Raw genomic sequence first — 46,133 nt, forward strand, 5'->3', positions numbered from 1 at the left:
TTCCAAAGCATTCAGGCAAAAAATGTACGGAACGTTTGTAAATCCAATTGCTTGAAGTTGTGGAAGGAGCGGGTCATGGTGGTTAATGGTATAGTCCGCGCCCATTGATTTAACCCAGTTAACAGTTTCCGATCGGGAAGCAGTCCCGATTACAGTAAGCCCCGCTTGTTTTGCAAGCTGAGTGGCAATGGAACCTACACCCCCGGCTGCACCAATGATTAGCAGAGCCTTTCCTTTGTTAGCGCCCGGATCTTGGGAAATAGACATTCGGGTAAATAACGCTTCCCAAGCTGTAATGGAGGTTAGGGGAAGAGCTGCGGCTTCCACAAAACTTAAGGAAGCAGGCTTGCGCCCAACGATTCGTTCATCGACCAGATGGTATTCACTGTTTCCGCCTTGTCGTGCAATACTGCCAGCATAAAAAACTTCATCTCCCGGACGAAACAATGAACAGTCCGGTCCTGTCTCTTCGACGACTCCTGCTACATCCCAACCTAGAATTTTAGGAACTTCCTCAACTCTTTCCTTAGGAGCTCTAACCTTTGTATCAACAGGATTGACCGATATGGCCGCAACTTTGACCAAAATGTCTCGCCCCGTTGCTTTTGGTTTTTCTACAACTACGTCCACCAGGCTTTGGGGATTGTCAATTGGAAGGTAACGAGTTAATCCTACCGCCTTCATTGTATTCATGAATAAACACATCCTTTCCTTATTAGTATACCCGTTATGAGTAGTGGCTTAAAATAATTACGATTAGCCTATAGTTCCTAAGCATCAGTGAAATTTAGTATTTATATAGATGTGAATGAGGTGTTAATAGTATGGAAGTTTAACCTTACAAGTGCCGTTTTATCTTTTAATCCCAGGTTCACTTTAGATCCAACCCTTTCTATCCGGCGTCTATTGTGAATCTATATGAACAATAACTTTTAGTCATAAACAAATGAACTATGGCTGATTTTCTGCTCTAATACTCAGGTAAAGAAGGGAAACCACTAAGATGGTTTCCCTTATAATGTTCCGTCTTGTTTGGTATAAGGGATATTCTTATACTTGCTGAGCAAGGACCATTATCATCACGTTTCCCATTTTTTGTTAAACAATTCAAGGATTAAGAGATGGAATGAGATAAGCGAACTCCTTATACAATAGGAAGCCAGCCGGGGATGCCAGTATAGTACTCCCACATTTTATCAGAAATAGCCAGTTCTTTTTGATCTTTTTTAGATAATGTTGTACGGATTTTTTCTTCTTCACCGGCTTGTACTTTTTGTACCCACTGAGGTTCCATTATCAATTCTCTCCCTAAAGCGATTAAAGGAACACCTGTTTCAAAGGCACTCATCACTTCATCGGGTGTTCTCAACATCCCAACACCCATTACAGGAACACGGTCGCCGACACGTTCATGGATCATAACAACCCGGGATGTCTCATCGTTATCATCACGGATTGACCCGTTCCAAAAGCCGCCGACAGAAATATGGAGATAATCCAGCTCCTGGTCCGCTAACTTGTCCACTAATTGCAGCGTGTCCTCCATGGTGATGCCAGGGTTCTCCCTTTCTTCAGGCGATAACCGATAGCCGATGATAAAAGGTTTTGTTGCATGGTCTGAAACTGCTTTTCTAACAGCGTCAACTACAGCAAGCGGGAAGGACATACGTTTTTCCAGTGTTCCACCCCACTTGTCAGTTCTGCGATTAGAATGTGGAGAAAAGAATTGCTGGATCAAATACGTATTGGCACCATGGATTTCAACTCCATCATAACCAGCTTCGATTGCTCTTCTGGTTGCTTCACCAAATGCTTTAATGATTTCATCGATTTCGTCTGCTGTCATTTCGCGAGGTACCACGGCATCGTCCCGTTCCGCTGCTACCGCACTCGGAGCAATTGGTTGACGATCGAGCAATTCTTCAGGCGGACACATTCTGCCGCCGTGAAAAATTTGTAAAATCGCCTTTGAACCTTTTTCCTGTATAGCTGTTGCCACACGTCTTAAACTGGGAATCAGGGAATCGGAATCTGCACCAAATTCACCCGGGAATCCTTTGCCATTCCTGGTGACGTATGTGCATGCGGTGATGACCGCTCCTACACCCCCGGCACGTTCTTGATAATACGCAACTTCTTCGTCTGATACTTCACCATTTTCATGTGCCGCCGTATTGGTCATAGGTGCCATAGTAATACGGTTCTTTATTTCAACTCCAGAACGGAAGGTAAATGGTTTAAAAGCAGCTTCATATTTTGGGTTCATCTTTTTTTCTCCTTTTGTTTACATCAAATTTGTTAAAGGGTTTTGCCTTTTAGCAAATGGATACATTGACTACAAAAACTTCTTTGACCCATACTTTTTATATACTATACAAAAAATTCATAGAGATACATTAAAAGCTTGCCCATGAGGTCGGCCAATTTTGACCTATTTTAGCTGAGTAATTTCAGCCAATATTTCATAGGAATGGAGGCGGGCCTTGTGATCGTAAATCTGGGCGATTGCCATGATTTCATCGGCTTGACTTTCATGCATAAACGCTTCCAGCTTTTCTTTTACGGTTTGAGGACTGCCGACAATCGAAGTTCCTAATTGATTCTCAAGGGCAGCCATTTCATAATCGCTCGCTATATCATTAATATTATCCACTGGCGGCTGCAATGGGACTTCCTTCCCGCGCATCAAATTCAAGAACTGCTGCTGCAAAGTTGTAGCAAGCCGCTCAGCTTCCTGATCCGTATCAGACGCAATGATGTTTAGCCCTACCATTGCATGCGGTTTATCCAGAACTTTAGAAGGCTTAAACGAACGGCGGTACAGCTGGATAGCCGGCAGTGTGTTATGCGGCGAGAAATGGCTCGCAAATGCAAACGGCAGTCCAAGCTCTCCCGCCAGCTGGGCACTGTATCCGCTTGAACCTAACAGCCAAACAGGTATGTTTAGTCCCTGACCCGGAATGGCTTTAACATGGCTATATCCTTGTGCCAGGGAAGGGTCAAAGTAATTCCGGAGCTCAGCCAGCTGCTCAGGGAAATCTTCTCCTGAACTTCTCAAGTCTCGTCTTAATGCACGTGCGGTAAGCTGATCAGTGCCTGGTGCACGGCCCAAGCCAAGATCGATACGTCCTGGATATAAGGATTCCAGAGTACCAAATTGCTCAGCAATAACAAGAGGTGCATGATTCGGCAGCATAATGCCGCCTGAACCTACCCGGATTTTTGATGTACCTGCTGCAACATGGGAAATGACTACCGATGTTGCAGAGCTGGCGATAAATGGCATATTATGATGCTCAGCGAGCCAATATCGGTTATACCCTAGCTTTTCTGCGAGCCGGGCCAGCTCCAACGTATTGCGAAAAGAATCAGCCGGCGTACTTCCATCTGCAATTGGAGAGAGATCCAGGACCGAGAATGGAATATCCGTAATTTGTTTTGTATCATTTTCAGGCATATGCTCATCTTCTTTCTTTAAAAATTTCGTTTCAAACCTATATAAGAATTTACAGATTGTTTTCTTTGTCTTCTTTGTACTGCTTCCATCTAAATCACATTAATGAACTCATTTAATATCTGCAGAAAATACATCCTTTATTAGACCAGACACTGTTCAATTTACTGCAGCCTGAGCCAAAATTTCATAAGAGCGCAGCCGTGCCTTATGATCAAAAATCTCTGTATGGGCCATAATTTCATCAGGGTCAGTCTTTTCTATTAATTCATGGAGCTGCTGCTTTACACCTGCAGGGTCCCCGATAATGGAAGTGAAAAGCTGTTCTTCAACCGCCCTGCGTTCATTATCGTTCCAAAGCTCGTCCATAGTATCAACAGGAGGCAAAATGGGCGAAGGCTGTCCGCGGGTTAACAAAAGAAATTTTTGATACATCGAAGTGGCAAGCCTTTCTGCCTCCTGTTTTTCATCAGCAGCCACCACTTGAACGGCTAACATTACATAAGGCTCCTCCAAAAATTGAGACGGACGAAAATAATCCCGGTACAGTTTTATGGCCTCCATCATGTTACCCGGAGCAAAATGTCCCGCGAAAGAGAATGGTAACCCAAGTATTCCAGCCAATTGTGCACTATAAAACCCTGAACCTAACAGCCAAATAGGCACATTTGTTTTTTCGCCGGGAATGGCGTGAAAACTAAATGAACCATCCTCAGTGGCTGTTCCTGTACCATAAAGATAGGCGATAAGCTCCTGAAGCCGGGCTTCAAATTCAGGTTCACCAGCAACCCGCTGCCGCAATACATTTGCTGTATATTGGTCGGTACCGGGGGCCCGCCCCAATCCAAGGTCGATCCGGCCAGGGAAGAAGGTTTCCAATGTTCCAAATTGCTCAGCCACGGAAAGAGGAGAATAATGGGAAAGCAGCATTGCGCCTGATCCAATACGCATTTTTTCCGTGACAGAGGCTACTCGTCCAATAACGATTGGGGATGCTGAACTCGCCATTCCTGCCCAATTATGATGTTCAGCAAGCCAAAACCGTTTATATCCCCACTGCTCTGTTTTCTTTGCTAGATCAAGCGTGTTTCGAAGGGAAAGTTCGGCTGATCCTCCCTCGACAATTGGGGAGGGATCTAGTACTGAAAGTTGTATTTTCTTTGTCATCATTCATCCTCCTTTTATACAATTGAATTTTTTAAAGCTGGCCTGTACCTTTATGGGTTGGAAAGTAGGGTAAAACAAATTCTCCAAGTTCCTGGATTACTTCCTCTGGAGGGCGCTTGGAAAAATACAGAACAAACGCCAAATGGTTGACGCCAATCGCTTGAAATTGATGAAGCAGATCAACTAAACGGTTTCTTCCTACGGAATAGCCTAAGGGTATGGGGACAGGCATTGCATCGGGATTTTCCAATAAATCGATGAACAAGCTTTGAGAGAAGGGTTTAAAATCTCCTGGAGCATGAACTTCAGTTAAAGCACGATAATCCTGGATAAGCTGCGCCTGTTGATTAATGCTTCTTGGGTATTGAAGCCACCCATCCCCATTCCTGGCTATCCAATTGATAGACTGATTACTAAATCCAGTCACCATGGTCGGAATTGAAGATACAGGCTTTGGGATTAACCTCATATCTGTACCATCAATCAGCCCTCTGTTGCTGTGGATTGTCGGCTGATCCTCTTTTAACAGCCGGTCGAGAATTTCAAAATTTTCTTTAAACAACGGGCCGCTTTCTTGCTTAGATATCCCTAAAGCTGTAAAGTCTTTTTCCCTGTCCCCTGATGCCACCCCCATAATCAATCGGCCTGGAAACAATTCATCAATGGATGCAGCTTCCTTGGCTACCCTGACGGGGTGGCGCAAAGGGAGAACTACACTTCCTGTCACTAACGCAATGTGCTTCGTATAGGCAGCAAGATACGTCAAATAAATCCATAAATCGTACTTTTGGCCGTTATCATCAATATTCAAATTCTGCATCGTAATATCACGGAGCCATAATGAAGCAAAGCGATATTCCTCAATTTTACGGGCAAGCTCCAGCTGATTCTCCATAATCGGATTTTTAGACATCCTGGCAGTCGGGAGGGTAAATCCGAGTGTCATTTTGTCTTTCTGGTACATGCTGTTATAGGCACGATGATGTTGAAAACTCACTCTTGGCCCTCCTTAAACGGTTATATTTTTAAGCCTATATACTTTTCAAACTGTTCAATGGTTTTCTGATTGCGTCGATAATAAGTCCATTGTCCGATTCGCTTCATTTCCACCAGCCCGCTTTGCAATAGGATGGACAAATACTGGGAGGTGGTGGACTGTGATAGCCCTGCTTTGATGCGAATATCACTAACACAAACACCGCCATCAAAGCCTTTTTCTTTTATAACATGAGCCTGCGGGGAAAAATTATTATCAGGTTCTTTCAACATTTGAAGAATATTTACTCGTATTTGATTTGACAGAGCCTTGAAAATTTCAACTGCCTGTTCGTCATTTAGGATATTTGATTCCCGATTCAACGGTGCCCGCCCCTTTCTGATCTTATTAAAATTTATTTTGCTTGGAATGCGTATAAACTAATCGAACAAAAGGATATCGGTAATTTGCGATATCTCTATATTATGTTCCTTTATACCCAAAATCAAATTTTATGCTTTATACAGGACCGGGAAACGGCTATAAAGGAACTACACAACTTAGCTTAGAGAACAGGTGCCGGGAGATGAGGCTGATTTTTCCTATCTTTTAAATGGTTTGGAATGGTATACAAGAAGAAAAAGTTGGTCCAGCAATTGGTCGAATTTCATCTGAAGGCACTGGGCGCAACAAGCATATTATGTGAATTTCAATTATCGAGTAGGTAGGTTAGGAAATGATTTATGCAGGATTAGGGTTGAAGGGGAATGGAAGGGTAAATGAAATACTTGGTCAAGGACATGCTATTCATGATTTTGGTGCTACCTTTATATACAATTCACCAAATTCAAAAAAATATTCCTGAGAAATTCCTTTTGAATTTATATTTATATCAAGACCAAAAGGCTGTTCCATAATTGGAGGTCCATCATTATATAAAACGCAGGAAGAAGATTGGCAAGAGTATCCTGGCAAAGATTCTATAGAGAAACTTCTTCAAATGGTTCTCAGAAAGATCAACAATAGTACAACTATTAACTTACCTAATGTTATTAAAAATGTTTCAAAAGTTAGTGAATAGCTTAGTTATGATTGATAAATTTTTTGTTTACCGTTTGCATAGGTACGGTGAGCCTTATCATAGTTTTCATACATTGATATAAGACTGGCACATAGACATGGTCATATTAATTAGGTTTATGTTCCGTCGAAACTAAATCTTATATTGTTATATTGTGCTGAAGTTACTGAAGTAGATCCTTGGCTTTCCCAGTAATAAAAATAGGCAAGCATAAAAAGCATTTCATTAATAGCTCTCTAACATGTGAAAAATGGGAATTATAATTTTCCCTTTTAAAAAAATCTTAGATATAATAAAATGCAGAAAATGGCGCTTGAGATCTCATAATACAGTTGAATGCTGAAAAAGGTCGGGGTAATGTTGCAAGACAAGATGAAGACTATTAAACTTTCTAGTGTAGATTAGTCCATTTAAGCAGAAGACGAAAAAGGTCTCAGCTGGAAAAAACTGAATTTATACAGACATGTTCAAAAAGTATGTTATTTTAGATAATAATAATTTTAAAGTACTTTTGAATTATTTTTGAAGAAGACCAAGAAAATAATAGGTGTCGTTTGAATCGAACAAGATCCTTTAAGGTGAGTGAAACTTATGATGGAAGAGGTATTGAGGCAAGTCCAAGAGGGCAAATTAAGTGTTTCGGAAGCTAAGGAAAAGTTAGCCACATATGAGAATTTAGGTTTTGCAAAAGTTGACCATCACCGGAAGAATCGCCAAGGATTCCCAGAAGTGATTTATGGAGAAGGGAAGACTAAAGAACAAATCTTCTCTATTATTAAGGCTATTAGATCTAATAATAATGATGTGTTAGTTACACGAATTTCAAAAGAAAAAGCTGATTATATTCTTCGTGAGCATCCTGAATTTATTTATCATGAAATAGCACAGATTCTCTTCTGGAAAGAGAACACAACAAGTAGTAAGGAACCTTACGAAGGGTATATTGCGATTGTTTGTGCTGGAACATCAGACCTACGAGTAGCAGAAGAAGCTGCAGTTACAGCTGAAGCATTAGGAAGTGAAGTTCGCCGCTTTTATGACGTAGGAGTCGCTGGGATTCATCGTTTATTTGATAATATTGAACAAATACAACAAGCGACGGTCTCAGTAGTAGTAGCAGGAATGGAAGGAGCTCTTCCAAGTGTAGTTGGCGGGCTCGTATCTCATCCGGTAATTGCCGTTCCGACAAGCGTTGGTTATGGTGCAAATTTCAATGGCTTGTCAGCATTGCTGACCATGTTAAACTCTTGCGCATCAGGCATCAGTGTTGTGAATATCGACAATGGATTTGGGGCTGCTTACAACGCTGTACTGATAGATAATATAGCAAAAAAAGGAGCCCAAAAGGGATGAAAACACTTTATATCGATTGTTTTTCAGGGGTTAGCGGTGATATGTTCATTGGAGCTCTCTTAGATGCAGGTGCAGATCCGTCTATTTTAGAGAAAGAACTAAAAAAGCTAAATTTTGAAGATGAATATGAATTGACTTGGAAAAAAATCGTGAAGAATGGGATCACAAGTACTAAATTTGATGTAGTTTTAGCACAGCCTGATCACCATCATGAACATAACCATCATCATGGAGATGACCACGACCATGAACATGATCACCATCATGAACATAACCATCATCATGGAGATGACCACGATCATAAACACAATCACCATCATGAACATGACCATCATCATGGACATGATCACCATCACGATCACGATGATCACCATGGACATGACCACCATCACCGATCATACAGTGATATTATAAAAATGATTGAATTATCCGAATTAGCAGTCGAAGTGAAAGCGATGTCATTGAAAATCTTTCGGAAAATTGGTGAAGCGGAAGGACATATCCATGGTGTTCCTTTAGAAACCGTTCATTTTCATGAAGTGGGTGCAGTCGATTCAATCATTGATATTGTCGGAGCTGCGATCTTAATTCATCAATTAGGCATAAAAAAAATAAAATCTTCATCCATTCCTGTAGGCTCAGGGAAAATACATATTGATCACGGTATTTATCCAGTTCCTGCTCCAGCCACCTTAGAAATATTGAAAAATGTACCGATCGAACAAAGTAATGTAAGATTTGAACTTACAACACCAACAGGTGCAGCGATCGTTGCTGTACTGGCAGAAGAATTTTGCACAATTCCGTCAATGGAAGTAAAGTCAATCGGATATGGTGCCGGAACAAAAACCTTTAAAGACCGTCCAAATGTTCTCCGTGTAATCATTGGAGAATAGTCCATTGTGAAGGAAACAGATATGATTTTTCAAAATATGAAAAAAACACTAAAAAAAGATGAAAAGACTATGGCTAATGTCCTTTTCTATAAATATGTACGAGAGGAGTATAAACGTGGAATCTAGTCCTTCTAACAATGAACATATTGATGAAGAAATGGTCAAGATGGAAGTAAATCTGGATGATGTGCCAGGAGAGTGGCTCGGTTATGTTATGGACTTACTTTTTGAAGCAGGGGCAAATGATGTATTTTATACACCTATTTATATGAAAAAAAATCGGCCGGGAGTTCTACTGCAACTCCTTTTAACACGTCATAAAATAGATAGAATGAAAGAAATTTTATTTAAAGAAACAACTACATTGGGTGTCCGCTATTATCCATTAACGGTTCATCGGCTTGAAAGGCAGTTTAAGAGCGTCGAGACTTCTTGGGGGCCTTTGACAGTTAAGGAAGGATACTATGATGGAAAACTCGTACAAGTAGCTCCAGAATATGAAGAGTGTAAAGAAATTGCCAGAATTCATAATATCCCGTTAAAACGCGTGTATGAGCAGGTTTGGAAAACGATCAATAATGATTAAATAAATGTTAGAAAACGGATAAAGGGTTTTAGACCTTTATCCGTTTTTTTAATGACCTTAGAAGAGATAAAGGTTAGATAAACGATAAGAGGAGCATTTGTCCTTCCTAACTGATAACTGTTGAAAAACAAAACAAAATGTCCTCTTGACAACAATATTCGAAAAAAGATAAAATGATAGCGTTCACAATGTGATGCGATTACCAACAGTTCCAGCTTGGTTCTGTATTATGTGTATCATAAAGTGAAGCATGTGTTGCAATATTATCTCTTTACCAAACTGTTAAGTTAATAGAACTTTTATAGCAGTATTCTTAAAACGCAATGCAATTAACTAAAGTTGATTCTTTATTTTCAACCCTTTTATGTAAGCACTTGCAATTATGAAGATGGAGATAAAAAAGCTTGAGTTATTTGGTAAAGGGCAGAAACATTACACCGTAAGGTAGGTCATAGGTAAAAGAAATAGGTTGCAGCACTTTTTATAAAAAAACACAACAAGTTTAGGGGGGGCACAAATGCCTTTAGTAATTATTGCAATAGGGGTATTATTATTAATTATTTTAATTATGGGCTTTAAATTAAACACATTTGTTTCGTTAATCCTCGTATCATTTATCGTAGCTTTATCGCTTGGGATACCTTTAACAGATGTTGTCAAATCAATTGAAAGCGGTTTAGGAGGGACTCTCGGCCATATAGCTTTAATATTTGGTATGGGGGCAATGCTAGGAAGGTTAATTGCGGATGCAGGCGGCGCCAATCGTATTGCGATTACCTTAATTGACAAATTTGGAGAAAAAAGAATTCAATGGGCTGTTTTATTTGCCTCATTCATTTGTGGTATTGCCTTATTCCTTGAAGTAACCATTGTATTATTAATTCCTATAATATTCTCCATTGCCAAAGAATTAAAAGTTTCCATTGTACACTTAGGTCTTCCAATGGTTACCGCTGCCTTAGCGACACATGCGTTCTTACCTCCACATCCGGGGCCGACTGCTGTGGCTGCCGAATATGGTGCAAATATTGGCTTAGTTTTAGTTTATGGAATTATTGTTGCCATTCCAACTGTTATTTTAGCAGGTGTCTTGTATCCAAAGCTTGCTAAAAAGATTGTGCCGACTGCTTGGACTAGAGAAGGCAGTGAGTCATTTGGGGTACAAAAAACATTTAAACTAGAAGAAACGCCTGGATTCGGTATCAGTGTATTTACAGCGCTATTCCCAGTTATATTAATGGCTATCGGTGCTACCGTTGATATCATTCAACCAGCTATCGGTTTTGAAGATAATATGCTAGTGAAAGTGATCCGTTTTATCGGGAACTCTTCAACTGCAATGGTACTTTCCTTACTATTGGCAATCTATACAATGGGACTGAACAGAAAAGTGCCAATGAAAAACTTAATGAATTCTTGTTCTTCAGCCATCAATTCATTAGGCATGCTGCTTTTAATTATTGGCGGAGGCGGTGCATTAAAACAAGTTCTTATTGATGGCGGTGTTGGTGATTATGTAGCCAAAATATTTGAAGGATCTAATATGTCACCTGTCTTTTTTGCATGGACTGTAGCGGCTATTTTACGTGTCTGCCTAGGCTCTGGGACTGTTGCCACTTTAACAGCAGCAGGGTTAGTTCTGCCGACACTTGGTACGATGCCCGATGTAAACTTGGAATTGGTGGCACTAGCAACTGGAGCCGGCAGTGCAATCGCATCGCATGTGAATGATGCGGGATTCTGGATGGTTAAAGAGTCTTTAGGTATGACCTTGAAAGAGGCATTTGGGACATATACCGTGCTTTCAACTGTTGTTGCTGTATCAGGCTTAGTATGTACTCTATTATTAGATATAATCTTATAAAAATAACTGAAGAAAACCATTTTATAGTCTCTATAAAGTGGTTTCTTTTGTATCTGTGCAAATATAAAAATACAAAGCTGTTTTTGTAAACTTTGTTGCTATTTATCCAACAATTTGAGTTGTTGATTTCTTCTCTAGGATGCTCGCTTTCCGCGGGGCTCACCTGATATAAAAGCGGAGGACGGTTCTTTTCACGAACTAATTTAATTGAGACAAAAATGATATGGTCTTTATTTAAGAAGTAGAATCACACTAGAAAGGCAGACACCTGATAAAGAAGACTTGCTGATTGGCAAGCGTTAGCGAAGACAGAAGCTTAGTCGCCCTTATGCGTAAGCCGCCATCTAAAGGCATGCTTTTGCCCGATGGCGGCTGGCTTATGAACGAAGGTGGCAGTTCGCAGCTGGATGTAGAGTCTCGACACCTGAAGCGAAGATCAACTTCTTATCAACAGTTCGGTATCACAATACCATTTAAAAACAACAATCTTTTAGAAAACAGCAATATATAAATAGACATTTAATGAAATCGCTTTAATAGCTGCTTTTCCTTTTTTAGAAGTTCGCTTATAATTTAGTAGTGTTGCAATTTGCAAATTTTATATTAGTTCTTTTGAAAAGAATAAGTGATTTTTTTAGTGGTAAAGTTACTAAACTTATTAGAATTCGTATAAATAGAGGTGGAATTAAGATGAAGGATAAGTATGAACGATTGAAAGAGATCCTGAAAGAAATGGGCAATGTTGTTGTTGCTTTTTCCGGTGGTGTTGACAGTACATTATTATTAAAGGTTGCAGTTGATGTTCTAGGAGTGGATAAAGTCTTGGCTGTTACAGCTGATTCTGAAACATACCCTTCAAGTGAATTAGAAGAAGCTAAGAAGCTGGCTAAAATGATTGGTGCAAGACACCTGGTTATTGAAACCTCTGAACTTAATATTCCTGGCTACGTGGAAAACGATCGGAACCGTTGCTATTTCTGTAAAAATGGGTTGTTCGAACAAATTGTACCAATCATGCATCAGCAGGGATTGGAAAATGTTGTGTATGGTTTAATTGCTGATGATATGAACGAACATCGCCCTGGGGTACGTGCAGCTAAAGAACATGGTGTTCGCGGCCCGCTCCAAGAAGCAAATCTTTATAAAGAAGAAATCCGTGAGCTTTCAAAACAATTAAGTTTGCCTACTTGGGAAAAACCATCATTCGCTTGTTTATCTTCGCGAATTGCATATGGTGAAAAAATCACACAAGAAAAATTAACAAAGGTTGAAAAATCTGAGGCTTTTATAAAAGCAATCGGAATTAGACAAGTGCGTGTTCGTACCCATGAAGAAATTGCCAGGATTGAAGTGGAACCTCAAGATATGCAGTTAGCTTTAACACACCACAAAGAAATCATGGAAGCCCTCCAGCGTTTCGGATATAAATATGTGACTCTTGATCTTCAAGGCTACGTCAGCGGCAGCATGAATAAAGTGTTGGCACCTACCCTTAATTAAAGGAACCCCTTTCAGAGACATTACTTTTAATCCTCTCTGAGGTCAATAAGCTTAGGAGGATTTTTCCGTATTAACAGACTGATTTTTGTATTTAGAAAGGGAAGGAGAAAATGATTAAAGCATTGGTTATTGTCCCTTATAAGGGATTGTTTGAAATGATGAAAGAGATCCAACATGAAGTGGAAGATATGGAATTAGATATTGAATTAGGGAATTTATATGAAGGAGTGGCTATCGCTAAGGCTGCGGAGAATAATGGCTATCATTTTATCATAAGCCGCGGCGGTACAGCATCCATGATTCAAGAGGCAGTATCTATACCAGTCATTGACATTCAGGTATCTGGCTATGATGTCTTACGCATCATAACACTTGTAAAAGGATTCTCACGAAAAGCTGCTATTGTTGGATTCACTAATATTACACAAGGTGCCGCTACGATATGTAAGCTTCTTGATTTAGATATTAAAACATTAACGATTGCAAAAGATATTGAGGTAACAGAAAAATTATCGAAGTTAAAAGAACATGGCTATGAAGTCGTAATCGGAGATGTGGTTACAGTACAAACTGCTAAGCAATTGGGGCTCGAAGGAGTGCTAATTACTTCAGGAAAGGAAGCTATTATTGATGCATTAGAAGAAGCGAGAAGGTCATATAGCATATTCTCGCGGCTTCAACTGGACGTTTCTTTATTTCAATCCATTCTCGACTGCAGCGATCAAGCCATAGGGGTTTTTAACAGAGAAGCGAAATTTGTTTATGGGAATGAATGTTTTCATAAAGAATTTCTTTGGATGAAGTTAGAGAATTCAGCGGATATTAAGAAGTTGATCCAGGAAACTGTATTATCACATGAGAGGCAAACAAAAACCGTTCACTTCGATCATTCATTCTGGAACATTTCAGCCTGTCCCAAAGATGATGCAGCAGTATTATTTTTTGAAAAAAACATTTCTAATCAAGCTATCCCACAGGATGGGGGCGTGCATCTGAAAGCCATAGAGTTTCACGCTTCCCCTTCATATATCCCTATTTCCGGAAAAAGCGTTATGATTCAGAATGTCATAAAGCAAATTGAGGAATGCGGTAAAAATGGAGCACCAGTGTGGATTTGCGGGGAAAAGGGTATTGGAAAAGAATTAGTTGCCCACTCCATTTATTCCAAACGAAAAAGAATGGATGAACCGTTTATTGTACTGCACTGCGACTTATTAAGTGCCGATCAGCTGAAAGCTTTAATGAACGAGGACTTTAATCAAAAACACGCCGATGGAGTAATTTACTTAAAGAATATTGATAAATTGACCCACGATATGCAAAAGGAATTATATCTTATTGTGACGGATGGAAATACTAAAAATCTGCAGTGGTTAGTGTCTTCTGAGAGCAATATTGAAGAAAAGGTTAAAAACGGAACTTTTAATCGTGATTTGTATAAGGAATTGGGGCAATTACAAATTTATATACCCCCTTTAAGGGAACGAAGAGAGGATATTGAGGATTTAGTTCATGTATTTATTTCTGAATTGCACCCCAAATATGGCAATGAAGTGGTTGGGATTCGAATGGATGCATTAGAGCAAATCGCGAAATTTAATTGGCCCGGAAATGTAGAACAGCTTAAAAATGTAATTGAACAATTATTTCTCCAAACAAACTCTTATTATATCGAGAAGGAAGATGTAGAAAGCGTCTTAAAACGATTAGAGGAGCAGGAGCATTATAACAATCCATTATCTTATATAGATATTAGCGGTACTTTAGAAGAAATTGAAAAACAAGTGATTACAAAAGTCCTTGAAGAGGAAGGATTAAATCAATCAAAAGCAGCTAAACGTTTAGGAATTAATCGTTCTACATTATGGCGCAAGCTAAAATCATAGCTTGCGTTTTATTGTACTAAATGAGAGTGTTGCAAATAACATCACATTTTACATTGTGAAACAGTTTTTATATAAATTCATTGCTAAATGCAACATTTTAATTTATTATTTAATAGTAAGTTTGTAAGCGTTTTAGATAGCCAAAGTAGCATAATATTGTGGTTAGGAAAAACCTAAACTGAATGTGAGTAATTTTAAATTAAATTGAATCCTTATCTAGCAAACCGAAAAAGGCGAATAAAGCCAAAAAAATAAATATGCAACTAAGAATGAAGTAATACGTAAAGGGGGTCGGTGTGCAGGTGAAATTAGCAGTTATTGCAGATGATTTGACAGGTGCAAATGATACTGGTGTCCAATTTGCAAAACAAGGTTTAAATACGACAGTGCTATTTTCAGATACAGAATTACAAGCATCACATTTAAGTGAAGATGTCATTGTTTTAAATTCAGATAGTCGTGCATTAAATTCAGGGAAGGCTTATGAAGTAGTTTATAATGTGGCAGCACAATTGAAAAAACTAAATGTTTCAAAAGTCTTTAAGAAGATTGATTCCACTATGAGGGGAAACGTTGGCCAGGAAATTGAGGCCGTAATGGATGTATTTCATTATAAGACCTCTTTTATAGTACCGGCTTTTCCGAAGAGTAACCGAATTACAAAAAATGGGAATCACTATGTCAATGGTGTACTGTTGGCAGAAAGTGAAATAGCTTTGGATCCTGCCTGCCCAGTAAAAGAAAGTTATCTGCCAAAACTGCTGCAGGGACAAAGTAAGCGGCCTGTCGAATTAATTTCCATGTCTGATGTAGAAAAAGGTAAGAGTCATTTATCAAAAAAAATGAATGAGATGACATCAGGAAAAACTTCAAAAATTATTATCGTGGACGCGACTACCGATGAAGAACTAAAGACCATTGTCGAAGCCGCTCAGATTTTAAATGAAAACATACTCTGGGTTGGTTCCGCCGGTATTGCTTATCATCTTTTCAACACAGGTCTATCTGAAGAACAAATATCTCAGAAACATGTCGGTAACAGACTTCCAGTTCTGGTAGTAGCAGGTAGTGTAAATTCTATTATTGAGCGTCAAATTCAAGATATGAAAGAGACATATAATATTAATGAAATTGTTATTTCTCCTGAAGAATTCTTTTATGAAGGTAGGAGAAAACTGGAAATTGAACGAGTTGTGAAAGCTGGCCATGATTTACTGGAAAAAGGCGATTTAGTGGTAACGACCAATCGTAGGCGTGAGAAGATAAATACCGTAAAGGATCTGCAGCGTCAACTTGGTCTATCGAACTTCGAAGTTGGTAATACGATTGCCCAAGCTATGGCTGAAATTGCCGGCCAATTAATTGAAAGCAGTAATATTTGCGGGACTGTATTAACAGGCGGGGATATTGCAGGGGCGACATGCAAAGTATTAAATGGCGAAGGAGTTCGTGTAATAGGTGAAGTAGAGGCTGGTATTCCTTACGGGAAATTGTTTGGAGGTTCATTTAATGGTATTCCGCTGGTAACCAAAGCAGGTGCATTTGGAACTGAACAAGCACTTTCAAAAGCTCTACAAACCATTACGGAAATAAATGCCCATATAAGAAACTGCGATTGGCGATATACGAATATTTCATAATATGCAAACTAATTACTGAAAGCATAGGGAAATACGCATAGTATTTGCCAGGGCAGTTACTTCAAAATCGACATTACTAATGAAAAACAAGATGTGATAACGGGAGGAAATGATTATGGCTGTGAATAAACCAAGTATTGCTATTACAATGGGGGATCCTTCAGGAGTCGGACCCGAAATTATCGTCAAATCTTTAAATGATCAAAACATTTACGAGAATTGCCGTCCATTTGTTGTGGGAGATCTTAAAATTCTAAAAAAAGCTCTAGATGTAACAAATATCGAGCTTCAATTAAATAGCATTTCAAATCCAGAAGATGCAAAATATGAATGCGGAACAATTGATATTATAGATTTAGATTTAGTATCTGAAAATTTACCGTGGGGACAAGTTTCTGCTGAGGCCGGAAATGCTGCATTCCGCTATTTAGAGACAGCCATTGCTTTTGCGAATGAAGGGAAAATTCATGGGATTTGTACAGCACCATTAAATAAAGAAGCGCTTCATAAAGCTGGTCATATTTATCCAGGTCATACTGAAATTTTAGCTGAATTAACAAATACAAAAGATTTTGCTATGATGCTGTCTGCTCCTGGTTTAAGGGTCATACATGTAACAACCCATGTTGGAATTATTGATGCAGTTAACAAAATTAATGTTGATCGTCAATATACAGTTATTAAACTTGCACACGATACATTACAAAAAGCAGGCATTAAATCACCTCGAATCGCAGTTTGCGGAATTAACCCACATGCTGGAGAAAATGGTCTTTTCGGGAATGGAGAAGAAGAAGAAAAAATTATTCCGGCTGTAGAAAAAGCACAGGAAGAGGGTATTAATGTACAAGGGCCACTTCCAGCTGATACTTTATTCTTTAGAGCAAGACGTGGTGATTTTGATATTGTTGTGGCACAATATCATGACCAGGGGCATGGGCCAATTAAAGTACTGGGTCTGGAAGCAGGGGTTAATATTACTGTTGGTCTTCCAATCATCCGTACAAGCGTTGACCATGGTACCGCTTTTGATATTGCTGGGAAAAATATTGCGGACGAGCTGTCGTTAAAAGAAGCGATCCGGATGGCGATCGAATTAGCTCCTGAGTAATTAGCATAGTTAAATGATTCATATATTCAAGCAAGAGGTCGTAAGGTAGATCTCTTGCTGCTTATTGTTACTTATAACAAAATACACTGATCAATAACCAAAAATTGTATGTGCTTTATTTTGAAAGGAGAGCAATATGATGTCTTTTCCGAAATTCGCAAAAATAAGACAGAAATTTCAAGTAGAAAGTATTAAGGATATCCCTGCAACGATTTCAGAACAATTTAACCATGTAAAATCTGATGAAAAAATAAAGCCTGGCATGGAGATTGCCATCACCGTTGGAAGCAGAGGGATTGCGAATATTCCTTTAATTGTTAAAAGTGTAGCTGATGAAATTAAAAGGCGAGGGGCAACACCGTTTATCATTCCTTCTATGGGAAGTCATGGCGGGGCTACTGCTGAAGGGCAAATTGAGGTATTAGAAGGACTGGGTGTAACGGAAGAATCTACTGGCTGTGAAATACGTTCATCCATGGAAGTAGATGTCATCGGAGAAACGTCTGCAGGCATCCCAGTATATATTGATAAGCATGCTAACAAAGCAGATGGAATCATCATTATGGGCCGTGTTAAGCCGCATACTGATTTTAAAAATAAGATTGAAAGCGGCGTCTTAAAAATGGCTTCGATCGGAATGGGAAAACATAAGCAAGCTTTGGCTCTGCACACTTATGGCATTAAGGGAATCAGTGAGATGATGCCAGAAGTTGGGAAAGTTGCGATTAAAAATTCTAATACACTTTTTGGAATCGCTATTGTTGAAAACGCTCATGAAGAAACAGCCATCATAGAAGCGATTAATCCTGACGAAATTGAAGATCAGGAAAGAAAATTGTTGGAAAAAGCTTTTAATTTAATGCCAAGCCTTCCAGTTGATGAGATGGATATTTTGCTTGTTGATGAAATCGGAAAAAACTATAGTGGAACCGGTATGGATACAAATATTATTGGCCGAATTCGTGTATTAGGAGTAGAAGAGCCGAAAAAACCTAATATCAAATATGTTATTGCTTCGAATTTAAGTGAGGCCAGCCACGGGAATGCACTAGGAATAGGATTAGCTGATTTAACGACAAAGCGTTTATTTGAAAAGATAGATCTAAAAACAATGAATGAAAATGTTGTTACAAGTACCTTTTTAGATCGCGCTAAAATTCCAATTGTTCTTGATAATGACCAAGAAGCGCTAAACGCAGCCCTGCGTGCTAATTGGGGGGTAGCTTGGGAAGATGCAAGAATTGTCAGGATTCCAAACACTCTTCATATTGGGGAACTACTTGTATCTGAAGTTATTTTTAACGAGTTGAAAGATAAAGAAAACATCGAAGTATTAGAAGATCTCAATGAAATAAAGTTTGATGAAGACGGTTATTTTTTGCCGATGTAACAGGTAATCTTTGCGAGGATTTAAAATTGTAGAGAGAGCAAAGGTGATGGAAGGGTAAAGGGGGAGGAATCTAAATGGATATAAGCTTTTTATCCATTCTAGGATTAGGCTTTGTGCTGGGAATCAAACATGCAATTGAACCAGATCATGTGATTGCTGTATCCACTATTGCCAGTCAAAGTAAAAAGTTATCCCGTTCTTCTCTTGCGGGAGTATTTTGGGGAATCGGTCATACTGCAACATTGTTTATAGTGGGAATTATCCTTCTGGTTATGAAAGGTCAAATACCAGAAAAATGGGCAATGTCGCTAGAGTTTTTGGTAGGTATTATGCTGGTTTATCTTGGCATTACCACGATCACTTCATTAAAAAAGATACATGTTCATCAAAAAGAACATAATAGTGAATCAAGTAATAAAGCAGAAAATCTATCATATTTAAAATCTATGTTCATTGGTTTCGTTCATGGTTTGGCTGGGAGCGGTGCAATGGTGCTATTAACGATGAGCACCGTTAACACAGTTTTAGAATCAGCTATTTATATCTTTATATTTGGCTTTGGAACTGTTTTCGGGATGCTTTTCTTTACAACCATTCTTGGAATTCCGTTTATCTTTAGTGCCAATCGAGTTGGGTTAAATAAAACTCTTACCCAGTTTACAGGAGTAATCAGTACAGTCTTTGGTATCTACTACATGTATAATTTAGGGGTAGGAGAAGGATTGTTTAAAATGTGGCTGCAATAATCTTCTTTCCCCTAGCGGCTTTACATAAAGGGGAATTGAACGAATTAATTGGCTGAGTGAATTCGTCACTAGAGGGCACATTTCAGATACTCAGCAAAAAGTGCCAATTTGGGAAGATATTCATATGAATGCGTGTAGGCTAATCTTATTAAAAAGGCTCTTTTCAAAAAGATTGTTGTTTTTTAATAAGTTTTGTTACGTCACTCTATTGTTCAGTCAGGGTGATTGGAGCGTAAGGTGCGAGACTCCTGCGGGAGCAGTAGGCATTGTCCGGCTCCAGCGCCTAGACCCTCCAGTCATAAGCCAATCGGTCCATCGAAAGGAAAACCGCTTTCCACGGCCCGCTTGTCTTATGCTTGTCGGGTCTGAACAAGGCACTTCCGCTTTTCTATCAGGTGAGATCCCGCAGGCAAAGCCGAGGAGGCTCACCGCCCGCCCCGCGGAAAGCGAGCATCCTGGAGCGGAGATCAACCTCTTGTTCAATAGCAGCAAAGTCTGCGAAAACAGCCTTTTATAAAGGGGAGAGATATAACTTAAAATGCAATAAAGAGGCAGCTCAGAGGAACGTCTATCCCTATTAACGACATAATAACCTCACATGTAACCGCATTCAATGACTGAGCCGCTCAGGTATAGTATTCATAACCACGAGCAGCTTGGTTCGGATTGCTGCCATACATTTTATTTTCTATAAGTGAGGTTCTATGAGTGTACTGTGATACTTTCTGGATGTACGGAAGATGGTCTTATAAGATCTTTTTGGTACAGAAAAAACAGAGCGATGCACGTGGGGGATATTGCTGTATATACTGATCAATTTGGTGAGAATTAAAGGGTTTGGCAGACGATCAAGATGCCGTATCATCTATTTGCATGCAGGACAATACGCGCAGTAAAACTTTAGTAGTAAGGCGGATAGATATGCTTAAAGAAGTATGTGTAGAGAACTTTGAGGGAATTTCGACGCTGATTGCCAAAGGGGCAGGCCGCATTGAGCTTTGTGACAATCTTTCTGCAGGAGGTACAACCGTAAGCCATGGCGTTGCTGCAAAGGCCATAGAATACTGTCATAGCAAGAATATTAAGGTCATGTCTATGGTAAGGCCAAGAGGCGGGGATTTTGTTTATACTAATGAAGAAATTGAAATTATGAAGCTTGATTTACTCCATCTCAAACAGCTAGGCACAGATGGAGTCGTGTTTGGCTGTTTAAATCATACAGGCTGGATTGAAGAGGAAGCCATGGCCGCGCTATTAGAGCTGGCTGAAGGGGTGGAGGTCACCTTTCATATGGCGTTTGACCAAATAAGACCTGAAAACCAGCTTGATGCCATTGATTGGCTGGTGAAACAAGGTGTACATCGAATTTTGACACATGGAGGCCCATTGGATTCCGAGATCGAAAATCATTTGTCCAGGTTGCAGGAATATATAGACTATGCCGCCGGCAGAATCATAATCCTCCCTGGAGGCGGAATTACCAATAACAATCTTCATGCCATTTCATCTGTATTAAATATTAGCGAAGTTCATGGGACAAGAATAGTTGGTTAAAAGGTCAACCACCTTCTTTTACGCTAAAAGGTTTCCGTTTTTATAGGGAATAGCTGTGCGGCCGTTTGCTCTAGACTAATATTGCAAAAAAAGAAGCATACCGAAAAGGGTATGCTTTTGCTAACCAGCGAGCTTTTCAGCAGCAATTTGCTTCTTGTCTGCGAGTTTCCTGTAAACCAGCGCCACAATAAAGGATGGAATGGAACAAACCAGCATTCCGAGGAATGCATATCTTGGTTCAATTTCATATAAGAATCCGCCAAATACGGTAAATACAGCCGTGCTCCAGCTTAGGGCAAGAGCAGAGTATATCCCCTGTGCTTTCGAAACGTCCTTGGGCGGGATGTTCTGGACTAAATATTTCATGAATGCATAGTGACCCATGGCGAAGGATAGGGCGTGCAAGAGCTGTGACACTGAGAACACCGCGACATTTGGAAAGGAAAATACGAGGATCCATCGGACGGAGGAACCCAGTGCGGCCAAAGCCAGCAGTGAGCCAGCCGAAAATCTGCGGAAGGCGCGGTCAGCAATCAGGAAGAACAGGATTTCCGCGATGACCCCTACGTTCAGGATGACACCTGTCAGATATTTAGGTGCGTTTATTTCCTCGAGATAGATGTACCCATAGCTGTAGTAGGAAGCATGTGCGGCCTGCAGCAGGATTACAATGACGAGCACAAGGCCGAAGTGTTTGACCTTGAATGGCTTCAGCAAGGAGCTTCTGTCTGCAGGATCTGTCTTTGGCTTTTCGGTAAGAACATCAGGAGCGGGCATCATGCCAAGGCACACCAGCACAAAGACACCGAGCAGGAGTCCCCACAGTATGGCTTCATCCCCAAATTTCCCCGTGAAAAAGGTCAAGGTCATGCCGCTGACGATGAAGCCGAAGGAGCCCCAGGAGCGGCTCTTGCCGTAATGCTTTAATTGCTTGTTCTGGACGAGAACGCCCGCTGCGGTGTCCATTGCCGGCATCAGTGCCGGGTAGAAGAAATGCAGGAACAAGACGGTGACCAGTAAGCTTGTATAAGAATTGGCGGGGATACAGAGCAGCAGGAAGATGAACGTGCCGATTCCCATGCCGTTCAGCAGCACTTTGCTGCTCAATTTCCCTGATAAACGCGGGAAAGCAAATAAGGTCGAAAGTCCTCTTATTACCAGCCCCAGGCTCATGATCAAGCTTGCCTGCGCCACTGTGATTCCCTTTGCATGGATCATCCATCCGGTCCAGTAGGGCAGGAAAATACCCCATGTAAAAAAGAAACTGAAAAATTGTCTGCTCATCCAGCGTTGAGAGTTCATGATCGATTCCTCCAATAATTGCATCATACCAATAGCAATCGTAAAATAATATGAGAAATCTCATATTTTTGAGGTAGAATGATCAAGAAAAAGGAGGCATGGGGACAGGGTGGTGCCAAAGAATAACAAACCGCTCCCGTGCTCTTGGGGTGAAAGCAATGAAAAAAGTTCAAAAGAAGGAAAGACAGAAGTATTTGGAGAAGCACTCCATCTCTGAGTTATTTTCATTTCCGGTTGAAGAATACATAGAGGTACATGAGTACAGGCGGGATGAATGGATTATCCGGGAGGGCATGCGTCCAGATTATTTGTATTATGTAATAGAAGGAAAAGCGAAGATTTACATGACCTATCAGAATGGAAAGGTGTCACTGATCAATTTCATTAATGCCCATGACTATATCGGGGAAATGGAGCTGCTCAATGAAGTGTACTATACAAAGGGAATCCAGACGTCTACAAAGACGGTCTGCTTTGCCATTCCCCTCCATCACTGCCGCAATCAGATGCTGGGTGATATCATATTCCTCAGGGAACTCACAAAATTCTTAAGCATGAAGGCTACACAAATGGCTGCAAAGTACTCCCAAAGCCTCGCTTTCCCGCTGGAAAACCGCTTGGCGGACTTTATCCTGCAGACGGCTGACGGTGATATTTACAGAGAAAAGCACGTCACCGTCTGCGATTTTCTCGGCGTCTCCTACCGCCATCTGCTACACGTCCTGGCAAATTTTTGCGAAAAGGGTTATTTGCACAAATCAGGCCGTCAGTATTGGATAGAAGACCGGGAGCGGCTGCAAGAGCTTGCGGGGGTGTCAAGGAACGGTTAGGAAGTAATTATCTGGTTATTCGTAATGAATAAATCTCGAAGTTGAGGTATATTAAAGTAAATTGGTAGGAAGAAGATATGTAAAACCATGCTTCTCTTACAAATTCATCTTGCAATCCAGGAGTGAATGCTTAATGGAGATAGGAATCAGTACATTTGTAGAAACAACACCGGACGTTAAAACGGGCGAAGTAATCAGCCATGCACAGAGATTGCGTGAAGTCGTTGAGGAAATCGTGCTTGCTGATCAAGTAGGGTTGGATGTATTTGGGGTAGGGGAGCATCATCGCCAGGATTTCGCAGCATCATCTCCAGCTGTTGTGCTGGCTGCCGCAGCTCCGCAGACAAAGCGTATCCGGCTGACGAGTGCGGTCACTGTACTTTCTTCTGCAGATCCGGTACGTGTATTCCAGGATTTTGCGACGCTTGACGGCATCTCAAACGGGCGTGCGGAAATCATGGCGGGCCGTGGTTCCTTCATTGAATCGTTTCCGCTGTTTGGCTATGATTTAAATGATTATAATGAGCTTTTTGAAGAAAAGCTGGATCTGCTGCTGAAATTGCAGAAGTCAGAGGTTGTGTCATGGTCTGGTAAACATCGTCCGGCCATAGATAATCTTGGTGTGTATCCGCGTCCGGTACAGGATCCTTTACCTGTCTGGATTGGGAGCGGGGGCAATAGCGAGTCGGTAATCCGCGCCGGACTGTTAGGGCTGCCACTGGTGCTTGCGATCATAGGAGGACGTCCAGTCCAGTTTGCTCCATTAGTTCAGCTTTATAAGCAGGCAGCAGCTCAGGCTGGTCATGACGTCTCTAAATTGCCGATTGCCTCCCATTCACATGGTTTCATTGCAGAGGATAACGAAACGGCAGCGGAAAAATTCTTTCCTCCTACCCAGCAAGTCATGAATGTACTTGGAAGGGAGCGGGGCTGGGGGCATTATGGCCGGGCAGCTTTCGATGCGGCACGAAGCTTTGAGGGTGCACTGTACGTGGGTGATTCGGAGACTGTAGCTAAAAAAATCATTCATCTCAGAAAGAACGTGGGTATCACGCGGTTTATGCTTCATGTACCGGTTGGTTCCATGCCGCATGCGGATGTAATGAAGGCCATCGAACTGCTGGGCAAAGAAGTGGCACCTATTGTTCGGGAAGAAGTGGCTGGTTGGGAAGCTGCTCAGTAAGTCGGGGATACAACTGCGGCATCATTGCTCAGGGAGTTTTTTGTGTAACATAAGCTTGGAAGATTGGGCTTTAAAAGCGTACTATAATGCTTGTAAAAACTGATGCTGGGTGCCTTTCACGAAATTGAACCAACAGAAAAAAAGAAAGCCGCTTACTATCATCAGATAATAAGCGGCTTTCTTACATTTCATTAATTTCGGATTAGATAATCGAAAGCGCCTAAAGCTGCTGTAGCACCTGAGCCCATCGAAATAATGATTTGTTTATATGCACTGTCCGTACAGTCACCGGCAGCAAATACTCCAGGGATGTTGGTAGACCCATGCTTGTCTACAACAATTTCACCTAAGCGGGTTCGTTCAACGGTTTCACCCAGCCAATCGGTATTTGGCACAAGGCCGATCTGGACAAATACACCCTGCAATTCAATATGGTGTTCTTCTCCTGTCGAGCGGTCAATGTAAGAAATGCCATTTACTTTATCAGTTCCGGTAATTTCTTTTGTTTGGACGTTCTTCAGAACCGTTACGTTAGGCAGGCTGTATAGACGCTCTTGCAGCACAACATCAGCTTTAAGCTCTGGCATGAACTCAAGGACTGTTACATGTTTCACAATGCCTGCAAGATCAATTGCCGCCTCAATGCCGGAATTACCACCGCCGATAACCGCAACGTGTTTTCCTTCAAATAATGGGCCATCGCAATGAGGGCAGTAAGCTACGCCTTTGTTCTTAAACTCTGCCTCGCCTGGTACACCGACATTACGCCAGCGCGCACCAGTGGAAAGGATGAGTGTTTTACTTTTAAGAACTGCACCGTTTTCAAGTTCAAGTTCGATGATGTCCTTTTTCTCTAAACGCTTGGCGCGCTGTAAGTTCATGACATCGACGCCATACTCTTTCACGTGCTCTTCAAGGCTTGCAGCGAGCTTAGGTCCTTCGGTATATTTCATACTAATGAAGTTCTCGATGCCTAGTGTGTCCATGACCTGACCGCCGAAACGTTCAGCAACAATCCCTGTGCGGATGCCTTTACGGGCTGCATAGATGGCTGCACTTGCACCCGCTGGCCCGCCTCCAACAACTAGTACGTCGTACGGATCCTTATCAGCAAACTCTGCTGCATCTGGAACATTGCCGATCTTTGCAAGTATCTCTTCTAGTGACATACGGCCGCTTCCAAAAGATTCTCCATTCAAGAATACGGTAGGTACGGCCATGATGTTCTTGCTTTCAACCTCTTCTTTAAATGCTGCACCATCAATCATGGTATGTGTAATGCCAGGGTTGAGAATGCTCATTACGTTCAGAGCCTGTACAACATCAGGACAATTGTGACAGCTCAGGCTGATGTATGATTCAAAGTGATATTCACCCTTAATGCTCTTAACTTGATCAATTATCTTCTGATCAACCTTTGGAGCTCTTCCGCTGACCTGCAGGAGGGCTAATACTAATGAAGTAAATTCGTGTCCTAGAGGGATACCTGCGAAAATTACCCCAGTATCTTCTCCGGGCCGGTTCACACTAAAGCTCGGTGTCTTCTGCAATTGTGCTTGTTCAACTTTGATATGGGTTGACATGGTGGCCAATTCATCCACTAGAGCCAGCATGTCACGAGAAACGTCATCGGATCCCGCGCTGACTTTTAGGAGAACAGAGCCCTCCATCATTTGGAGATATTGGGCTAACTGCGCTTTTATATCTGCATCTAGTATCATTGTTCGTGCTCCTTAAATTTTGCCTACAAGATCAAGGCTTGGCTTAAGTGTTGCAGCACCTTCCTGCCATTTTGCAGGGCAGACTTCACCAGGATTGTTGCGGACATATTGTGCTGCTTTAATCTTGTTAACAAGAGTGCTTGCATCACGGCCGATGCCGTCAGCATTGATTTCAACCGCCTGTACGATACCATCTGGATCGATGATGAACGTACCGCGGTCTGCAAGACCTGCTTCTTCGTTCAATACATCAAAGTTTCGGGAGATTTTTTGTGAAGGGTCACCAACCATGATGTATTCGATCTTGCCGATCGCTTCTGAGTGATCGTGCCATGCTTTATGTGTGAAATGAGTATCAGTTGAAACTGAATACACTTCAACTCCAAGTTCTTGTAGAGTTGCGTACTGGTTTTGAAGATCTTCAAGTTCAGTCGGGCAGACAAATGTAAAGTCTGCTGGATAGAAGCACACTACGCTCCATTTACCTTTTAGGTTTTCTTCAGTAACTTCGATGAACTCACCGTTCTGGTAAGCAGATCCTGTGAAAGTTGTTATTTCTTTTCCAATTAGAGACATGATTTATATTCCTCCTGGTGTGTTTTTTGAGAATGAATAAATAGATAGTTTAGAACCCATAGTCAGCTAATAACAATTCTAATGTAATTCTTAGTTATTATTATTTAACTATAATAATTCTAATTCAAAATTTATTATTATATAAATCTAATTGTTTTGTCAAGACTAACACCCTGAGTTCTTTTTAATATGAGCGTTCAAATCAAATAGGTTGATTGTGTAATGTTTTAATGAGTCTGGATAATGATGAAATTCTTATAATAAATCATATGTTTTCATTAATGTTCATATTTTCTCAATTGGGACACTCTCTTGTATGAAATAGAGTAGTAGGGAAAAGGACTTTATTAGAGGGGATGAAGGACAATAAATATGGTGTGTGTTGTTGGTGATGACTCACGAAGATTCAAAAAAGAGTTGAGTGAAAAGTCCTTCATGGTCGCGATGAAGGCCGAAAATTAGCAAAAGGGAGAGAGAAAAGTCCTTCATAAGTGGGATGAAGGCCGAAAAGTAGAGAAAGAGAGAGAAAAAAGTCCTTCATGAGGTCCATGAAGCCCGAAAAGTAGTAAAAGAGAGAGAGAAAAGTTTTTCATGGCGGTGATGAAACCCGAAAAGTAGAATAAGAGAGAGAGAAAAGTCCTTCATAAGTGTGATGAAGGCCGAAAAGTAGAAAAAGAGAGAGGAAAAAGTCCTTCATACGGGTGATGAAGGCCGAAAAGTAGAAAAAGAGAGAGAAAAAAGTCCTTCATAAGGGTGATGAAGGCCGAAAAGTAGAATAAGGGAGAGAGAAAAGTCGTTCATGAGGTCCATGAAGGCCTAAAAGTAGCAAAGGAGAGAGAGAAAAGTCCTTCATATGCTTTATAAAGTGGGGATATCCAATTTGTCGATACTGATTTATTATTACTCGTAAAAAGACCATTGATGAACGCCTGCTATTTTAAGCTTTTTCTTCAAAATTTCTCTAATCCTTTTTTTAGACTGAATGATATTACACCAATCATGAATGATATTCGTAGTAATTTTCTGTTCTGGAAAGAGAAGGATAAATTCATCCACACTGCGCATCACTGAGGATACCACCGTTTCTGCCTGTCCACACTTTTTGCAGATACATTTCTGTCCCTCCACTGTGATGGAAAACGAGCTGCACTCTACACAGGCGATCCCTTTTTGAAGGTGCGCATATTCATAAGCTGGTAAATGCTTAAAAGGAGATTCCTTGGTATGCAAGGAAATTAATTGTTCAGCCAGTATTTTGAATTTTCCATCTAACTTATTAGATATTGCATTTAACTTTTTAAAATAGCGGTTAACCTGGGTGGGGAAAATGAAAGGTTTATTGAGAGGTGTTTGATATAAGGTGAATTCAGGGTTGATAAAAACAACCGAAGCAGTAATGGGTATGTTAAATCCGAGGTTGTGCAGTAATTGTCGCAGCAAGGATTCGCTCCTGTTTAATTGGTTTAGTGGATTATTGATTTCAACATTAGGTTTCATATAAAATCTATCCGACTCATAATAATAATCGCCTTCAAAATTTTTCACTTCGAAAAGGTAAATGGATTCTGATTTTATTATTAGCGAGTCGATTTGAAACATGGTGTTATTTATTTTTAGCAGCAAATCGCTTAATATGATACACTCACAATCAAGTTTTTCTGTTAAAGAATCAAATAATAGTTCTCCTTCATAGCCCTTTTTAAGGCTGAAATACTGCTGCTTGTATTTCTCAGGCATATTCAGCCGTGTATGTAATGATTTCAAAATCAGCAGTTCCGTAGATTCAGTTCGAGATTTTAATAGCATTCTTCACTTCTGCTCCTTTCAAGCTTATATACTAATGTGCTTATTAAATGGAGAAATAGCAGCTGAAATAGATCACAGCTGCTATCATCGGCTACTGAACTATTTCATTCTTCCCCAAGTTTTCTCCTATCTCTAATAATCCAGATATAAATCGTTCAATATCTCCAACAAGCACCCCGCCGTGCCCCGTACACATAATATGGGCATCAAAACCCTTCATCGTAGATAATCCCTCTAGTAAACGATCTAAATGGTCCTTAGAAACTCCGCCACCCCGTAGGTACTCGAGCCATTCTTTTTTAAGATCATTCCCATCCGAAACTAACCCATCTTTTGATAGAGGGTCGCCGAAAAAGCACAGGAAATCACCCGTGAATAGGATTTTTGAGGGTTGATGGAAAATCGCTATTGAACCAGGAGTATGCAGGCCCACTAAACGGTATTCGTAGTCTTCCAGGATTCCGTGATCTGACAACTCATAGGTGAATTCATCTGGTTCCGGGTATTCAATGTGACTGCGTTCATTTGGATGAATGAATTTCTTTGCATTCTTAAAAACAGCTGCTCCTTGTACATGATCTTCATGACCATGTGTTGCAACGATAAGTGTTACGTCTTCAGGGGATCTGCCTAATTTATTTAGAGCTTCAACTAAGTAAGAGGAATGCTCCTTTTTGCCGCAATCGATTAAGGTCACTCCTTCTTTTTTCACAACCAAATAGCAATTATTATAAGAATTCCATGCAGAGTCCCAAACGGCTAATACATAAACATTTTCTGTAACAAGCTCAAATAAATAATCCACTGTCCTGCCTCCATTTTCGAAAAAAACATATCCTATCCATTTTCTATATTGGTGCCTCACTTCCCTTCTTTATGAGAGAAACTCCGCTAAATTCCCTTCTGGACATTATGTTGATATATTTTCCCAAGTCGCAATGAAAGGTTAATAGGCATATGTAAAAGGGTATAAGGTATATACATCGGCATTTTAAAAGGACATAAAGATTATTTTTCTAATTATATTTTACGATAATGTTAACGCAATATAAGGAGGTCCATTAGAATGAGCGAAAAAACCATAAAAGGCAGAAAACTAGTGAAAGGCATTGCACCTAATGTAGATGCGGATGCCTTATTAAACGATAAGAGAAAAGTGTTTCTTTTTGGTTCTCCCAGTTATACAAACATAGGGGACCAGGCCATTGCGTATGCAATAGAAAAGTTTATCAGGAACCACTTTCCTTACTATGAGTACATTGAAATTATGGATTATGCAAACGATGAAGGAATTGAATTAGTGAAAGAAATTATTAAAGAAGACGACATTGTCGGGTATACCGGCGGAGGTAATTTAGGAAGTCTTTACTTAGATATTGAGGAAGATAGAAGAAAAGTATTCGAGAGCTTTAAGAATTATAAAACCATATCTTTCCCGCAATCTGTTTATTTTGAGGATACAGAAGAAGGACAAACGGAAAAGAAGAAAACACAGGACGCTTATCATCAGAATCCTAATCTGACCATCGCAGCGAGAGAAAATCAGACAGTGGATGTAGTAAAGGAAACATTCCGTTCCCCTGTTATCTACACTCCAGATATGGTTTTATCATTAGATATCGAACCTAGAGATCTTCACAGAGAAGGCGTGCTTTTTGTATTGCGGGCTGATAAAGAGAAAGTAACAGAAGAAGACTTTATATCCGAGTTGATGAGCTGGGCAGAAGAAACAGGTTCTGTGGAACGTACAGATACCGTATTATCAGAGGTAGACATCATTGATTATAAGGATAGAGAAAAGTACTTCATGAAAACTCTCGATAAAATTGCTTCCAGTAAACTCATTATCACGGACCGCCTGCATGCAATGATCTTCTCTATTATGACTAAAACACCTTGTCTAGTATTCGGGAATAGTTACGGCAAAGCCAAACATTCCTATATAGACTGGCTCAGTGAAATAAATTTCGTTGAATATACAGACAAAAAAGACATTGACCAATTGAAACCAATCATTGAACGTTTACTGAAAGCAGAACCTAATAGTATCGATGTAAGGAAGGACTTTAAGCCGTTGAGAGATTTGTTAAAAAGTTGATTAAAGAGACTGTCGGGAAATCGACAGTCTTTTATTTATGGCCGAATCTATGTATCCGAGTAATTATAGCCTTGTAGATTCACTTGTATTTGTATGTAAGGGTACTGAAGGCAATACCGCCGTTTTTAACACTAAATGTGTAACAATAAACCCAATGGTAATGGCTGCACCTAATGTGATGAGAGAACCAATTAGAGCCGGTTTAACAGTCATAAGAAAAAGAATCGCAATGGCCAGCATCGTCATGATGATAACGGAATTCCAGAGGGTACGGTCTTGTACCTTTTCCCAAAGACGTGAAGAAGGAACACTTTGAGTTTCTTCTTTAGCTGCTGTTAAAATCATTTTTAAACGACGAAGATTTATGGCAGGTCCCATGAAAGTCATAACCATTAAAACAGCTAAAGATATATTGATCCAAGGAACTCTCCATCCCCACGTAGAAAAAACTAAATATAAACCAGGCAATAAAATCAAGATAACACTGAATGGCAGTAAACCGTCCATCTTAACGGCTAAAGATGACCAATCACGTAAAGTTTCCGTTTTTTTTGCATGAAGCATAGCAATCATGGCAGTCAGCGTTATTGAAACTGCAGCAAACATTATGACAGTACCGAGTATGTGGAAGAATAACAATACATTATAAAGCATTTTCCTCGCCCCCTATTTTCAATATAATGCCATTTTATCTGATATATGTATGTTAGAATAGGTCTTTTTATCCATAATATTAAATTTGTGTAATCCTTTAGTCGTGAATTTATATATCAGTTCATTTGGTCTAGCTAAAAAGGTGCTTGTGGTGACCTTATATAACTAAGTTAAAATTAGCTGTTTAGACAGGTTCCTTGACTTAATTAAATTCGAAAATTTATAAGACATTGAAGCCTGGACGCTCCTGATAAAAATGTGAGACGTTTCTGTGTAATGTGGTACCCGCAGGTTCGGGAAATAATTCGGGAAATGGGGGACAGTCCCCATAATTTTGGGAAATGTGGACAGTCTCCGCGGTATAATAAATAGGCTGGTGCAGACATTAATGGCAGGAGTTGTATATTTTTTATACATAAATTTGTTTGTGTTTTGTTTCATATATGTGAGGTATGAGAAAAAAAGAGTATAATAAGTCAAATTTTGAAAAAGGAGAGCTTATGACTAATCGTAATGAAAATGGATGGAACTTTGATAATAGTTATGCCCGTCTTCCTAAGTTGTTTTTTTCGAGTACAAATCCAGCTGCTGTCCCCTCGCCGAAACTGGCTATTTTCAATAAAGAGCTGGCCTTATCCCTGGGTTTAGATGCTGAGGCTCTGCAAAGTGAAAAGGGTGCAGCATTTTTTTCCGGAAATGAGATTTCGGAAGGTTCATCGCCTCTTGCACAAGCCTATGCAGGACATCAATTCGGTCATTTTAATATGCTGGGAGACGGCCGTGCTGTGCTGTTAGGGGAGCAGGTCACACCTGAAGAGAATAGGGTTGATATTCAGCTTAAGGGGGCAGGCAGGACGCCATACTCACGCGGGGGAGACGGGCGTGCGGCACTTGGTCCGATGCTTCGCGAATATATTATAAGTGAGGCTATGCATGCGCTCGGAATCCCTACCACACGCAGCCTGGCAGTCGTAACTACTGGAGAGACCATCTACCGGGAGACTAAACTGCCTGGGGCCATTCTAGTGCGTACAGCTTCAAGCCATCTGCGCGTCGGGACTTTTCAATATGCCGCAACATGGGGTTCAGAAGAGGAACTCCGCACACTGGCTGATTACGCAATAAAGCGCCATTTTCCAGAGCTTGAAACTACAGAAAACCGATATCTGTCACTGCTTCAGGAAGTGATCAGGCGGCAGGCTATGCTGATTGCTAAGTGGCAGCTTGTTGGCTTTATTCATGGTGTAATGAACACTGATAATATGACGATCAGCGGCGAAACCATTGACTATGGTCCGTGCGCCTTTATGGATGTGTATAATCCGGCTACGGTATTCAGTTCGATAGATACCCAGGGCCGCTATGCCTTTGGCAATCAGCCGAATATTGGCGGCTGGAATCTCGCCCGGTTTGCTGAAAGTCTATTGCCTCTACTGCATGAAAAACAGGAAGAGGCTGTTGAGATAGCCCAGAATGAGATTTCAAAGTTTCCAAAGCTGTATTACAGCAGCTGGCTTGAAGGAATGAGGGCCAAACTCGGATTATTTAATCAAGAGGAACAGGATAAATCTTTAATTGAAGATCTCCTCGATATCATGGAGAAGAATCGAGCGGACCATACCAATACATTCCGTGCCCTGACCTTTGATACGGTGAAGGAAACAGCCCTGTCGGGAACTCCTGAATTCACAGAGTGGCATGAGCGGTGGCAGGCAAGGCTTGGCAGGCAGGAGGAATCGAGAGACGCTTCAGTTCAATTAATGAGGAACAGCAATCCAGCCGTAATTCCTCGGAACCACCGGGTAGAAGCAGCGCTTGAAGCAGCTGTGAAAGAAGGGGACTACAGCGTGATGGAACGGCTTTTGGATGTACTATCAAGACCTTTCGAGCACACTCCGGAACAGGCTGAATACGCTGCACTGCCTGCATCAACAGCACCGTATCGGACATACTGCGGGACCTGATAGATAACTGGAACATCTAAGTACAAAATTAATGCTGCCCCTATTCGGGCAGCATCCAAGGCTGTCGGGAAATTCTCGGCGGCTTTGTTACTGTTCTGATTTACGATAAACCAGTCCATCCTGGCGCGATAATCTAGTTTCTTGCAAGGTATAGCCGATCCCTGTCTGGTTTTCTACCCGAAATGGATGAAAGCCCTGCCATCAAAGTGAGGAACCCATTTAGCAATCAGCATATTCCTCAAAAGAAAAGCATAAGGACTGCTAGATAAGCATAAAGCACCAAAGATAAGCATAAAGCACCAAAGATAAGCATAGGAAAATGAGAGATAATCATAAACATGGAAAAGATAAGCATAAAATCAAGATCCTTAAGCATAAACCTTCAACATATAAGCATATCTCCATAGAAGTTAAGCATAAATTCTTTTGCGTGTTTCTACTTTCTGTACATTTAATAAAAACCTCTTCCAAAAAGCCTGTTTTTCCAGAGCTGTGAAGTCAATTTGCAAAAAGGTTACAAGATTAGGGTTCATACCTAAAAAAATGGCGTCTTTTCGGTGAAAACTGGACTGGAATTCTCCGCTGTTTTGCAGTGTTGCAATATAAATTCAACCAGCCGAAAACACAATTAACCCGAAAAAATACTGCTCCTCCATAATCGTAAAAGAGTGCAAATGTCCATTAAAATGTAAAGGGCTTCTCGTTCCAGAGTAACAGCGTAAACATAGAATTATTTTTCAACAACTTATTAATAACATTTGTTAACGGCTAAATGAAAGTCATAGGGCATTGGAAGACTTAAGAAAAATAGTCTATATAAATTTTCTTGAAAAAAATGTATTCAGTCAGTGTTAAGGATTTTAATCGACTGAGGTGAATGATGAAAATTTTTCTAATCACCACCCAAATCCTATACGTAGTTTGTCTAGTGCCTTGGCTCCCAATCTGGGGGTTGTCGTTTATGAGTTTTGACAATGGAGTGTATATTGGCAACTCCGCCTTTGTTTTAGCAATCGGTGCCTATCCGCTTGCAGTGGTCATCTGTTCGATACTAGCATGGTGGCTTCGCGGCCGCAGCAAAAGAAAGGCCGCTATCGTTAATCTTATTCCAATGTTATGGATTGTGGCTTACGGACTGTTGTTTATCCTGGTTTAAACAGAAAAAACCAATAAAAAAAGATTCCGCTGGTTATATAAGCGGAATCTTTTTTGGACGTTTTTTATACGATTAAGCTTAGTAACAGAATAAAGCATAGTCCAGCTACTGAAATGATTGTCTCCAATAATGTCCACGTTGCGAATGTTTCCTTCATGCTTAAACCAAAATACTCTTTAAACATCCAGAAACCGGCATCGTTCACATGTGAAGCGATTACACTTCCTGCACCGGTTGCAAGTACGACTAATGCAAGGTTGACATCAGACTGACCTAACATAGGGATGACTAACCCGGAAGTAGTTAAGGCAGCAACGGTGGCAGATCCTAATGAGATACGTAAGAGTGCTGCGATCATCCAGGCAAGCAGGATGGGTGAGAGTGCAGTTCCCTTGAAAAGTTCTGCAACGTAGTCGCCTACACCGCCATCGATTAATATTTGCTTAAAGGCACCGCCGCCGCCGATAATCAAGAGCATCATCCCAATATGAGTGATGGCTGTCGTACAGGAATCCATGACCGTCTTAATAGGGATCTTTCTAGCAAGACCCATTGTATAAACAGCAACTAAGAGGGAGATCAGCATGGCTGTGGAAGCATCTCCGATAAAACGAATAATGGCCAGGAAATGGTTATCTTCAAACCCAATTGTTTTTTGCAGAAGGGTAATGATGGTTGCGATCGACATTAAGATAACAGGGAGCATTGCTGTAAATACACTGATGCCGAAGCCTGGTGTTTCCTCAAGCTTAAATGACTTTTGATCTCCTAGTGATGCAATGCTGCCGGTTTTATTAAATGAATCCGGTACCAATTTTTTTGCTAGTTTAGTAAATACCGGGCCAGCCAGGATAACTGTAGGTACAGCTACTATAAATCCGTAAAGCAACACTTCACCAAGGTTTGCGCCATATTCGCCCGCAATAACGGTCGGACCCGGATGCGGCGGCAGGAATCCATGGGTAACAGACAAAGCGGCGACCATTGGGATACCGACAAAAAGAATAGAAATCTTCAATTCTTTTGATATAGCAAAAACGATCGGAATCAATAATACTAGTCCCACTTCAAAGAATAAAGCGATTCCAATTATGAACGAGGCAGCAACAACTGCCCATTGAATATTTTTTTCTCCAAATTTATTAACGAGTGTCATTGCAATGCGCTGAGCACCGCCAGAATCAGAAATCAATCTTCCTAACATGGCTCCAAGTCCAAAGATTAAAGCTAAATGACCGAGCGTTCCGCCAAGGCCCGCTTCAATGGATTTAACAATTTGGTCCATTGGCATGCCAAGTGCCAATGCGACCCCAAATGATACGATAATTAATGAAATAAAGGTATTTAATTTTAAGCCCATAATGAGCCCTAATAGTGCTAAGATTCCCAATGCTACTATGAATAATGGCATCGTATTCCCTCCTATGTCTTATCTGGTTGTGTGTATTAAGCTTCTCTGATAATCTGCAATCTGTTTATAATCGTCTTCCAATACTCTGGATAAGTTAATGAAAATCGGAAGTAATTGTCTGTACTCTTTGACAGCCTCTTGATTTGGCGTGTGTTTGTAGGTGCTGCCAATCATTTCAGAAGCTACCTCGAAAGATTCGATTTTGCCTGTGGCATATAATCCTAAGATACAGGCACCCAGACATGAACTTTCATAGCTTTCTGGAACAACCACTTCAGATTCGAATATGTCAGACATCATCTGACGCCACACATCGGACCTTGCGAAGCCTCCAGTAGCCTGGATTCGTGTGACAGAGCCTTCCATACATTCCAATAAGGCTAAAAATACAGTGTATAAGTTATAAATGACACCTTCGAGTGCTGCACGTATCATATGTTCTTTCTTATGGGACATCGTCAGCCCGAAAAATGAGCCGCGTACATCTGGATTCCATAATGGAGCACGTTCACCGGCTAAGTATGGGTGGAATAACAGCCCATCAGCACCTGGTCGTACGCGTTCAGCAATTTTAGTTAACACTTCATATGGATCGATTCCGAGTCTTTTGGCTGTTTCTATTTCTGAAGAGGCAAATTCATCCCGGATCCAGCGAAGGACCATGCCGCCATTATTCACTGGTCCGCCGATTACCCAATGGTCCTCTGTCAATGCATAGCAGAAGATGCGTCCCTTTTCGTCGGTCTGCGGCTTGTCAATAACCGTCCGGATAGCACCGCTTGTCCCGATTGTGACTGCAATCTCGCCTTTTCTAAATGCATTTACTCCTAAATTCGACAGCACTCCATCGCTGGCACCAATAACGAAAGGGGTTTGTGGATCAATTCCAATCTGTTTGGCTAAATCTGCCTGACAGCCGGTAAATAACCTGGTGGTTGGTACAAGCTCCGATAAATGCTCCCGAGTGACACCTGCAATCTGCAGCGCCTCTTCATCCCAATCCAGATTTTTGAGATTCATCATGCCCATGGAAGAAGCAAGGGAATAATCGACAACATATTGGTCAAAAAACTTTTTAAAAATATATTCTTTGATTCCAATGTATTTCTTAGCGTTGGCAGCGATTTCAGGAAGCTCATGCGTAATCCAGGCAATTTTGCTTAGAGGGGACATTGGATGGATGGGAGTTCCCGTCCGTGTGTAGATTTCATGCCCATTCAATTCATCTTTGATCTTATGCGCCCATGCTTCACTTCGGTTATCGGCCCATGTAATACATGGTGTCAGGGGCTGGTCGAATTCATCCATCGCGATGACACTATGCATGGCGCTGCTAAATGAAATGAACGATAGCTTTTTATGAGAATGCTGCCTCATTATATTTGAAATGGCATGTAAGACAGCCTGAAAAATCTCTTCCGGGTCTTGTTCAGCAGTTGATATATCCGGTGTGTACAAAGGATAGCCGATATTTTCCTGCTGAATGACTTCTCCCTTTTCACTGAACAAAACAGCCTTCGTACTGGTTGTTCCGATATCTACACCTAACATATAACTGGTCATTCCTGCTCAACTCCTTTTGAAAGCATTTGCTGGGACATCCATAGGTCTTCTACTTTTCCTTGGACATCATTAAAATTTTGGTGTAAAGACTCAATCATGAGGTTTCGATCTTTAGATTGGATAGCTTCAATATAAAGCTCATGATTTTTCAAGATCCTTGGGAAATCATCGTACTTTTCCTTAAATCGTCCACGCATTGATACTAGAATCAAGCTCTCCATTACGGGTTTAAGATTATTCCAAATCATCAGCATGTAGGAGTGATCAATAGCACGGATGATCGTTTCATGAAATAATACATCCTGATAAGAAAATTCATCGGCATCTTGATACTTGATAGCGATTTTCATCATTTCTAGAATTTTACTAAGCTCCTGTACCAGCTTCGTAGTATCCATCCTGACAAGCCGTTCAAATACAAACGTTTCTATGAGTAAACGTACATCGTATATTTCTTCTATTTCTTTTTCTGTCAGTCCAATAACAACTGCACCCATTCTTTCCAGCCGAATGATATGTTCGGATGCAAGTATTTTCAAAGCTTCGCGGACAGGTGACCGGCTTACTGCAAAATCAGCAGCTAAGGTATTTTCCGATAGTATGGTACCGCTTTCAACCATGCCTGAAATAATCCGCATTCTAAGCTCGCATGCTACACGATCACCAGCTGAAGCTTTGGAAAGCCATTTCGAGGGATATAAATATTCCTTTGTTTCAGCCATGCGTTCACCTTCTTTTGTTAATCAAGTATACTTGTATACAAGTATTATAATATAATTTCACTTTTTTGCAAGCGCTTTACAATTTTACTTGTCTAACTGTATCGATTTCTGTCGAATAAAAGGGAGGTATGCATTCATATTTAAATCCGCGATTGCTTTTTTTGTTCATAGAAAGAAGAAACCCGGAAAGTTGGTCAGCACAGGAAAATATGGGGGAATTGGATTAAGCTAAGTCGGGTATGCCGAAAGAAGAATTAAAATGGGAAACTGCTTTTTCAAAGCAAGCCGATTGGTGACAAAAACCAAGTGGAGTGCATCACTTATTGTAAAAAGAAGTGAATACCGCTATTTACTTATATAAAAAAACCTTAAGTTTATTATATTGATCAAGAGTGGCGAGCAGGACGTTTTTAACTTCAGTCTGATATAAACGTTCTAGCTCGGATGCCAGCCAGTCTTCGTTCTTATGATTGCGTTCTAACTCTATAGAATTTATAATGCCTTCCATAATAATGGTCCGGGGCATATCAAAACCCTCCGTTTTCATCTGCATGAGGGCAGGTGTAACGGGCTCGTATTTCGGATCCAAAAAAACGGAAATTCTGCCGTCAGCCTCGAAAGTAGCTAATGCTACCTTCTGGACATCAGCTACTTTTTTTTCACGCAATTCCTCTAACAGAATATCTATTGTGATTCTTGCCTTTTTTAATCCTTCATAAATGATGTTCCCATTTTGAACAATGGTGATGGGTGCAACGTTAATCAGCCTTCGAAACCAGGGCCATTTTAGGATACTGTATATACCTAAAAGGTAAAGCAGGACTAAAACGATGGTTGTGATAATGGACCCTTCCAGCCCCAGTTCTTCGTCGGACAATGGATGGGCAATGATGTTTCCAATTACAAGAGCAATAACAAAATCCAGCAGTCTCAATTGGGAAATGGCCCGCTGTCCTAAAACTTTAGCTATAATCATTAAAAAGGAAAAAGAAACAACAGCTCGGAGTATCCACTCCATCGCAGTAAGAGTTGGCTGACCGTGAAAAAAATCCATCTAAGACACATCCTTTACGCGGATAAACTACTCCATAGTTTAAGCCTGAAGAGAAGTTATTAATCCGTAAAAAGAAAAAAACCTGCTTGAAACCTTACTGAATTTTAACATAAGGCCATAAGCAGGTTTTTAGATTAATTGGTTAAATAGCTGAATTTATTGATTTAACGATTCTTTCGCAAATTTCATGTGTAAGGAATGAGTCCTCTATAGAAGGAACCGGTGTTTTATTATTCTGAACACATTCTATAAAGTGATCGACTATTTGATAAAATCCTCTTTTATACAGAGTAGGTTCCCAATCGCCAAATTTTGAAAAAGATATTTCTTTATTATGAAAGTGAGTGGTTTCAACTAAACTGTTTACAACGTACTTATTATGCCCCGCGTTATATTCAATAATTTCTTCTGTAACGCCGCCATTTCGGTTCATGATTCCGATAGCGGTACAGGCGTCCCCGATGAGCTGTATGACCAGGTTATCAAGCAGTTCACCGTTTCTTTGATACTCCAATTTTACATCCTGTACTTCGGTATCCATAAGAAACCTTAGAGTATCTACCACATGGATAAAATCCTCTACAACAAATCTTCTGACATGGTCAGGAGCAGCAAATCGATTCTTCTGCATGAGTATTAAGCTGGCTTTGCCATGGTTCTTTAGCTCACTGACTCTGGGAATAAATCTGCGGTTAAATCCGACCATTGCAATCCTGCCGGCTTCCCCAGCCAGCTGAACGATTCTTTCTGTTTCATGAAAATTCATCGATATCGGCTTGTCTATGTATACATGTATACCTCCTTTTAACAGTGTTTCAGCGATTTCAAAATGTGCCTCCGTAGCGGTACTGATAAAGGCTGCATTAATGTTCTTGGAAACAAGTTCAAGGGGGGTCTGAACCGTTTCTTGAATTCTATATTTTTTTGATAACCTGTCCAGTGTTTCGGGATTTCTTGTGCAAAGCACCAGCTCTATACCTTCTTTTTCAGATAATACCGGCAGATAGGCCTTCTTAGCGATATCGCCTAATCCAATCAGCGCTATTCTCATGTCCATCACCTCTTGTTTATACTAGCTCTGTTGAAGCTGTTGATTGCAGCCATCAGGGACTCGCCTTCTGCAGGGCGATCAGGGAGCCTCCCTGGCGGGTACGCCTCCTTTTTTTGCATGAGTCTCGCAACTTCCTCTACAATCAACATAATGATAAACTCAACACTATTCTTTAATAGTTTGCGTAAAACAGTTGAAAAAAAGAGGCACGATTATGGGTTAATGTGCCTCTTTCATACATTATTTAAGGAAGAATATTTCCTGCAGCACGATAGATACTGTACCATTCTTCACGTGTCAGCTTAATGTCGCCTGCCTTGCAGCAGTCCTTTAATCGGTCTATATTCATCGTACCGATGACTGGCTGCATGTTAGCCGGGTGGCGCAATAGCCACGCGATGGCGATGGTTGTATTGCTCACTTCATATTTTTTAGCGATTTCATCTATCTGCTGATTTAATTCTGGAAACTTTTCATTATCAAGGAACACTCCTTCAAAGAATCCATATTGGAAAGGAGACCAAGGCTGAATTGTAATATCGTTCAGTCTGCAATAATCAAGTACACTGCCATCCCGATCAACTGCTGCCTCATTTTCCATGTTCACATTGATGCCATTTGAAATCATGTTGGCATTGGTGATGCTTAATTGCAGCTGGTTTGCAACAAGAGGCTGCTTTACATACTTCTTCAGCAGCTCAATCTGCATTGGCTTCTGGTTAGAAACACCAAAGTGGCGCACTTTTCCTGAGCTTTCCAGGATATCAAACGCCTCTGCAACCTCTTCCGGCTCTACAAGTGCATCAGGGCGATGCAGAAGAAGGACATCGAGATATTCAGTTCGGAGACGTTTTAAAATGCCATCAACCGAATCTAAAATATGCTCTTTTGAGAAGTCAAACATGCCCTTTCGGATCCCACATTTAGATTGCAGGATGATTTTCTCCCGAATCTCTGCATTCATGTGAATAGCATCAGCAAATATTTCCTCGCATTCTCCCTTGCCATATATGTCTGCGTGGTCAAAGAAATTCGCACCTTGTTCCAAGGATGCTTGGACAAAGCGCTCAGCCTCATTTTTTTCTAATGAGTTAATACGCATACAACCGACAGCAACAACAGGTACTTCTAGTGTGCTCGTTCCTAATTTAATTGTTCTCAATCTATTCGCCTCCAATTATATTGATTACTGCAAAAATAAACGCTTTCATTATGTAATAGCAGTCTTTGATTTATATCTATTTTGCCATATAAGTATAACAGGCTCAATTTTTAAGCTGCTGTTTAGAAGCAACATCCAAAGAATCAAGCGCGGAAAAAGAGATGTGTGTGTGAAAAATCTCCATTTTGACAATCACGTGAATTATCATCAGGAACGGTGCGGCGAACTGGTTAATTATGTAAAAGCATCAATTGTACGATTACTTGTCCTACCTTGATTGCAGAAAAGCATATATGTCAAAAAGTAAGTATAACCACCTTATGATGGTCATAAAGCAAAAATTTAAGCATTGAATGTGAGAGATAAACATAGACCTTGAATAGTTAAGCATAAAACATAAAGAGCTAAGCATAAATCTGCGAAAGATAAGCACAAAACTTATAAAGTAAAGCATAGAGCATTCGTATGCTAATAAATTCTAACAAACCCCGGTAAAGCTTCTCCTAAAACAGGTATTTTCCATCTTCTATACATAAAATTTCATTGCTCGTGTACGTTTTAGACAGAATTTTTGACGTGTCTGAGCAGGAATCTGGTGTTTTGTGCGCGGAATTCATCTGCCCCTGCCGTATTATGCTGTGGGTTTGCATCAAGTTTATTGGCTGCTGCTGCTTACTCTCTGCTCGAAAAAATGAGTAGTGTGCGCGATGGCGTGAAAAATCCATCCAATAATAAGAACCTTCTCTGGGTGGAAGATGGAATTCCAGCGCGAAAAGGTTCTAGCGACCTTATTATGCTCCAGGGACACCCAGCTTAGCAAGATGTTGAATTCCGTATCAGCACAATAAATAACGCAAAGGAATAATCGAGGACATACTGCAAAAGGGTGGACAGATGCCGCATATAGGAGAATATATCATAATTCTGGCATGAGAATCCTGAGGAAGAAAGTACGCTAGGTTATTGACAGAATATTATTTTATTGCAATAATAGTGTTAATTTAATACTGGTACCTTTAATTCAGTCCCGTGAGGCTGACAAGGACAGCGGAAATGTAATGGATCTCTATTGGGTCTTTCTATACCCATACCTCCATTCAAAAAAAGGCTTCCTGTCAGCGATGGCAGGAAGCCTCTTTTATTTTCTCTGATAGCTTATTCTCCGGTACCAGTTTTAGAACTTTCTAAAACAGGAGGAATCAAGAATGGAAAAGCAAAAGGTAGATTTAGATTTTTCGTTGGAAGTGGTGCCGCAGGAACATCGGAGCGGTTTTTGGAGAATGCTTGTGGTGATGCTTGGTTTTACATTTTTCTCAGCGAGCATGCTGTCTGGCGGTACATTAGGTCTAGGGTTATCTATGACTCAATTTATCTGGATTGTTTTAGCAGGAAATTTAATTCTTGGAGCTTATACAGGCGCACTTGCATATATCGCGGCAAAAACGGGATTATCCACCCACTTACTGACAAGATATGCCTTTGGAGAAAAAGGTTCTTACCTATCATCATTCTTGCTTAGTGCTACTCAGATAGGCTGGTTTGGGGTTGGGGTTGCCATGTTTGCGGTACCAGTCCAAAAAGCAACCGGTATCGATACGTATTTGTTAATTGCAGCAGCGGGCCTGATGATGACAGGAACTGCGTTTTTTGGGATGAAGGCCCTGGCCATCCTGAGTTTTATCGCGGTGCCGGCTATTGTAGCACTTGGCGGGTTTTCAGCATTAGAAGCGGTGGACTCAATCGGAGGTTTCCAGGCCCTAATGCAGCACGAGCCAAAAGAGACAATCAGCATGGCTGCAGCCTTGACTATCTGTGTTGGATCCTTTATCAGCGGAGGAACCTTAACACCCGACTTCACAAGATTTGCGAATACAAAAAGAACTAGTGTTATTACAACCGTAGTGGCATTTTTCATAGGAAACTCGCTTATGTTTGGATTCGGAGCAGTTGGAGCGATTGCAACGGGACAATCTGATATATCTGAAGTGATGTTTTTACAAGGATTGATTATTCCAGCTATCATCGTTCTTGGGTTGAATATCTGGACAACTAATGATAATTCAATTTACGCTTCAGGCTTAGGTATTTCAAACATTACGAAAATCAAAAAGAGCAAGGTTGTTATCTTTAACGGAATTATCGGGACGATATTGGCCGTGTGGTTATACAACAACTTTGTAGGCTTCCTTACACTTCTTGGAGCAGCACTGCCTCCTATTGGAGCGATTATTGTAGCGGACTTCTTTATTTTAAACCGCGGTAAGTATCCAGAATTTAAAAGTATGAAGTTTAAGACTGTCAACTGGAGTGCCCTTGCAGCATGGGCAATAGGAGCAGCCGGGGCGAAGTTTGTACCAGGGATTCCGCCGTTAAACGGTATCATTGGGGCAGCTCTTGTATATGTCGTTCTCTCCATTCTGGTAAAAAAAGCAGCAGCATCCAAAACAAAGATTAAAGTCGAAAGGATGACAGAAGCATGATTATTAAAAATGCCAAGCTGAGGGATAAGGAAGGCCTATGGCAGGTCTTGATTGAGGAAGGAAAATTTAAAAAGATTGCCCAAACGCTTGAACATAGCAGCGGCCAGCAGATAATGGATGTTCAAGGAAGTTTGGTTCTTCCTCCTTTCGTGGAGCCGCATATCCATTTAGATACAACATTAACAGCCGGCGAGCCGAACTGGAATGAAAGTGGAACTTTATTTGAAGGAATACAAAGATGGGCTGAGAGAAAAGAATCCCTGACGGTAGAAGATGTGAAAATAAGAGCAAAAACCGCGTTAAAATGGCAGATCGCCCAGGGAGTCCAGCATGTCCGTACACATGTGGACGTTACAGATCCTGATTTAACCGCATTAAAGGCAATGCTGGAAATAAAGGAAGAAATGTCTCGTTTCGTCAATCTACAGATTGTGGCTTTTCCTCAAGAAGGTATTCTTTCTTATCCGAGCGGCGGGGAACTGCTGGAGGAAGCACTAAGAATGGGTACTGATGTGGTCGGAGGCATTCCTCATTATGAATTTACAAGAGAATACGGGGTGGATTCATTAAAAAAAGCTTTTCAATTGGCTGAAAAATATGATCGCCTGGTTGATATTCATTGTGATGAAATAGATGATGAACAGTCCCGCTTTGTTGAGGTTGTCGCCGCAGAGGCATACCGGCTTGGTATCGGAGAACGCGTTACGGCAAGTCATACGACTGCTATGCATTCTTATAATGATGCCTATACGTCAAAGTTGTTTAGACTATTAAAACTTTCCAATGTAAATTTTGTCGCCAATCCATTAGTAAATATCCATCTTCAAGGGCGTTTTGATACGTATCCAAAACGTAGGGGAATTACAAGAGTGAAAGAGCTGCAGGAAGCTGGAATCAATGTCTGCTTTGGACATGATGACATCTTTGATCCATGGTATCCGCTGGGAACAGGCAATATGCTGCAAGTGCTGCACATGGGAATCCATGTTACGCAGTTAATGGGCTATGAACAGATTGTAAACTCCATCGACCTGATTACAAAAAATAGTGCCAAAACACTGCACATCGAGGAAATCTATGGAATTGAGGAAGGCAAACCGGCAAACCTGATTGTGCTTGAAGCCGAGAATGAGTACGAGGCGATTCGAAAGCAGGTGTCTATTTTATACTCCATACGAAATGGTCAAGTGATTGCAGAAACCAAACCAAGAGAGACGAAAATCACTCTCGGGGATCTGACAGAACAAGTTACATTTAATAAATAAATTACTGTTTTAACCTGAAGTGCTTGATGATGCTTCAGGTTTTTTTCTTTTAGAAGCAGCAAAGGAAGAATTATAGAAAACATGCAGATAGTTAGCATACGGGTACCAGACTAGATTTGTAGGGAAAAATTAAGGACAATTTTCTAATATGACCGGGAGTACAAGAATGATGAGGATTAAAACGCTGGCACAATAAGTCGGCGGGTGCTTGTCATTTGAATAAAATAATAGGTTTATTCACATTTTCCCCTTCAAACTTTCGTTAAATTTCATTAACAGGTTTCCGAAAGTTTCACGCTCTTCGTCAGACCAGTCACTTAACAGGCCTGAAATCAGCTCTAATCTTTTTTGCTGAAACTGAGTTAATTCTCTCCTGCCGAATTCTGTTATTTGGTAAAAGTAAGCTCTGCGATCATTGGTATCGGGAACCTTGACTGCGTATCCCTTCTTATCCAGGACAGCAGCCTGCCTGCTTACGGTCGAAATATCAGCTTGCAATTCTTCCGCTAGGGCTTTTACTCCAATTGGGCCGTGATTCTGTAGCTGACGTAATAAAAGATATGCTGCTCTTTCGAGGCTGCCCCATCTCTTATCGGCTGCAAAAGACGTGTTCCACCGGCCTAATATTGTCATTTGTAATTCAATGGTTTCTATTCCATCTGCGCTCATTTCTTTTACCCCCTATGTGTCTCATATATATAAACATGATCCCCTACCTCGGACTTATGCTCAAAGAATTCCAGCTGTACAATCAGCTAATTAGTTTAGTCAAAGGAGAAACAGGCATGTCTCAGCTGGCTCTACATCTTGTTTCTGGCTCGCAAGTCTAAGGTCCCATTCTCTTTTCATTTGGCTCTTTTCTAAAAATTTGTTGTTTTTTAATAGTTCGGTGAACCTACCCTATTGTTAAACAGGTTGATTGGAACGTAAG

At 40.7% G+C, this 46,133-nt stretch carries 38 protein-coding genes (1 of these 38 only partly in view); 19 read left to right on the forward strand and 19 right to left on the reverse strand.

Going from position 1 to position 46,133, the window contains the following annotated elements; translation table 11 throughout:
* From CUU66_RS12550 to CUU66_RS12575, 6 genes are all read right to left on the reverse strand, one after another.
* On the reverse strand, nucleotides 1–693 hold the 5' portion of the coding sequence (locus CUU66_RS12550; protein ID WP_257967983.1) for a zinc-binding alcohol dehydrogenase family protein. The gene continues 336 nt to the left of window position 1, outside the view; 693 of the gene's 1,029 nt are visible here — the first part of the coding sequence; its start codon is at nucleotides 691–693; the stop codon falls past the left edge of the window.
* Nucleotides 694–1,144: 451 nt separating this feature from the next.
* Nucleotides 1,145–2,266, reverse strand: a complete 1,122-nt coding sequence (locus tag CUU66_RS12555; RefSeq protein WP_101642666.1) for an NADH-dependent flavin oxidoreductase — start codon at nucleotides 2,264–2,266, stop codon at nucleotides 1,145–1,147.
* Between the two features lie 165 nt (nucleotides 2,267–2,431).
* Nucleotides 2,432–3,457, reverse strand: coding sequence for an LLM class flavin-dependent oxidoreductase (locus CUU66_RS12560; RefSeq protein WP_101642668.1), 1,026 nt, complete (start codon nucleotides 3,455–3,457; stop codon nucleotides 2,432–2,434).
* 156 nt (nucleotides 3,458–3,613) lie between these two features.
* A complete protein-coding gene (locus CUU66_RS12565; protein ID WP_101642671.1) occupies nucleotides 3,614–4,621 on the reverse strand; it encodes an LLM class flavin-dependent oxidoreductase in 1,008 nt (335 codons plus the stop codon).
* 31 nt (nucleotides 4,622–4,652) lie between these two features.
* Entirely contained in the window at nucleotides 4,653–5,618 is a 966-nt protein-coding gene (locus tag CUU66_RS12570; RefSeq protein WP_101642674.1) for a TIGR03571 family LLM class oxidoreductase, read from the reverse strand.
* 20 nt (nucleotides 5,619–5,638) lie between these two features.
* Nucleotides 5,639–5,962 carry an ArsR/SmtB family transcription factor gene (locus tag CUU66_RS12575; protein ID WP_101642738.1) on the reverse strand — a complete coding sequence of 108 codons (324 nt, stop codon included), beginning with the start codon at nucleotides 5,960–5,962 and terminating at the stop codon, nucleotides 5,639–5,641.
* A 1,307-nt stretch (nucleotides 5,963–7,269) separates the two neighbouring features.
* Between CUU66_RS12575 and larB the strand changes: the two genes are divergently transcribed.
* The 12 genes from larB (at nucleotide 7,270) to CUU66_RS12635 (ending at nucleotide 21,204) form a co-directional block, all read left to right on the forward strand.
* Nucleotides 7,270–8,031, forward strand: a complete 762-nt coding sequence (gene larB, locus CUU66_RS12580; RefSeq protein ID WP_101642676.1) for a nickel pincer cofactor biosynthesis protein LarB — start codon at nucleotides 7,270–7,272, stop codon at nucleotides 8,029–8,031.
* Nucleotides 8,028–8,927 carry a LarC family nickel insertion protein gene (locus CUU66_RS12585; RefSeq protein ID WP_101642679.1) on the forward strand — a complete coding sequence of 300 codons (900 nt, stop codon included), beginning with the start codon at nucleotides 8,028–8,030 and terminating at the stop codon, nucleotides 8,925–8,927. Before larB ends, CUU66_RS12585 begins: the two co-directional genes overlap by 4 nt.
* Nucleotides 8,928–9,042: 115 nt before the next feature.
* On the forward strand, nucleotides 9,043–9,513 hold the full coding sequence (locus CUU66_RS12590; protein ID WP_257967984.1) for a LarC family nickel insertion protein: 471 nt from the start codon (nucleotides 9,043–9,045) through the stop codon (nucleotides 9,511–9,513).
* A gap of 517 nt (nucleotides 9,514–10,030) precedes the next feature.
* Nucleotides 10,031–11,377, forward strand: a complete 1,347-nt coding sequence (locus CUU66_RS12595; protein ID WP_101642681.1) for a gluconate:H+ symporter — start codon at nucleotides 10,031–10,033, stop codon at nucleotides 11,375–11,377.
* Between the two features lie 289 nt (nucleotides 11,378–11,666).
* A complete protein-coding gene (locus CUU66_RS23790; RefSeq protein ID WP_142383726.1) occupies nucleotides 11,667–11,888 on the forward strand; it encodes a hypothetical protein in 222 nt (73 codons plus the stop codon).
* Nucleotides 11,889–12,067: 179 nt separating this feature from the next.
* A complete protein-coding gene (gene larE, locus CUU66_RS12600; RefSeq protein ID WP_101642683.1) occupies nucleotides 12,068–12,877 on the forward strand; it encodes an ATP-dependent sacrificial sulfur transferase LarE in 810 nt (269 codons plus the stop codon).
* Between the two features lie 110 nt (nucleotides 12,878–12,987).
* The gene (locus CUU66_RS12605; protein WP_101642686.1) at nucleotides 12,988–14,763 is read left to right on the forward strand and encodes a sigma-54-dependent Fis family transcriptional regulator; all 1,776 of its coding nucleotides are present in this window, start codon (nucleotides 12,988–12,990) and stop codon (nucleotides 14,761–14,763) included.
* Nucleotides 14,764–15,059: 296 nt separating this feature from the next.
* On the forward strand, nucleotides 15,060–16,403 hold the full coding sequence (locus CUU66_RS12610; protein ID WP_257967985.1) for a four-carbon acid sugar kinase family protein: 1,344 nt from the start codon (nucleotides 15,060–15,062) through the stop codon (nucleotides 16,401–16,403).
* Nucleotides 16,404–16,518: 115 nt separating this feature from the next.
* On the forward strand, nucleotides 16,519–17,514 hold the full coding sequence (pdxA, locus tag CUU66_RS12615) for a 4-hydroxythreonine-4-phosphate dehydrogenase PdxA (RefSeq protein ID WP_101642688.1): 996 nt from the start codon (nucleotides 16,519–16,521) through the stop codon (nucleotides 17,512–17,514).
* Between the two features lie 139 nt (nucleotides 17,515–17,653).
* A complete protein-coding gene (locus CUU66_RS12620; RefSeq protein ID WP_101642690.1) occupies nucleotides 17,654–18,904 on the forward strand; it encodes a lactate racemase domain-containing protein in 1,251 nt (416 codons plus the stop codon).
* 74 nt (nucleotides 18,905–18,978) lie between these two features.
* Complete coding sequence (locus CUU66_RS12625; protein ID WP_101642692.1) at nucleotides 18,979–19,650, forward strand: urease accessory protein UreH domain-containing protein; 672 nt, start codon at nucleotides 18,979–18,981, stop codon at nucleotides 19,648–19,650.
* A gap of 921 nt (nucleotides 19,651–20,571) precedes the next feature.
* Nucleotides 20,572–21,204: a copper homeostasis protein CutC gene (locus tag CUU66_RS12635; RefSeq protein WP_101642695.1), complete on the forward strand. Its 633-nt coding sequence runs from the start codon at nucleotides 20,572–20,574 to the stop codon at nucleotides 21,202–21,204.
* A 120-nt stretch (nucleotides 21,205–21,324) separates the two neighbouring features.
* Here CUU66_RS12635 and CUU66_RS12640 read toward each other — a convergent pair whose 3' ends face one another.
* Nucleotides 21,325–22,506, reverse strand: a complete 1,182-nt coding sequence (locus CUU66_RS12640; RefSeq protein WP_101642697.1) for an MFS transporter — start codon at nucleotides 22,504–22,506, stop codon at nucleotides 21,325–21,327.
* 158 nt (nucleotides 22,507–22,664) lie between these two features.
* Between CUU66_RS12640 and yeiL the strand changes: the two genes are divergently transcribed.
* Together yeiL and CUU66_RS12650 are read left to right on the forward strand one after the other, a co-directional pair.
* A complete protein-coding gene (yeiL, locus tag CUU66_RS12645) occupies nucleotides 22,665–23,336 on the forward strand; it encodes a transcriptional regulator YeiL (protein ID WP_101642746.1) in 672 nt (223 codons plus the stop codon).
* A gap of 133 nt (nucleotides 23,337–23,469) precedes the next feature.
* Nucleotides 23,470–24,519 (forward strand): LLM class flavin-dependent oxidoreductase, encoded by a 1,050-nt coding sequence (locus tag CUU66_RS12650; RefSeq protein ID WP_101642699.1) that lies wholly within the window; start codon nucleotides 23,470–23,472, stop codon nucleotides 24,517–24,519.
* A gap of 191 nt (nucleotides 24,520–24,710) precedes the next feature.
* Here CUU66_RS12650 and ahpF read toward each other — a convergent pair whose 3' ends face one another.
* The 4 genes from ahpF to CUU66_RS12670 all read right to left on the reverse strand — a co-directional run bounded on the left by ahpF (nucleotide 24,711) and on the right by CUU66_RS12670 (nucleotide 29,427).
* Nucleotides 24,711–26,240 carry an alkyl hydroperoxide reductase subunit F gene (gene ahpF / locus CUU66_RS12655; protein WP_101642701.1) on the reverse strand — a complete coding sequence of 510 codons (1,530 nt, stop codon included), beginning with the start codon at nucleotides 26,238–26,240 and terminating at the stop codon, nucleotides 24,711–24,713.
* A gap of 12 nt (nucleotides 26,241–26,252) precedes the next feature.
* On the reverse strand, nucleotides 26,253–26,816 hold the full coding sequence (gene ahpC, locus CUU66_RS12660) for an alkyl hydroperoxide reductase subunit C (protein ID WP_101642703.1): 564 nt from the start codon (nucleotides 26,814–26,816) through the stop codon (nucleotides 26,253–26,255).
* A gap of 900 nt (nucleotides 26,817–27,716) precedes the next feature.
* On the reverse strand, nucleotides 27,717–28,622 hold the full coding sequence (locus CUU66_RS12665; RefSeq protein WP_101642705.1) for a nuclease-related domain-containing protein: 906 nt from the start codon (nucleotides 28,620–28,622) through the stop codon (nucleotides 27,717–27,719).
* Between the two features lie 91 nt (nucleotides 28,623–28,713).
* Nucleotides 28,714–29,427 (reverse strand): MBL fold metallo-hydrolase, encoded by a 714-nt coding sequence (locus tag CUU66_RS12670; RefSeq protein ID WP_180955269.1) that lies wholly within the window; start codon nucleotides 29,425–29,427, stop codon nucleotides 28,714–28,716.
* Nucleotides 29,428–29,688: 261 nt separating this feature from the next.
* Here CUU66_RS12670 and CUU66_RS12675 point away from each other — a divergent pair, with 261 nt between their 5' ends.
* Nucleotides 29,689–30,720, forward strand: coding sequence for a polysaccharide pyruvyl transferase family protein (locus CUU66_RS12675; protein ID WP_101642709.1), 1,032 nt, complete (start codon nucleotides 29,689–29,691; stop codon nucleotides 30,718–30,720).
* 63 nt (nucleotides 30,721–30,783) lie between these two features.
* Here the strand turns inward: CUU66_RS12675 and CUU66_RS12680 are convergent, their stop codons facing one another.
* On the reverse strand, nucleotides 30,784–31,374 hold the full coding sequence (locus tag CUU66_RS12680; protein WP_101642711.1) for a DUF2269 family protein: 591 nt from the start codon (nucleotides 31,372–31,374) through the stop codon (nucleotides 30,784–30,786).
* Between the two features lie 500 nt (nucleotides 31,375–31,874).
* On the opposite strand from CUU66_RS12680, the gene CUU66_RS12685 reads away from it, so the two are divergent.
* Together CUU66_RS12685 and CUU66_RS12690 are read left to right on the forward strand one after the other, a co-directional pair.
* On the forward strand, nucleotides 31,875–33,338 hold the full coding sequence (locus tag CUU66_RS12685; protein ID WP_101642749.1) for a protein adenylyltransferase SelO: 1,464 nt from the start codon (nucleotides 31,875–31,877) through the stop codon (nucleotides 33,336–33,338).
* Nucleotides 33,339–34,299: 961 nt separating this feature from the next.
* The gene (locus tag CUU66_RS12690; protein WP_257967986.1) at nucleotides 34,300–34,494 is read left to right on the forward strand and encodes a hypothetical protein; all 195 of its coding nucleotides are present in this window, start codon (nucleotides 34,300–34,302) and stop codon (nucleotides 34,492–34,494) included.
* Between the two features lie 64 nt (nucleotides 34,495–34,558).
* Here the strand turns inward: CUU66_RS12690 and CUU66_RS12695 are convergent, their stop codons facing one another.
* The 6 genes from CUU66_RS12695 to CUU66_RS12720 form a co-directional block, all read right to left on the reverse strand.
* On the reverse strand, nucleotides 34,559–35,905 hold the full coding sequence (locus CUU66_RS12695) for a GntP family permease (protein ID WP_101642715.1): 1,347 nt from the start codon (nucleotides 35,903–35,905) through the stop codon (nucleotides 34,559–34,561).
* A gap of 18 nt (nucleotides 35,906–35,923) precedes the next feature.
* Complete coding sequence (gene gntK, locus CUU66_RS12700; protein WP_101642717.1) at nucleotides 35,924–37,468, reverse strand: gluconokinase; 1,545 nt, start codon at nucleotides 37,466–37,468, stop codon at nucleotides 35,924–35,926.
* Nucleotides 37,465–38,190, reverse strand: coding sequence for a GntR family transcriptional regulator (locus tag CUU66_RS12705; protein ID WP_101642719.1), 726 nt, complete (start codon nucleotides 38,188–38,190; stop codon nucleotides 37,465–37,467). Before CUU66_RS12705 ends, gntK begins: the two co-directional genes overlap by 4 nt.
* 349 nt (nucleotides 38,191–38,539) lie before the next feature.
* Nucleotides 38,540–39,244, reverse strand: a complete 705-nt coding sequence (locus tag CUU66_RS12710) for a DUF421 domain-containing protein (protein ID WP_101642721.1) — start codon at nucleotides 39,242–39,244, stop codon at nucleotides 38,540–38,542.
* Between the two features lie 142 nt (nucleotides 39,245–39,386).
* Nucleotides 39,387–40,295 carry a Gfo/Idh/MocA family protein gene (locus CUU66_RS12715; protein WP_101642723.1) on the reverse strand — a complete coding sequence of 303 codons (909 nt, stop codon included), beginning with the start codon at nucleotides 40,293–40,295 and terminating at the stop codon, nucleotides 39,387–39,389.
* Nucleotides 40,296–40,539: 244 nt separating this feature from the next.
* Nucleotides 40,540–41,457, reverse strand: a complete 918-nt coding sequence (locus CUU66_RS12720) for an aldo/keto reductase (RefSeq protein WP_101642725.1) — start codon at nucleotides 41,455–41,457, stop codon at nucleotides 40,540–40,542.
* Between the two features lie 1,205 nt (nucleotides 41,458–42,662).
* On the opposite strand from CUU66_RS12720, the gene codB reads away from it, so the two are divergent.
* Together codB and CUU66_RS12735 are read left to right on the forward strand one after the other, a co-directional pair.
* Nucleotides 42,663–43,937 carry a cytosine permease gene (gene codB / locus CUU66_RS12730; RefSeq protein WP_101642730.1) on the forward strand — a complete coding sequence of 425 codons (1,275 nt, stop codon included), beginning with the start codon at nucleotides 42,663–42,665 and terminating at the stop codon, nucleotides 43,935–43,937.
* Complete coding sequence (locus CUU66_RS12735) at nucleotides 43,934–45,202, forward strand: cytosine deaminase (RefSeq protein ID WP_101642732.1); 1,269 nt, start codon at nucleotides 43,934–43,936, stop codon at nucleotides 45,200–45,202. Before codB ends, CUU66_RS12735 begins: the two co-directional genes overlap by 4 nt.
* Nucleotides 45,203–45,439: 237 nt before the next feature.
* On the opposite strand, the gene CUU66_RS12740 is transcribed toward CUU66_RS12735, so the two are convergent.
* A complete protein-coding gene (locus tag CUU66_RS12740; RefSeq protein WP_101642735.1) occupies nucleotides 45,440–45,871 on the reverse strand; it encodes a MarR family winged helix-turn-helix transcriptional regulator in 432 nt (143 codons plus the stop codon).
* Nucleotides 45,872–46,133: the final 262 nt, after the last annotated feature.

Source organism: Peribacillus deserti (assembly GCF_002863585.1).
GTDB lineage: Bacteria > Bacillota > Bacilli > Bacillales > DSM-1321 > Paraperibacillus > Paraperibacillus deserti_A.

Bases quoted from the DNA above. Each gene is read 5' to 3' on its own strand.
- CUU66_RS12640 (WP_101642697.1), bottom strand. From the start codon at position 22,506: ATGAACTCTCAACGCTGGATGAGCAGACAATTTTTCAGTTTCTTTTTT.
- CUU66_RS12695 (WP_101642715.1), bottom strand. From the start codon at position 35,905: ATGCCATTATTCATAGTAGCATTGGGAATCTTAGCACTATTAGGGCTC.
- CUU66_RS12690 (WP_257967986.1), top strand. From the start codon at position 34,300: ATGAGTTTTGACAATGGAGTGTATATTGGCAACTCCGCCTTTGTTTTA.
- CUU66_RS12705 (WP_101642719.1), bottom strand. From the start codon at position 38,190: ATGGCTGAAACAAAGGAATATTTATATCCCTCGAAATGGCTTTCCAAA.
- codB (WP_101642730.1), top strand. From the start codon at position 42,663: ATGGAAAAGCAAAAGGTAGATTTAGATTTTTCGTTGGAAGTGGTGCCG.
- CUU66_RS12605 (WP_101642686.1), top strand. From the start codon at position 12,988: ATGATTAAAGCATTGGTTATTGTCCCTTATAAGGGATTGTTTGAAATG.
- CUU66_RS12710 (WP_101642721.1), bottom strand. From the start codon at position 39,244: ATGGATTTTTTTCACGGTCAGCCAACTCTTACTGCGATGGAGTGGATA.
- CUU66_RS12625 (WP_101642692.1), top strand. From the start codon at position 18,979: ATGGATATAAGCTTTTTATCCATTCTAGGATTAGGCTTTGTGCTGGGA.
- CUU66_RS12620 (WP_101642690.1), top strand. From the start codon at position 17,654: ATGTCTTTTCCGAAATTCGCAAAAATAAGACAGAAATTTCAAGTAGAA.
- CUU66_RS12735 (WP_101642732.1), top strand. From the start codon at position 43,934: ATGATTATTAAAAATGCCAAGCTGAGGGATAAGGAAGGCCTATGGCAG.
- CUU66_RS12595 (WP_101642681.1), top strand. From the start codon at position 10,031: ATGCCTTTAGTAATTATTGCAATAGGGGTATTATTATTAATTATTTTA.
- CUU66_RS12680 (WP_101642711.1), bottom strand. From the start codon at position 31,374: ATGCTTTATAATGTATTGTTATTCTTCCACATACTCGGTACTGTCATA.
- CUU66_RS12685 (WP_101642749.1), top strand. From the start codon at position 31,875: ATGACTAATCGTAATGAAAATGGATGGAACTTTGATAATAGTTATGCC.
- CUU66_RS12585 (WP_101642679.1), top strand. From the start codon at position 8,028: ATGAAAACACTTTATATCGATTGTTTTTCAGGGGTTAGCGGTGATATG.
- CUU66_RS12565 (WP_101642671.1), bottom strand. From the start codon at position 4,621: ATGACAAAGAAAATACAACTTTCAGTACTAGATCCCTCCCCAATTGTC.
- CUU66_RS12560 (WP_101642668.1), bottom strand. From the start codon at position 3,457: ATGCCTGAAAATGATACAAAACAAATTACGGATATTCCATTCTCGGTC.
- larE (WP_101642683.1), top strand. From the start codon at position 12,068: ATGAAGGATAAGTATGAACGATTGAAAGAGATCCTGAAAGAAATGGGC.
- gntK (WP_101642717.1), bottom strand. From the start codon at position 37,468: ATGACCAGTTATATGTTAGGTGTAGATATCGGAACAACCAGTACGAAG.
- ahpC (WP_101642703.1), bottom strand. From the start codon at position 26,816: ATGTCTCTAATTGGAAAAGAAATAACAACTTTCACAGGATCTGCTTAC.
- CUU66_RS12675 (WP_101642709.1), top strand. From the start codon at position 29,689: ATGAGCGAAAAAACCATAAAAGGCAGAAAACTAGTGAAAGGCATTGCA.
- yeiL (WP_101642746.1), top strand. From the start codon at position 22,665: ATGAAAAAAGTTCAAAAGAAGGAAAGACAGAAGTATTTGGAGAAGCAC.
- ahpF (WP_101642701.1), bottom strand. From the start codon at position 26,240: ATGATACTAGATGCAGATATAAAAGCGCAGTTAGCCCAATATCTCCAA.
- CUU66_RS12555 (WP_101642666.1), bottom strand. From the start codon at position 2,266: ATGAACCCAAAATATGAAGCTGCTTTTAAACCATTTACCTTCCGTTCT.
- pdxA (WP_101642688.1), top strand. From the start codon at position 16,519: ATGGCTGTGAATAAACCAAGTATTGCTATTACAATGGGGGATCCTTCA.
- CUU66_RS12740 (WP_101642735.1), bottom strand. From the start codon at position 45,871: ATGAGCGCAGATGGAATAGAAACCATTGAATTACAAATGACAATATTA.
- CUU66_RS12650 (WP_101642699.1), top strand. From the start codon at position 23,470: ATGGAGATAGGAATCAGTACATTTGTAGAAACAACACCGGACGTTAAA.
- CUU66_RS12665 (WP_101642705.1), bottom strand. From the start codon at position 28,622: ATGCTATTAAAATCTCGAACTGAATCTACGGAACTGCTGATTTTGAAA.
- larB (WP_101642676.1), top strand. From the start codon at position 7,270: ATGATGGAAGAGGTATTGAGGCAAGTCCAAGAGGGCAAATTAAGTGTT.
- CUU66_RS12635 (WP_101642695.1), top strand. From the start codon at position 20,572: ATGCTTAAAGAAGTATGTGTAGAGAACTTTGAGGGAATTTCGACGCTG.
- CUU66_RS12715 (WP_101642723.1), bottom strand. From the start codon at position 40,295: ATGAGAATAGCGCTGATTGGATTAGGCGATATCGCTAAGAAGGCCTAT.